Genomic DNA, 52,158 nt, shown 5'->3' with positions numbered 1-52,158 from the left:
GACGGGCGAGCAGCAGAAGACCCGCGAGGGCGGCGAGACGCGCGAGAACGCGGTAAGGAGGCGGGCGCCCCGCCGGAACGAGGCGCCCAAGGCACGATCCGTCAGGCCGACGGCTCCAGCTCCGTCAGCTGGTACAGGTCCGGCAACGGCGGCAACGACACCCGCAGCACCGCACCCAGCATCGAACGGGCCATCATCTCCCACTCGGCCTCCGGACGACCCGCCGGCCGCACGAACAGCAGAGAGCCGTCCGCGCGGACGTAGGTACCGCCAGTGAAACCCGGGCCCGTCTCCAGCACCGACACGTCCACACCGAACTCCGCGAGGAGCTCGTCCAGCGGCGTGTCCATCAGGTGACCGGTGGACGGGACGGGACGTTCGGGCATGGCGCAGGTACTCTTCTGCATGAGCAGTCCTTTCTTGACGGTTAGGACTCACAGGGCAGCGAGGTGCGAACTCGCTGTTCGAACAGGCCGGACGGGTGCGAACCGTCCGGCCGTTCGCATTTCAGGGAAGCTCGGGGGACCGGTGCTTCTCGAAGTAGCATTCGCGGGCCAGTTTGGCCTGCTCCTGTGCTTCAGCCTCCGGCACGCCTTGCGCTCGCAGGTCGCGGAGCGTTCGCATCTGTACGGATCGGGCCTTCAAACCGACCGATCGGTTGCGCCGCTTCTCGGGCGGGATGGCTTTGCTGAGGATGCTGATCCTGGCGCGGTGAGCCTCGGTTCCCTGACGGTTGTGTCGCGGCTTCTCGACGGCGATTGCTTCAGCCTCTGCGACGCTGGCCTTGTATCTGGTGTCGAACCAGTGGATCGATACTCCGTCGACCTCGTGCCACCAGGACTTGTCGCTGCGATGCCCCCTGAGGCGGTTCTCGGGGTTGTTCGATATGCCGACGTACAGCAAGTCGCCAGCGACGTTGTACAGGCGGTAGAGCGCGGTGCGCTCGGCGGTCTCGGGCATGCCGCTCCTAACTGAGTGTGTGGCGTCGGCCACTCTCGCGGCATCGACCGTAGCCCGTATTCATACATGTATCAAGCCTCTTGGTGGTGCATGCAAAAGCCCCCGGTCAATGACCGGGGGCGGGCGCCGACGAAGCGTCAGAGGTCGATGCGGTAGCCCATTTTGAAACGGTGGGCCGGCTTGGTCAGCATCGTGACCTCGATCGGCTTCTCGTCGTCGCTGTAGACGACGCGAAAGACCTCGATCACCGGCACATCGCGCGGGATCTCCAGGGCTTCGTACTCCTCCGTCGTGGCTGGCCGGGCCGCAACTGCGTCGTCCTGCGAACGCGTTGGGTATCCCATCTCCTGCAGGAGCGTCGGGGAGCCGCCCGGAATGAGGCGGCGGTCCGCCAGCCGCGTACCGCGCGCCAACTCGATCGGGTAGTACGAGTGCACCAGCTCGGCCGGCTGGTCGTCGAGGAAGCCGATGCGTGACCGAAGCATGGCCACGTCGCCTTCTTCCAGTCGGAGGGCTCGGGCGACCTCGGCCGGCGGTACAACCTCGGCCACTTGCAGCATCCGGTACTTCCCGCGCTGCTGTCGCTTCACGGCCTCAGTCAGCCACCGGTACGGCTGGCCCGGCTCTGAGGGGGCGATGTAGTGAGCTGGAGTGATCGTCTGCGCTCGCTCACTTCGAACGAACACGCCGACGCCGGCCTGTCCTTCCAGGAACTTCTCGTCCTTGAGGATCTGCAGGGCGCGCTGGATGGTGACGTTGGAAGTCTTGAACTGCTCACGGAGCTTCTCGTTCGTGGGGACCTTGGCGCCGGGCTCCCACTCGCCAGACATGATCAGCTTTCTGATCTCGGCAGCGATTCGTTCGGCGAGGGGGCGCTTGTCCTCGTGCGGCTCGGGCATGTCAGTCGACCTCGATCTCGTAGTGGAGGCGGCGAGGCGCCTTCATGACCATGAGCTGCACTTCGAAGGGACTCCCGTCTTCGGTGGATGTGGTGCGTAGCAAGGTGAGGACGTTGGCGCCCTCGGGGAGGGCGAGCGCGACACGCTCGAACTCGTTGGCCGGCCGGAACTCCAGGTCTTCCGAGACGTGACGGGCTCGGTATCCCAGCTCCGCCAAGAGGGTCGGCGCTCCGCCCTTGATCTTTCGCTTCTCGATGAGGCTGGTGCCTCGGGCGATCGGCAGCGGGTAATACGAGTCAGCCAGCTCGATCACTTCTCCGTCGAGCAGGATCGCCCTTCGCCGTACAGCGGCCTTCTCGTCAGCGGCGAGGCGGAGGGCGACGGCCACCTGTGGTGGCGGCTTGACCTCGGCGACTTCGGTGAGCCGCTGCCCCCCACGCTGCTTCGCCTCTTCGGTCCAGGCGTCGCTCTGTCTATCACTGCGTGCCGTCACGTAGGCCAGCGAGTCTGATTGTCGCCGGTTATCGGCCATCTCTCCTGCCTCCCTTCCTGCTGCCGTCGCGTGTCCTGACCTCCACACCTTAATCCCTTGATGCTTACGCCTACCGGTGTACAGCTGGCCAAATCTGCGTCGCACAGCTTGCTACCTTATGCATAGAGCTTTTAAGGTTCTCGACAGATGCGAAGCACTCGATCGGAGGCGCAATGCTGCGAGTTCGAGACGTCGCGACGCACTTCCGAGTGCACCCCGCGACCGTCTACCGCTGGATCCACCAGGGCTTTCTCCCGGCCTACAGGAACGGCCAGCCCTACAAGCCCGGAGACGGCGCGACCGGCGCCCTCCGAATCCCCGAGTCCGTCCTGAATTCGACGGACGCCCCGACTGCCCCTGAGGAGGCGGCGTGATGTCCACCACCGTCGAGACCCCCACTGCCCCGCTGTCGCCGACCGCCGTCGAGGCGATGCTCCGCCTGGAGGCCGCGTTCGCCCCGCAGTCCGAGATGTCGGAGGCTGACCGCCTGGCTCATGAACTGGCCTCTTACGTCCGCCGTCCGGCCCGGTCCGAGGTCATGTCGTGACCGCCCGCGAGGTCTTCGACCGCATTCCGGCTGGTAACCCGCGCGGGTCGTGGCCGGCGGAGGAGAAGGCCGCGGAACTCACCGCGGCCGGCACCCCGGCGACCGTCCTCATGGACCTGGCGTCCGACGACTTCCTGGTCGTGCCGGCGGGTGAGCGGTGATGGACGAGCGCACCATGCGTGCGGTCGGCGCCGCGCACGGTCTGGCCCGGGCGCTTCGCGAGTTCGACCCGGAGCCGGCCGACGAGTTCGTCGCCCTGCCTCTCGCTACTCCGGACGACGTGTTCCGCTGGGGTCTGACCCTGTCGGAGGCGGGCGTCGAGCGTCTGACCCGGCTGCTCCAGGCCGCGTCGCCGGTGCCCGCCCCGGCCGGCCGCCGCCCTCGTCACCTGCACGTTGTGCGGGAGGCGTCGTGAGCGCCTACGAGCCGCTGCACAAGCCCGGCACGGTGATCCCGGAGCTCGCGTCCGTCGACGCCGAGATCACCGTCACCGACCGGATCCTCGACGAGACCGCAGGCCTGAACATCCACTCCGACCGCGACATGCTGCACGCCGCGCTCGCGCTCAACACCCGGCTTCGGGCCCTGCTGGCCGCTGTGAAAGCCGAGCGGGGAGAGCAGCGGTGAGCGCCGAGCACGAGCGGGTGAAGGACCCCCTTCCGATCCGGCCGCCGCGCCCTCACCCGCAGGGCTTCATCTGCCGGCTCGACGAGGAGGGCCACAAGGTGCTCTCCGACAAGGTCCGCAAGGTGAACCACCGCAGCGAGCACCCGACTCGCTGATACCTGATCGCCGCGGGTGGCGGTTGAACGCCCCCGTCCCGCCGCCCGCGGCTCCCCACCCCCTCATCCCGGCATGACCAACCGAGGAGATCAGCCATGCCTTCTTCCGACACCAACAGCCTGTGGGACACCCTCATGCGCATCAGCGACCAGGTGGAAGCCCGCCAGAAGCAGGAGCAGGCCGCAAAGGAAGCCGCCGAAGCCGAGGCCGCCCGTAAGGCGCCCCGCACCATCGCCCGGTACCTCACCGTCGCCGGGTCGTCCCTGGCCCGCGAGGACCTGGCCGTCGACATCGTCTACACCAGCTCCACCGGATGGATCACCGCCACCTGCGCGGGCTGCGGTGCCAGCGAGCGCACCGACCCCGGCGGCTACGTCTACGACACGCCGGAAGAGGAGCAGGCCCGCGTCGACAAGGCGCTGCCCCACGCCCGCCCCTGGGCCCAGTCCCACGCCGGGACCTGCCGCGCCCTGCCCGGCCCCACCGCCTGACCTTCACCCCTTCCCTGCACCCACCTGACCAGTGAGGAATCACCCCATGTCTCCGTTCGTGTTCTCCGCCGACCACTCCGTCACCGTCGAGGGCCGCCAGGCCCGTGCTGCGGCGCTCGTGCCGGCGCCGCCCATCGCCTACGTGTTCGCCGAGTACGCCGCCGCTGTCGCCCGCGGTGACCGGGCCCGGGCTGCGGAGATCCGCCTCGCCGCCGACCCCGACCTGCAGGCCGAGCTCGACGGGTTCAACGAGCCGGCCGCCGCCTGACTTCGCTGTCCAGCCAACCCCCCAACCCGCTGAAGGGACTCTCATGGATCTGACCGCGATGTTCGTGCGTGACGCGCGGCGTCTCATCGACGACACGGCCGACGCTGACTACACCGATCCGGAGCTGCCACACCGGACTGCTGTCCGGCTGATCGTCCGGCTCGTGGAGATGCTGCGGACGATGGCCAACCACGCCGAGCGTCTCCAGGACTCCGTGGACACGCTGCGCGCCGAGAACCAGGCGCTGCGGCAGGAGGCCAGCCGCCTGCAGGTTGAGCTCGCCACCCGCGACGACGCCCCGGCCGCCGCCTGATGGCGGATCACTGTCCGCAGTGCGAGGAGCACGCCGAGCTGCACAAGGGCAACTGGCTCGGCCTCGGCCCGCAGAACGAGCCGTGTGAGCCGTGCGAGGACCACGCCAAGAACGGCTGTCCTGACCGCCGCAAGATCCGCTGGTGGTGACTGACCGGCTGCCCGATCCGCCCGGCCCGTCCGGGCGGTGAGGGGAACCGCTCAGCGTTCCGACCCCCGCCCCGAGAGGAGCCCGCCATTTCTGCCGCCGACGACATCGTTCTGGCGATCCGAATGGCCCGCGCCAGCGGCAAGTCCGAGGCCGAGGTGCAGGCGATGGTCCGCCGCCTGGCCGACCAGTACTCCACCGCCGAGTTGAAGGCCGCGCAGGCGCAGCTCGCCGCCGAACTGAGTTAGCCCCCCCACTGTAAGTCGACCATTCACCCCCACTAGTCCTGGAAGGACAGCCATGAGCAGCGGATACCGTTCCTGGGAGGAGCGTGACGCCGACGTAGCCAAGACGAAGGCCGAGACCGCCCGCATCAAGGCCGAAGCCGAGAAGGCGGCCAAGGACGCCGAGGTCGCTGCGGCAGCGACCGAGACCGCGAAGCTCGTCGAGCAGGTCAAGCAGGCCAAGATCCGCAACCAGCTCGGCGAGGCCGCCGAGAAGGCCAAGGATGACCAGGCCGCCCGAAAGGCGAAGCGTCGGGAGCAGCGGGACGAGGACGGCACCACCTTCAAACTCCTCGTCAACGTCGCTCTGGTGCTCGGCCTGCTCGCCGCGCTCCCCGCCCAGATCTCCTACTTCCTCGGCCTTCACCGCAAGGGCGACAAGGACTCGGGTCTGGCCTGGACGCTCGCCCCGATCCCGTTCTTCCTTGAGCTCCTCGCCTGGGTCGGCGTCATGGGCACCCGGTGGGCGCACCGCAAGGGCCTGCCCCGCTGGCCGTTCTGGCTGCTGACCGCGACGCTCGCCAGCATCGCCGGCTGGATCAACTTTGCGCACGGCGTCACCGAGTACGGTCCGGTCGCCGGCTACGCCCTCGCCGCGACGTCGATCATCGGCCCCCTGTTGGCGGAGGTCCGCCAGTACCTGGAGTCGAAGGCGGCTGAGGACGGCAGGGACCTGAAGCAGCGCGCCCGAGACCGGCGTGCCGCCCGGGAAGCCGCGAAAGCCGAGCGGGAGCGGAAGGAGATCGAGAGGGCCGAGGACGAGAAGCGGCGCCGCCTGTTCCCGAACGAGTTCGAAGAGTTCGAAAGGATCATGGCCGCCTACCCGACCGGAGGCATCAGTCGGGCCGTCGCATGGGAGCGCGCCTGGGACACGATGCACGCCCTTCCGCTCGCCGTAACGGCCGGAAGTATGGCGGTCCGTGAAGTAGCCCGAGCCGCCGTTGACTCTCTCCTCCAGGACGCCGACCGCACCCCCGAGAGCGTTGCCGTCGATCTGTTCCTCAAGCACGCCTTTGACCCGAATGGCGGCGACGACGGATCGGTCGGAGCCCTCACAGACGGCCGCTCCGGAGGCCCTGCGGGGGGAGGGTCACGAGCCCGCTCCCGAACCACCTCCGAAGGGCCTGAAGCCCTTGGGCGTAAAGGGAAGCAGCGTTCTGGCCGCACCTCCTCCAAGACCCCCGAGAAGCCCCTCGACCCGGTCCACATCGACAAGGTTCGCAAGCTCGCCGAAGCCCTCGGAGACGTCGACAAGCTCTCCGCCCGGAAGGTCCGCGAAGTCATCGGCGGAGGCTCCAACGAGTACGCAGTCCGGCTTCGCAACCACGTGAAGAACAACCCCGCCCCCACCGCCTAGACCACCCCCTCTGGAGAGTCATGCCGTACCCCAGCAACAAGCCCCTGCCGCCCGGTATCTACCACTGGGATTTGATCATCGCGGGTCCCGGGGCGAACGGCCGCGAAGCCCGCTGGCCCTGCAACGGCGCCTACCGGGTCGCACCCGGCGACACCATCACCGCGCTCGATGTCCTCGAAACGGCCCGCACTGACTGCGCCCGCGAGATCGGCATCCCCATCCACTCCGCCAAAGCCTCCAACTTCACCCTTCGCAACTGAGGAGACCACCCGCCATGAACGCCACCCTTCGCCGTATCGCCGTCTCGACCACCGCCACCGTCGCCCTCCTCGGAGGTGCCGCCGCCACCGCCGACGCGGCCACCGCGGAGCACGAGGCGACCGTCGTCGCCATCGCCCGCACCGACGCCCAGCCCGGCATTGGCACCGGCCTCACCCCCGACAACGGCAGCGGCGCCCAGCTGCAGAACCCGACCACCAGCCAGGTCCCCGCCGGCTACCCGGACCAGATCCAGACCCAGGCCAGCGGAGCCGCCATCGGTACGGGCGTCGTCGTCATCCTCCTGCTCGGCAGCGTCGTGTTCTTCCGCGTGAAGGGCGGCCACCTCAAGGTCGGCGACGCGGTCGTCGTCACCGTGTTGGGTGTCGCTCTCGCCGGGACCGTGATCGGCGGCATGGCCGACCAGATCGCCAGCTCCGGCGTCGGCGCCCTCAGCAACGTCCTCGGTGGCCTGAGCCGCTGACCATCCGCGCGGGGCCCCGCACCGGGGCCCCGCTCCCCGACTCAGGAAGGACCAGGCCAGTGGCCACCGAGACCGAGCCCATCGAGCAGCAGCCGGGCATCCCGCCCATGCCCGTCGAACCACCCCACGCCCACGAGCCGTCCCGCGGCGACCGCATCAAGGCCGCAGCCAAGGAACAGCACGGCCACGCCACCGCCCGCATCAAGGACTGGCTGGCCGGCGGCGACATCGACGACGTCACCGCCATCCAGCTCGCCACCGACGCAAAGCAGCGCAAGCACGACGCGAAGCTCGCCCAGCAGCAGCGGATCGTCGCCGAAGCCCACGCCCGGTTCGCTCACCTCAAGGCCCGCGCCGAATCCGGCGAAAACGTCCACGCCGGAACCCTCGCCAGCCTCGGCGGCAGGGTCGCCGCCGAAGAGTCCAAGCTCGCCGCCCTCCAGGCCACCCCCGTCCTGCCGCCCACCGACCGGGAGATCAACGCCGCCCGCACCAGCAAGAAGGCCGGCCGTGCCGCGATTGTCGCAGGTGGCAGCCTCGGCAGCATGTCCATCCTCGGCGGCGCGATAGAGCAGGCCGCCACCGGACAGCCCATGCTCCTCGCAGCCCTCGGAACCGCCGCCGGCTACGGCTGGTACCTGGTCTCCCGCCCTTTCGACGCCGGCCAGCCTGCACCTGCCCCGACCACGGAGATGCAGACGCTGGCCGCCCCGGTCGACCTGACGAAGCCCGAGACACAGCCTGGGATGCGGGCATTCGACGCCCCGCCGCCGCCCGCGCTCACGGTTGAGGAACTGGAGCAGGCACTCCGCAACATCGGCGAGGTCAAGCCGAACGAGCAGATCCAGATTCTCGCGGTGCCGCAGCGAGACAAGGACGGCAACACCACCGTCGTCTTCGACCTGCCGCCGCGTACCAAGGTCGCCAACCTGGTCAAGAAGATCGAAGAGTTCGCCGGAGCTCTCGGCCGCGACTCGATGATGATCGACGTCACGAAGGCGGGCACCGAACTCCGCACGTCGCTGTGGATGACGGACCGCGACCCGTTCGAGGAAGCCCGCCCTTCCCCGCTGCTCAAGGCGCCGACCCAGATCGATGCGTTCAAGGACGGCGTGCCCGTCGCCTGGGCCAAGCGCGGCAACACGATCCGGCTGCCCATCAGCATCTCCAACATCGCCATCGGCGGCGGCACCCGCTCCGGCAAGGGCGTCGGCGCCTCCAACCTCGCCGTAGGCTCCACCTTCGACCCCCGCATCAACCTGCGCGTCGTCGCGGGCAAGAACAACGCGGAGTGGAACCCCTACGCCGCGACCGGCAACGCCTCCACTTACTTCAAGCCCGACCCGCACCGGCTTGCCGCCCTCCTCGATGCACTGATCGCCGACAAGGACCGGCGGGAACGGGACCTCGACAAGCTCGGCAAGTCCAAGCTCGTCGCCCCCGTCATCGAGCAGATCGGCGGCATCGAACTGCTGATCATCGACGAGCTGGCCACCTACACCAGGCCGGGCAAGCCGCTGCGGGACGAGATCCTGGAGAAGCTCGTCCTCCTTGCGTCCGTCGCTGCCGGCGCCGGAATCCTGATGGCGGTCATCACCCAGTACCCGAGCGCCGACGTCTTCCCGAACGAGCTGGCCGTCAACTTCACCACCCGGTGGGCCATGCGGGTGGACAGTGCCCGTCAGTCCAACGCCATCCTCGGCGACGGCTCTTCCGGACAGGGCCGGGACGCGTCCAAGTTCGACCCGCCGCGGCCTGGCCTGGGCTGGCTGGTCAACCCGTTCGCCGGAGTCACCGACAAGGCCCGCTCCTTCGACCTGGACGAGGACGAGCGCGGCGAGATCACGATGCTGCTGGAGAAGGCCGCGAAGATCCGCGAGAAGGCGGGCCGGCTGGCCGGGCAGTGGGACGATCCGATCGAGAAGCACCTCCTCAACGCCACCGGCCTGTCCTCCGCAGCCGGCGGGCCGAAGCGGGACGGCGTCCCGGGCCGGAACATCCTGCACCACACGTCCGAGCAGCGCATGCAGATGGATGCCCTTCGCGGCTGCCTGATCGCCATGAACGACCTTGGGCGGGATGTGGCGCAGCTCGACGAGATGGCCGAGTTGATCGGCGACGGCATGACGGAGGAGCGGCTCGGTGAGCTGCTTCGCGCGGCCGGTGCGGGCGGAACCGTGAAGATCACGATCCCGGGACGTCCGAACCGCGTGAACGGCTACAAGCGGGCGCCCATCGCCGATGCCCTGAGCCTGCTCGAAGGCGAATAACCCCAGGTGAAATGCGGTTTTTGCCCCGGACAGTCACCCGGACAAGGTCCCTTTCCTCCCGGTCTGTCACCTGGACGGCACCCGGACGCGACCCGGGTCGCGTCCACTCTCCGTCCGGGGCCTGTCCAGGGGCAAACCGTCACAAGTCCACCCACCAAACCACCGCAAACCGGAACGGAGACACTACTCATGGCCAAGACGTGGCAGCCCCGCGACGAGAAGCGTTTCGCCCGCGAACTCCGCTTCAACACCCCGTACTACGTGATCCGTGACCTCGCCACCAACCTCGCCCCCTTCGAGGACGCCCAACGCTACGAGGTGCACGTCTTCACCGAGCGCGCCCCGATCACCGGCACCCCCATGACCGCGAACGGCGTCACCGCCCGCGACCTGTGCCGCAACCGCGGACCCGTCTACGACACCATGCCCGAGAACATGCGCCGCTCTGGCGCGCCCGGCGCCCAGGTCGGCGCCCCCCTCGGTAGCAACGACTACCAGGGCTACCTCGACAAGGCCGAGATCCGCGCCCTGGAGAAGCTCGCCCTCGAGGCCAACGACCGCCGTAACCGCCGCCGCTAGCTGAGCCGGGGCGCCCCTCGATGCCGGGAAGCGACCAGGGACGCCCCGATCCCTCACCCAACCCAAGATCAGACAAGGGAGACCCCATCATGCCCCACTCCATGACCGACGAGGAATGGGAGGCCCAGAACAGCGGCCTCTCGCCCGACCAAGCCACTGCTCGCGGTCTGTGCTGGTGCTGCGGCGGCAAGAGCGTCCTCTACACCGCATTCGGCCGTGTCCAGCGCGCCGTACCCTGCCCCGAGAAGTGCAACAACGGCAAGGCCAAGCGGTGACCGCTACCGCCACCGCGGCGCCCCCGATTGCCCGCGCCGCCGCATCGCAGCTCTCCTTCGAGGAACGGCTCGCGCTCGCAGCCCTCGCAGTCGACGCCCGCATCGCCACCACGCCGCTCGACCTGGCCGACGTCATCCGGCTCCCCGTCGAGACCCCTCAGCCCTCGACACCCTGCCCCTACGACACGCCGCTCGCCGCGGTCCTGCACCGGGCCCGGGTCCGACTGGAGACCGCCGGCTGGTGCACCGGCCAGCTCCGCGACGAGCAAGGCGCCGCCTGCCTCATCGGCGCCATCCGATCGGAGGCCGCCAGCCGCGGCCAAGCCGACGACGCCTGCGCCCTCCTCCTGCAGCTCATCCAGCGCGACTTCGGCGACGACCACACCATCCCCTCCTGGAACGACACCCAGAACAGCCCGCGGCCCGTCCTCCTCTACCTCGACCGCGCCGCCGAACACGCCCACAACCACAACCTGTAGGAGAAGCCATGCCGACGAAGCCCACCCCCGAGCAGATCCAGGAAGCCGGCCGCCAGCTCCAGCGCGGCGGCATCCTCGGCCGCGGCAGCAGCAAGAAGGCTGACGCGCTCATCAAGCAGGCCAAGGAAGCCGGCCTCAGTGAGCAGGAGATCGCTTTTCAGATCCTCGGCGCCGCTGCCGATTACGAACCCCGCCGGTGGGCGCGATGACCCGCACCTACCGCTGGACCGCGCAGGTCAGCGACGGCCGGCACCACGACGGCGAAGCCACCGGCACCGTACAGGCCGACTCCGACACCGAAGCCCGCCGCCTCGTTGCCGAATGGATCCGCGACAACGGCGCCCGGAAAAAGCGCGACTGGACCGCCACCCGAATCGAACTCAACTAGGAGACCAGGCGGCACCCACGGCGTGTGGGCCCGCACTGATAACCGACAGTGAGAGGACACTCCAACCATGGGACAGAACCTTCTGCGCATCGCCACTGAGCTCGTCACTGAAGGCGCCCGTCACGGCTCGCCGTCCATGCTCATGCGGCGCCTCAACCAAGACCACAACGTCCAGATCACCTTCGAAGCGGCCCGGGCCATCCTCGCCCAGCTGTACGCCGCAGGGATCGTCGCCCCCGTCGACCCAGCCACGCACGCCCACCCCGTCCTCCTCGACCGCGAAGAGGCCCTCGCCGCAATCGACAACTACACCAGCGTCGGGCCAACGAACTGGAGCGACCTCTACGAATGCCCCCAGTGCTGCCGCGTCGCCCCATGGACCGACGGCCGCAGCCGTGCGGCCGGCGACGAGGTCGACGAGTTCTGGTGCCAGACCTGCGGCGCCGAGGTCCCGATCACAGCCTGCGCGAAGACCGAGCTCCTCGCCGCCTGAACAGCCAGCAACGCCAAGGCCCCGACCGTCATCGACAGCCGGGGCCCTGCAACCCGCGCCCGACGGCCGGCGGCGGGTAGGGAGGAGAAGCGCCATGGTGACCCCCATCGCGACACCGCCCACCGAGGACCCACCGCTGCCCGAGCCTGGCCCCGCCCCCGGCTGGTGGGAGGAGACCCCCGCCGAAGCCGCCCGCTACGACCGCCTCTACTGGACGAGAGACGAGGACTCATGACCGCCCGCGACGAGCTGTACAACTACGCCGACGACGCGCATCTCGGGGGTGACTACCTCGACGAACTCCTCGACCGTGTCGAGAAGGAAGCCGCAGCTACTGCCTACATCAAAGCCGCCGAAGTCCTCCGCGAGCGGGCCCGGGAACTCTCGCAACTGGCCGAAGAGAAGATGAGCCGCACCCTGGAGGAGCGGGCGCAGGAGTGGAACGAGGGCGCCGAGAAGGTGGCGCGCCTCGCGAGCCGGAGGACACCGTGACCGTCGACCTGCCCGCCCCGATCGTCGTGACCCGGCACCAGTGCCCGCACTGCCGCCGCTACACCCGCGCCAAACGGGAACGGGTCGAAGCCCACATGCCGCGCTGCTGGCAGAACCCCGCCGCCCGCGGATGCAAAACCTGCGTCCACTTCGAACCCGCCGACCCCGACGGGCCCTACCCCGAACACCCCGGATGGCCCGAAGCCTGCAGCCACCCCGACGGACCCGAACTGAAGCAGTCCATCATCAACTGCCCGCACTGGGAGGCGCACACGTGAGACTTCGCCAAGCCCACGCCATCCTCGAAGCCGCCACCGCGCTGGAAGCAGCCGGCCTCGGCATCGAACTCTTCCCCGCCGACTACGACGAGCCCGGAGCCGTCGTTCCGCAAGACCACATCGCTGGCGCCGCCTGGATCAGCGACCCCGACGGCGGCGAACGCATCTACAACATCACCATCAAGCCCAGCAGCGACGGGCGTGCCGTCATCGGTCACGTCGACTACGGCATCGGCCCCGACGTCCCCGTCCTGTGGCGTGGGGAATACGACACCACTCCAGAGCCCGACGGAGAGAATCCGCCGTTCCGTGGACTCGTCGGCGCGCAGATCGCCGAGCGGATCGCCGACGAGATCCGCAAGCACGAGAAGCCCTTCCGCGCCGCCTACGAACAACGCAGTGGCAAGGTGTGGCAGCAGACGTGACCGTCCACCCGAGGGCCTGCACCGCCACCCGGTGCAGGCCCTCAGGCATGCCCGGGTGCGCCATTGGCCGCCGTTGTCAACCTCGTGATGCACCATTGGCCTAATGCGCCACCTGCTTCCCGCACCCCCCGAGGAGCCGACCGTGCACCACCCCGTATCCAAGCCCTGCCCCGGCCCTTGCAACAACGCCTGGCGTCGCGCCGAAACCCTCCTCGCTAGCGACGGCGCCGAACACCACCTCACCCCCAGCTGGGGCCAACCCACCCAATGCGACGCATGCGTCGAACGCGCCCGCCGCCAACTCGCCGAACTTCCCGAACTTCTCACCGCGGTCCAACTCGAAGCCCTCTACGGCACCCGCCCGCAGAACACGGCAACCATCCACAGCCGGCCCAACGACACCCCCGCCTGGCCCGGCCAAGCCGCCCGACTCCTCATAGACACCCTGCTCGGTGAAATCGAAGAACTCGCCGCCGACGTCATCTACCAGCGCCGTATCTGGCGAGACAGCAACCAGCCAGACCGCACCGCTATGCGCGAAGGCCGCCGCATCACCGACGCCTGCCACACCCTCGCCACCCACCTCGACTGGATGATGCAGCACCACCCCGCAGCCAGCGAACCCCACGACCACGGCAACGCCAACCCCGGCGGACAAATCCGCCACTGGCACGCCGCAGCCCAGCGCTTCACCAAAGCCCACCCGCAGTACGACGTCCGCAAGATGGCACCCTGCCCCCGCTGCAAGGGCCCCTACCTTGCCGAGTCCCGCGACCTGCGTCTTGTCGATGACCGGCCCTACATCGAATGCCGCGACCCTGACTGCCGCCGCATCATGACCGGCGCCGAGTACGACACCTATGTCAAAGCGCTGGCCGCAGTCGTCACACAGGCCGCTTGACTTCCGCCCGCATCATGCATGATCCTGGGGCCACGCGAAGCATGCCCGCACATGCTCAAGGCCTCACGGATCACCCCGTAGAGGCCTTTTCTCATGCCCAGGCAACCTTCAAGGAGGTGGCCATCATGGTCGATCTGACCGCAGACCTGCAGACCACGCTTTGGACCGTTGCCGAAGCCGCCGAGGCTGCTCAAGTCCGCCCCAACGTCGTCCGCAACTGGAAGTACCGCGGAGTCCTCCAGCAGGCCGGCGAAGACCGCAACGGGCGCCCCCTCTTCCGCGCCATAGACGTCATCAACGCCGAAAAGGCCACCCGAGAAAAGGCGCGGCGGGTCTATCCCGCGAACGCTGCCTAGAGCCCCTGCGCTGGCGAGGCGCAGGCAGGGCCTTGTAGCGCCCCCAGCGCTCGGCCCCTGTTGTCCGCCCGGCCCACCGGGGTGGGGCCGGGCGGACAACAAACCCCCAGCCGGGGCGGAACCGGTCGCCGCCCCGACGTCCCGCCGCCCGTCACATCCCCCGTCACGGACGGCGGGACCTCAAAGAGGGGGTGAGTCCGATCGCGGACAACCTTTCGAACACCGGGGAGAACCGCTGCCTCGACTTCATCCTCGGTCTAGCGGCCACAGCTCCCACCACCCCGCTCAAAGTCGCCCTGGTCACCGCGAACGGCGACGACACGACGCCGGGCACCGAGGTCACCGGCGGCGGCTACGCACGGCAGAACCTGTCCGTCGCCGCGGCCGTCAGCGGCGCCACCTCCAACTCCGCGGACCTCGTGTGGACGAACCTGCCGGCTGTGACCGTCGTCGGCGTGGAAATCTGGGACTCGGCCGGCAGCCCGGTACGGCTCTGGTACGGACCCCTGTCCGCATCCCGCACCGTCGCCACCGGGGACGAACTCCGACTGACCGCGGGGTCGCTCACCCTCTCGCTGGGCTGACGGGAGACGGCATGCCGAGCCTCTCCACGCTCCAGGACAACTTCAACGACGGCGTCATCGGGCCCGTCTGGGGCAACTCCTACGGCGGCGTCACCGAAACCGGCGGCCAGGCCCGCGTCCCCTGCGGCACCGGGTTCGCCGGCTACCAGACCGCCTACAGCTGGACGATGGCCGGAGCGTCGTTCTTCGTGAAGATCGGAACCGTGCCCACGGCCGGCGCGGCCACCGAATGCTACTGCGGAGTCCTCGTCAACTCGCCGACCGCCGGCACCCGCATCGGTTTCACGATCAACGCCGTCGCCGGGCTGCTGCGCTGCAAGAACGACGTCGGCTACTTCGACTCCGGTGTCGTCGAGATCGCCTACAACCCGGCCACCATGGCTTTCCTGCGACTCCGCGAAGACGCCGGAACCGTCTACTGGGACACGAGCCCCGACGGCACGACCTGGACCAACCGGCGCAGCCTCGCCACCCCCGCCTGGGTCACGACCGAGATCGACACGTGCGCGCTCGACATGTCCGCCCACCGCAACGCCGGCACCACCGACGTTGCGACCTACGACCTTTTCAACACACTCGCCAACGGCGCCGTCCACTCCGGCACCGCCGCCCTCACCGCGAACAGCTCCCTCGCCGCCACCGCCCTGGTCGCGGTGCATGCCAGCAGCGACCTGAGCGCCGACAGCGAACTCGCCGCCACACCAACCCTGTCCGCGCGCGAGACGGTCGCCCTGTCCGCCCAGGCCACGCTCACCGCCGACGCGGACAGCTCCCAGATCCCGGAGGTGGCAGCATTGGCCGCAGGCGACTGGGACCTCGTGATCGAGCAAGGCGCCACCTTCGTCCAGACGTACACCGTCACCGACGACCCCGACTTCACATGGGCCGGCTGGACAGCGCGCGCCCAGATCCGGTCCGCGCCCGCCGACAGTGGTGACCTGCTGCTGGACCTCACCCCGTTCCTGACGATCATCGGGGCGTCGATCCGGCTCGCGATCCCCGCTGCGCAAACCCAGACCCTCACCCGCAACGGGGTCTGGGACCTTGAAGTCGTCCAGGGCGGCACGGTGGTGCGGCTCCTCAACGGCAAAGCCATCGTGTCCCCGGAGGTGACCCGGGCGTGAAAATCCAGGTCACCGGCGAGCAGGCAGTCGACGAGATCGAAGTCAACGGCGGTCAGCCGTCCCGCATCATCGACGTCACCGCCGGGCTCGTCTCCTCCGTCAACGGCCGCACCGGCGGCGTCACCGGCCTCGCCGAGACTGCCGACGTGCCAGGCATCGCAGAGGAAGCAGCCGGCCCTGTCGCCGCCGAGGCGGTCGCCGACCATGTGGCGGCCACCGACCCGCACGGCGACCGGGCTTACGCCGACGGCACGTTCCTGCCGAAAGCCGGCGGCACGCTCACCGGGCCGATCAGCGGCCCCGGGAGCTTCGCTGTCGCCGCGGACGGGGGAGTGACGGCGCCGAGCCTGACTCTGGCGCCAGCGGCGACCACCGTGAGCAAGAGCCTCGTCATCACCGCGCCCACTGCCAGCTCCTATGTCGTGTGGCGGGCGCCCAAGGCTTGCACCGTGGTCGCGGTCCGCGGGTATCGGGTTGGCGGTACCGGGGCGACGATCAACGCGCAGCGGAACGCATCCGACCTGCTCGCCACCGACCTGTCGCTGTCGACCGCGTCGACGTGGCTGTCCGGGCCGTCCGTTCAGAATGCGACCTTCGTCGCCGGGGACAGTCTCACCGTGGCGATCCGCTCCGTCACCGGCAGCCCGACCGCGGTCACGATCCAGGTAGACCTGCAAGGAGCGTGAGCGATGGCGGTCCTCACCGTCGACGACGGGCACATGCTCTACCAGCCGCCACCCGCCGCGCTCACCACCCAGGCCCTCACCGGCCCCGACCGGCTGCAAGTCTCCGACGCTTCCGGCGTGCTGGCCACGCTCACCGTCGGCGCCCGGACCGTCGCGATGCGTGGCCCAACCAGGACATTCGTCGAGCAGAAGCGGCCCTTCACCGACGCCTTCACCCGCACGTCCAGCTCCGGCTTCGGGATGAGCCCCGGCGGCGGCACCTGGTCCCAGTCCGGCACCGCCACCCTCTACACCGTCACCGGCAGCGTCGGACAGATCTCCTGCGACGTCGCCAACTCCTCCCGGCACGCCACCATCGTCGACACGCTCACCGACGTCGACGTCGCCGCCAAGGTCACCGTCACCACCGTCCCGGTCGGCGCCGCCACTTCCATCGGCCTGTCCGTCGGCTACACCGACACCAACAACCACAACCGGGCCCGGCTGATCGTCAACACCACCGGCACCGTCCAGCTCGCCCTGGAAAAAGAAGTCGCTGGCAGCACGACCACCCTCGGCACCGCCACCCAGGTCGGCACCGGATTCACCGCCGGCCAGTGGTGGAGGATCCGTATCCAGCGCACCGGCACCACACTGCGCTGCCGGGCCTGGCTCGACGGCACCACCGAACCCGCGACTTGGCTGCACTCCGTCACCGACCCCGCGAACCCGTCGGGCCGGGTCGGCTTCCGGGCGCTCGCCTCCACCGGCTCCACCGGCCTGCCCCGCCTCGTCCAAGTCGACGACCTGCAGGTCATCTCCGGCAGCTGGCCCGACCCGCCGACCGTCACCCACAACACATGGGTCCGCGTCCTCGCCCAGCCGTTCAACGGCACATGGACGTCAGCGCTCGCCGACCAGATCCGCACCTGGGCGACCGACACCCGACCGGACGTGCTGGCCTACGCGATGATGTACATCACCGGCGCCCCCGCCGTGACCAGCCCGGCTCTCGCCGGAGCGCAGGTCGCCGGCCAAGCCTCCTACGGGCCGCTCGACAGCGTGGGCGTGCCCATCGAAGGCGCCGACTTCCACGACTACATGGGCCGCGACTGGACCTTCCCGAACGGCGAGACCCAGACCGCGGGCGCAGGCGAGCAGGGCTGCCTGGACTGCTCCGGTTACGTGCGAATGGTCTACGGCTACCACATGGGCATCCCCATGGTCCGCACCGCGAACATCGACGGAACCGTCCTGCCGCGCCAGACCAAGGACATCGGACCCTCCGGCCCTGGCGTGATCGTCGCCCAGGCTGCCGGCTCCGCACCGCCGATCACCGCGATGCAGATCGGGGACGTCCCGCACTTCGACGCCGACAGCAGCGACCCCATCGCCGGCCAGCTTGACCACAACGGCATCTACCTCGGCGTCGACTCGGCCGGCCATCCGCGGTTCGTCAACAGCCGGAAAACGCCGCACGGGCCGACCTTCGGAGACCTCGGCGGCGCCTCCACCCTCGACGGCACCGGCACCTACGCCACATCCCTCCGCCTGATCAGACGATTCTGAGGAGACCGCCATGCCCACCAGCGACGCCGAGGGCAAGGACTGGTCCCTCGAACGGTTCAAGCGCCACTCGCCGAAGACCGTGTGCGACATCGGCCCCGGCGAAGGCACCTACGCCAAGCTGTTCCGGCCGCACGAGCCCGACGAACCCGGCGTGTGGTGGACCGGAATCGAAGCGCATAAACCCTTCGTGGCCAAGTACAAGCTGAAGTCCACGAAGACTCGCAAGATGTACGACGAGATTCACGTGATGGACGCGCGCGAGGCCCCGGCCCACCTGTTCCATCGTGATCTTCTGGTGGCGGGCGATGTCCTTGAGCACATGCCCCGCGAGGACGCGGTGGACCTCCTGCGGCGCATCGTTGAGGGCCCGGATGATGCTCCCGGCGCCCACCACATTCTCGTCAGCGTCCCGATCGTCGACTCCCCGCAAGGCGAAGTCGACGGCAACCCCTACGAGGCCCATCTCCACCAGTGGGACTTCGACGACATGGACTCTGTGCTGACGGATCTCGGGGGGCGCGTCGAATCGATGCGTGGGAACACGCTGGGCGTCTGGTGGTGGTCAAGGTGATCGACGGCATCCTGTGAACGGGGAACTGCCGTATCAGTAAAAGGCGTCCTATAAGTAGAGACCCCGGCGGGTGCTGGAACACCCCCGGGGCATGGCCGATCTGAGAGAGCAGACCGACATGACCCAAGCTAACACCGTCCGAGGTGGGCGGCAGTGTTCCGTGGCCGGGTGCGAAGATCCGCACAGCGGTCGAGGATTCTGCAAGGTGCACTACCGCAAGTGGAAGAAATACGGGGACCCGCTTCACCCAGGCAAGCGCTTCGTCAAGAAGAAGTGCTCGGTCGAGTCCTGCGACCGCGTTGCAGGCGCGCGTGGTCTGTGCAGACCGCACTACTCGCGTTGGCGCCGCAGCGGAGATGCCAACGGCGATGTTCCCATCGCACCGCGAACACGAAGCCGAGACCTGTGTGCCTACACCGGATGCGAGCGTCCTCATCACGCTCGCGGCTTCTGTGAGGGGCATTACCAGCGCCTACGGTTGACCGGCACGAGCGAAGAGCGCGGCGGTGTCAAGGAGTGCTCTGCAGAAGAGTGCCACCGGGCGCACGTCGCCAGAGGGTACTGCCGTCGCCACCTGCAACTGCTGAACAAGTACGGCGTGGAAGCGCTGCAGGCAGGTGGTCCGCGGGGGCGCGGCAACAAGGGGTACGCCACTGTCAGCGTGGGCGGAAAGGTGCTGTACGAGCACCGCTGGGTGATGGAACGAATGCTCGGCCGGGCGCTACTGCCTGGCGAGACTGTGCACCATGCGAACGGCGACAGGCAGGACAACCGTCCCGAGAACCTGGAGCTGTGGAGTTCGGCGCAGCCTCCCGGGCAGCGGGTCGAAGACAAGGTCAAGTGGGCCGTCGAGTTGATTCGCCTCTACGCCCCTGAGCTTCTTGTCGAGACCGAAGGCGGCCAGACGGCCGCGTAAGCATCTCGCAGCTAGCTACTGCGGGCAGGAAGCCCCGACGTTCCAGACGTCGGGGCTTCCGCATAACCACCCACTGATCCCACGGAAGGCCCGCGCCCATGAGTACGACCGCCGACAGCACCCGCCATCTCGGAACCGTCTGGCGGGGCGAGAAGCCGTGGCACTGGAAGGCCCTCAAGGTCGGGCACGTCCAGCCGCGCGGCTACCGCACCTACTGGCGCACCCGCCGGCTTTGGCAGCTCCACCTCACCCCGATCCACATCGCCCGCGACAACAGCCAGTGGGAGATCGGCGTCTGCCTCGGCAAGCGGACCCTCTTCCTGTTGTCCCACCGCTGACCCCACTCCGGAGCCCGCGCCATGGATCTCCACGCCTGGATCACCCAGCAAGTCGAGCGCGTCGAAGCGGCAGCGCGTAAGGCCGCCGACTGCACCACGGCCCATCGCTGGGAAGCCATCGGCTCCCTGATCGTCGCAGTGCCGGACGTGAACACTGCTGGACCCGAGATCATCGAAGTCGTCCTCCACACCTACGACGAAGCGCTCGTCCACGTTGCCGCGAACGACCCGGCCGCCATCTTGCGGCGCTGCGAGGCAGATCGCCGCATCCTCGCCCGACACCGGATCGACCCCGGCCAAGCCGCGTTCCCTGGCGCCTGCGAAGGCTGCGGACTCGACAACTGGGACCTCCCGAACACGGAGAGCGTCAACTACTGCCCCGAGCTGCTGGACCTCGCCCACGCACACGGCATCACCCCGGCAATCATCGCCGGACTCGACCAGCCCCAGCCGCCCGAGCCGAAGCCGTCGACCGGGTCCCGCCTTGTGCCCGCGGACATCCTCGCCCCGCGCACCCCAATGCGCGACGTGCCTGCCGCACTCCGCGGCCCCAACTGGAAACCCTGAACCCCACAGGAGCCCGCGCCATGGCCCGTTACCTCATCACCTACGACAACGGCCACGACGAGACCGTCACCGCCGCCGATGTCGACCTGGACCTCAACGGAGACCAGTACCGCTTCCGCGACACCAACGGACGCACCGTCGCACTCGCCCCGCGCAGCAACGTCCTCAGCATCGTCCTCACCGAGGAACCCGAGGCGGTGACCGGCTGATGGCCGCCGTGCCCAGCTACCGGGAACTCGCCCAGCGCACCCTCGGGCAGGCGGCGTCCGAGCTCAACGCCATGCCGCAGGGCCAAGTAGTCGCCGCAGAGATCACCGCCCGAGCCGCCAAAGCACAGGCCATCGCCACCGTGGCAGCCGCACAGGCCCTACTGGAGATGGGCGACATCCTCCGCGAACACCTGACGCGAGGTGACGGCTGATGGCCCGCCTGCAGATCCTTGAACTCCCCGAAGGCGCAGGCGACGACCGCCCGCCATTCATCCTCGTCGTAGACCAGTACGAGCCGCCGCCCTACCCGACCGACGTCAACGAGCCAGGCCCGTTCGGCGGCATCGCGGAGAAGATCGGCGCCCGCGCCGTCCTCGTCTTCGAAGAGACCATCGACATCCCTGCCAACGACACCACCGCCTACCTCGGCAGCAGTGGCATGAAGACGGAGATCGACCTGAAGCTCGGCGACCAGGACGTGCGCGAAGCCATCGCCGCCGACATGCAGAGGATGCGCGAGGCCAACGAGGATCGCATCCTCGACTCACGCCAAGCCCGCATCGACGCCCAACGCCTCGCCGACGAACGAACCGGCATAGCCCGCGACATGGACCGGCTCGCCAACCACAAGGACGCCATCACCGACGCCCTCGGCATCGACCGGCTCCAGAGCTGGGACGACATCCGCAACGCCGTCGCCGGACTTCGGAAGGAACGCGACGCCCAGGCCGCAGCCGCACAGAGAGTGCGCGACCTGCACCGCCCCGTCGAGCACCGCGGTCAGACCATCTGCTGGGCATGCTCCGACTACGACTTCCCCGGCCAGACCACCGACAGCCCGCCCGTCGCCTACGACCAGTGCCTCACGCTCAAGGCACTCGCCGGCTACCCCGCACCCGATGCCTGACGTGACGGTGAAACTGTCCGACGGCGTCCGCGAGATCACTGTGGAGATCAACGGCAGCGACGACGACCCGCTCACCCGGGCCGAAGAAACCGCCATCCGGCTGTATGGGATCGCCAGCGCAGGCAGCCCGCCCGACCGGCGCGCCGGCTTCGGCGGATGGACCCTCAGCAGCGACACCGAACGCAGCGACGAGGAGTAGAGCAACTCGTCTTCGCGAATGCCGAGTTGGCCCGTTTGGTGCGGATTGACCAGGTAAAATGAACATCGAAAAACCCCGGCGAGCGTTGGAGCGCTCCCGGGGCCGTGGCCGACGCTTTGAAGGAGCGCCGACATGACCAAGCGTATCTGCACGCTCGACGACTGCGACAGACCCCACCGAGGTCTCGGTTACTGCAACCGCCACTACCTGAAGTTCAAGCGGTTCGGTGACCCGCTCTACGCAACCCAACAGCCCGACCGTCCCCTCTGCGCAATCGATGGATGCGAGGGCGAATCTCGCGCACGCGGCTGGTGCATGAAGCACTATGGCCGCTGGCGGGCCACTGGGGACCCGACTGGCACCAAGCCGCGTCCAGAGCGGCCACTCTGCACCTATGAGGGTTGCGGCAAACCGCATGAGGCCAACGGCTACTGTAAGACGCACGCCAGTCGCGTGAGACGCACCGGAACAGCAGAAGCACACGGCGGGCGAACGGAGTGCATCGTTGAGGACTGTGTTCGCGTACACAAGTCCCGCGGCTACTGCTCCATGCACCTGCAGCGCGTCCGTAAGTACGGCGAGCCTGGCCCTGCCTTCAGCTTCGCGGGAAACGGGAGTCCTCGCCGACAGGGCACCAACGGATACGTGATGATGACGATCAACGGGCGACGCGTATCCGAGCATCGCTACGTCATGGAACGCGCTCTTGGCCGTCCGCTGACCGCAGACGAAAACGTGCATCACATCAACGGAGACAAGCAAGACAACCGGCTCGAGAACCTAGAGCTGTGGAACACGACGCAGCCTTCTGGGCAGCGCGTAGCAGACAAGGTCGAGTGGGCGCGCGAGCTGCTGAGGCTGTACGCCCCTGAGTTGCTTGCCGAAGACAGTCGAGGGGCTGCTGCATAGGAGGCGAAGATGTCGGGAGGGTGGCGCGGGTCTGATCGTCGATCAAGGTTGCCGAGTAACTGGGCGAAGATTCGTGCCGCCGTTCTGGCTCGGGACAGTACGTGCAAGATCTGCAACGTGCGACCGTCCACGCACTGCGACCACATCGAAGCCAAGACCGACGCCCACGCGGAAGACCGGCTCCAAGGTGTGTGCGCCACCTGCCATGGGTTGAAGAGCAGCCGCGAGGGCAACGAGGCGCAGCGCGCCAACCCGCGGCCTGGACGACGACGGCCCGAAGAACCGCACCCCGGACTCCGTTGACTGAGAGGGCCGCGCCATGATCGCGATCGACTACGACCTGGAGTTCCTGGAGGACGGGCGCCACATCGAGCTGATCTCCATCGGCATGGTGTGCGACGACGGTCGCGAGTACTACGCCGTCAACCGGGACATGCCAGTGCGGAAGATCCGCAAGCACAAGTGGCTGATGGAGAACGTCGTCCCCGGACTGCCGAAGGGCAGCGGGGACCGGCGCAATCACGTGCCGCAGTCCTGGCTGTTCGACTACGCCGACCCAGTCGTGAAGCACCGCGCACGTATCGCCGACGAGGTCATGGACTTCATCCGTGCCGCCGGACCCGACGTGCAGCTGTGGGCGAACTACGGCGCCTATGACCACGTCTGCCTCGCCCAGCTCTGGGGACGAATGATCGACCTGCCCGAGGGTGTCCCCATGTTCACCCACGACATTCAGCAGGAACGGTCCCGCCTCGGCCTGCGCTGGGACGAACTCCCGCAACAGGAGTCCGGAGAGCACAATGCCCTCGCGGACGCACGCCACAACCGGACCGTCCGGCGCTGGCTTGCCGAACGGGCAAACTGAGATGCCCGCCTACCTGATCGTCCACCCGCGCGACCAGCGCAAGGACGACGTCCTCATCGAAGACCCGCACCTCACCCTCACCGTCACCGACGGATGGGCCGTCTTCACCGACCAGACCGGCATCTGCCTCGCCATCCCCGCAGGACTAGGAGCCCAGATCCAGCGGGTAGACGAACAACAGGACCCCGACCAACCGGAGCCCGCGCCGCAGAAGGAGTGATCCACTGTGGCCAGCAAAGGACGCGGCAGCCGAGGCAACGCCGAAGCCCTCCGCCGCTACTGGACTTCCGGAGCCGGCGCCGCCAAGATCCGCTGGGGCACCCCCGGAGACTGGACCCGCTGCAACCGGCAGCTCTCCAAGTACATGGGCGCCCGAGCCCGCGGCTACTGCCAGCTCATGCACCGCCGCGCAACCGGCGTCTACACCGGCAGCCGCCGCAACGCAGGGAGGCGCCGTGGCTGACTACACCGTCCACGACGGCGAGTGGGGCATCCACGGCATCACCCTCGAAGCCGCCACCATCACCACCGTGCACTTCCCCGACGACGTCAACGAGATCGAGATCCTCTCCCACGACGGAGCCGCACCGATCTACTTCACCACCGACGGCAGCGACCCCTCCGTCGAAGGCCGCGGCTCCCGAGTCCTCCCCGCCGCCATCTCCTCCGCCCAGGTCCAGCCGCCCACCGCCGGCCCCACCATCGTCAAACTCATCTCAGCCGGAAGCCCGAGGGTGTCGGTGACCCGGGTATGAAACGCAACACCTTCTCCCCGAAGGTCCCCGATCCGCAGACCGACGCCCTCGTCAAGACCATCGCGAACGCTGCCCTCGCCGGAAACGAGGAGGTCGCGCAGCGCCTCGCCGCCCAGAAAGCCGAGCAAGACGCCGCCGCGGCCGAACTCGCCACCCGCGTCGCCACCCTCGCCGACATCGCCAACCAACTCGCCCCGCTCCGACAGAACGCCAACCTTGAGCACGAACGACTGCAAGGACTCATCGACCAGGCAGAGCAAGGGATCGCCGCACTGAGGTCCCTCATCGCCGACGCTCAAGCCGACGCCGACAGCGCAGGCATCCAAGCCCAAGGCGCCTACGACAAGGCCGGCATCGCGCTCGGCGCAGCCCAGGACGCAGCAGCCCTCGCGCAGCAAGCCAACGCCACAGCGGCACAGGCGATCAGTCGCACCGACCAAGCGCAAGCCGCAGCGACCGCAGCAGCTGGCAGAACAGAGCAGACCGCGAACGCGCTCACCGCAGCACTCACCAGGATCACCACCCTGGAAGCCTCCATCACCAACCTGCAGGCCCGCAGCACCACCATCCGCAGGGCCACGGTCACGCTGCCGGCCCTCACCGTCGGTGCCACCTGGGAGCAGGCCATCACCTGGTCCACTCCGATGCCGAGCAGTACCTATCAGGTCGAGCTCGTCGGAGAGCAAGCCTTGATCGGCAAGGCAACGATCAAGGTCAAGGCTGGAACGCAGACAGCGAACGGGCTCACTGTCCAGGTCACTGCGGGCATCGTCGTGGCCGCCGGCCAGGCCATCGACGTCACGGCCTACACCTGACCAAGATCGTCCGGACCAAGATCACCCGGGGGGTGACCCCATGATCCACTTTGTCAGGGGATCGGGGCCGTATAGCACCTGACATCGCCCCCGGGTTTCCAAGGCCTCTGACCTGCGAGGATGCCGAGACGCTCGGCGGCCGGCCTGCCGCTCCGACTGTCGCGGATCCGTAACGGTGCTGGTCAACGCCCTATAGCCGTGACCGGCAGTCGCTAGACTGGGGTGCATGACGTCGACCGCCGTAGCCCGTCGCGCAGTGTGCGAGGAGTGCGCCGGCCCGCTGCCCCTGATGGCGCGAGCCGATGCGCGGTTCTGCGGTGCGACCTGCAGGAAGCGTGCGAGCCGGGCGCGGATCGCACAGCGGCAGCAGCAGATGGCGTCCGAGCGGGCGGCCCGTATCCCGGTGGAGTTGACGGTGCGCCCTCGGTGGGTGCGGCACAAGGACAAGGTGCCGATGCGGACGGACGGCCGCTTCGCGTCGGTCAACGATCCCTCATCTTGGTCAGACTTCGCCGCGGTGTCCTCGTCGAGAACGGGTGACGGGATCGGGTTCGTCCTGACGGCTGGCGACGGCATCGTCGTCATCGATTTGGACCACGCGGTCGAGGGCGGCAGGGTGCTGCCGTGGGCGCAGGCGATCGTCGATCGGCTTCCGGCGACGTACATGGAGCGGGGCCGATCCGGTACTGGTCTGCATCTGTGGTTCCGCGGTGCGGTTCCGCATGGCCGGCGTATTCGCCGTGGGGAGTTGGCGTTCGAGGTGTACTCGGATCGCCGCTACATCATCGTCGGCGACCGGGTTCCCGGTACGCCTCTTGAGCTTGCCGAGCTGCCTGACGCAGCCGGTTTGATCGCCTCACTCTGACGCCCTGGCGGCGTCCCTGGGTCGGGGCGTCGTTGTTTCCAGCCCGTCGCGCGCCCTGGTGGCGTGCTCTGACCCTGGAGGTCGTCATGGGCGCTCGTGGACCTATCGGTAAGCGCTCTGAGGAGCGCATGGGCCATCGCTCGAAGAACGAGAAGGATTCGATCACGAAGGCGCCTTCGGGGCCGCCGATGGATCTTCCGGATCTGCCGGAGCCGGATGAGCTCTGGCATCCGATCGCGACCGACTGGTACCTGTCGCTGCGCGAGTCGGGGCAGGCGGCGTTCTATCAGCCGTCGGACTGGGCCGTGGCCCGGTATGCCGCGGACCTGATGTCGAAGGTTCTGCTGTCGGAGCGTGGGCCGAACGGGCAGCTGGTGGCGGCGCTGAACTCGGTGATGTCGTCGCTGCTGACGACGGAAGGGGACCGCCGCCGGGCTCGGATGGAGCTGGAGCGGAAGAACCCTGCTGGGCCGAAGTTGGCGTCGGTGAGCCCGCTGGAGTCCTACCGTGACATCGCAGGCGGCTGACGAGCAGGTCCCCGCGGTCGTCAAGCCGTTCACGCTCGGGCCGACGTGGAAGCGTGGCCCGGACGGCAAGTTCGTCCTGCCTGAGTACACGCTGGGCTGGCAGTGTCTGGCGTGGACGAAGACGTACCTGCAGCACTACGTCGGGAAGGCGTGGCAGTACACGCCCGAGCAGGCCCGGTTGACGCTGTGGTGGTACGCGATGGATCCGGAGTCGAACCGGTTCCTGTACCGCGACGGGGTGATCCAGAGGCTGAAGGGCCACGGCAAGGACCCGTTGAAGGCGACGTGGGCGGCGTTCGAGTTCGTTGGACCGTGCCGGTTCGGTGAGGTCGCGGACGAGGGTAACGAGTGGGGTGTCCCGCCCGGACAGCCGCTTGGAATGCAGCATCCGGCGGCGTGGGTACAGATGGCGGCGGTCAGCCAGGACCAGACGCGGAACACGATGACCTTGTTCCCGGGACTGTTCTCGAAGCGGGCGATCGAGGAGTACCGCATCGACCTCGGCAAGGAGATCATCTACGCCGACAAGGGACGGGCCCGGATCGAGGCCGTGACGTCGTCGCCGCGGGCTCTCGAGGGCGGCCGGCCGACGGCCACCTACATGGGGGAGACGCATCACTGGCTGGAGTCGAACTCGGGCCACGAGATGGCGGCCGTGATCGAACGCAATGCCACCAAGTCGGCGGACGGGCAGTCCCGCACGCTGGCGGACACGAACGCGTTCGAGCCGGGCGAGGACTCGGTGGCTGAGCGCACCCGGGACGCCTACGAGGCTGCGGAGGCCGGCCGCGCGGCGGATACGGGCCTGTTCTACGACTCGTTGGAGGCTCCGCCCGAGGCGAAGCTGACGGAGGCGTGGATCGAGCCGACCTTGCGTGCTGTGCGTGGGGATTCGACATGGCTGGACATCGCCCGGCTGAAGGCGTCAATCCTGGACCCGCGGAACCCTCCGAGCCGGTCGCGTCGGTTCTGGTACAACCAGATCGTTGCGGCTGAGGACGCGTGGATGGCCCGCTATGAGTGGGACGCCTGCAAGCGCGAGGATCTGCACCTCGAGGACGGCGACGAGATCGTCCTGTTCTTCGACGGCTCCAAGAGCGATGACGCGACAGGTCTGTGCGCCTGCCGCATGTCGGACGGTCTCGTGACCGCGTTGGGCGTGTGGCAGAAGCCGGCGAACTGGCCGGCGCCGAACACGCCGGGCTTCGTGCCCTACCAGGTGCCTCGTGATGAGGTGCACGGCGTGGTGGAGAACGCGTTCGCCCGATACCGGGTGCTGGCGTTCTTCGCCGACCCGGGGTCGGGCCAGGACGACGACGGCGAGATGTACTGGGACTCCTACATCGACCTGTGGGGCCAGACGTGGGGGCCGAAGCTGGTCCTCCGTTCGGTGCTGTCGGGGCCGAAGGCGCACGCGGTGCGCTGGGACATGCGCGACTCGCGGAACCAGGAGACGTTCACCGAGGCGGTGAAGCGGACGCACGCGGACGTCCTGGAGCGGACGCTGATGCATGACGGGCACAAGGTGCTCCGCACGCACGTGATCAACTCCCGGCGCCGGACGAACCGGTGGGGCGTGACGATCGGCAAGGAGCACCGCGAGAGCGCCCGGAAGGTCGACCTTGCGGTGTGCATGGTCGGGGCGCGAATGCTGCGTCGAATGATCCTCAACTCGCCGAAACGCCCGAAGAAGAAGACGCCTGGCAAGGGGAGGGTGGTGGTGCTGCGGTGACCCTGTCCATCCCTGAGCTTCCGCTGGTGTATCTGTCGGATGATGAGCTTGCGCTGATCAACATGCTGCGGGCGGACATGTTGCGAGACCGGTGGGCGCTTCAGCTACGGGACGCCTACTTCAACGGCGAACAGCTCGTCCGCGACCTCGGCATCAGCATTCCACCGCAGTTGAAGGGCCTGCATACGATCATCGGCTGGCCGCGGGTCGGCGTCGAGTCGCTGGAGGAACGCCTCGATCTCGAAGCGTTCCGCTGGGCGGATGGCTCCGACTCGTCTGACCTCGCTGAGATCGCCGAGGCGAACGACCTGTTCGACGAGGCGAGCCTCGCCCACCTTGATGCGCTGGTCTACGGCCGGGAGTACCTGGCCGTCGGCTCCGGGGACTGCGGCACCGACGATTGCCCGCCGCTGATCTCGGTGGAGTCGCCGCTGGACATGACGCTGCTGTGGGATGCCCGGCTGAGGATGGGCACGGCGGCGCTCCGCGAGTGCGCGGCCGACACGTACATCGAGGCGGACCCTGAGGAGCGGATGCTGGTCCTGTACCTGCCGGACCAGACGGTCATGGCGGTGCCCTCGGAGGGCGGCGGCTGGGAGGTCGTCGACCGCGATATGCATGGTCTTGGGGTCGTGCCGGTGGTGCGGATGGCGAACCGGCAGCGCACCGCTGACCGGGTCGGCAGGTCGGAAATCACGCCCGAGGTCATGAGCATCACGGATGCGGCGTGCCGGCGTCTGATGGGCATGGAGGTGGCGAGCGAGTTCTTCGGTGCGCCGGCCCGCTACATCCTTGGGGCGTCGGAGTCGGCGTTCCAAGACGCGGAGGGCAATGCCAAGAGCGCCTGGGAGACGTACATCGGCCGCGTCCTCGCGCTGGAGCGGGACGAGGAAGGCAATGTGCCGGACGTCGGGCAGTTCCCGGCGCATGACCCGTCCGGACAGACGAAGATCATTGATCTGTATGCGCGGATCATGTCGAGCCAGTTCGGTCTGCCGCCGCACATGCTCGGCTACACCACCGACAACCCCGCCTCCGCGGACGCGATCAGGTCCACCGAGGCGAAGCTGGTGAAGCGCAGCGAGCGGCGGATCCGCCGGTTCGGGGCGGCGTGGCAGCAGGCGATGCGGCTGGCGCTGTGGGTGCGGGATGGCGAGCCGCCGGACAAGACCCGCCGGATCGAGACGGTGTGGCGGAACCCGGCGACACCGACTGTTGCGGCCCAGGTGGATGCCACGGTCAAGCTCGTGCAGGCCGGTGTGCTGCCGGCCGATTCGGACGTCACGCTGGAGATGGCGGGATTCACCGAGGCGCAGAGACAGCGCATTGCCGCCGACCGGCGCCGCGCTGCGGGCCGAGCAAGCAGCAGCGCCTTGATGGACCGGCTCGCGGAGATCGGCGGCCGGACCGGCGCCACGAGTACAGAGCCGCCGGAGGCCGACCTTGGCATCGACGACCTCGGATAGCTCATCCGGTGCCGCCCGCTGGCGCTCCGCACAGGTCGGTCTGACCGCGCTTCTGCTTCGCGACCTGCGCGGACTGCGCAGGCTCATCGATCCGGCGAGGCTGCAAGCAACGGTGCCGGCGTGGATCGAAGCGGTAGCGGCGATCGTGGCCCGCTATTCGGAAGTGTCTGCCACGCTGGCCGCTGACTTCTACGACGGCGAGCGCGAGGCCGCTGAGGTGCCGGGCGTGTTCACGGTGCCGCTGGCGGATCCTCCGCCGGAGGAGCAGACGTCGAACTCGCTGCGTTGGGCCACGAAGGATTTGTGGCCCCTCGCGGAGGGCGAGGCGACGACCGCGCAACTGGAGCCGCTGGAGACCAAGCTGGAAGTCGCGTTCGGCAAGGCCGATATGGCGACGCAGAAGCTGGTCGTCGATGTGGGGCGCGAGACGGTACGGCAGGCTGTGCGCCAGGACCCGCAGGCGGTGTCTTACGCCCGTGTGGCTGCCCTTGGCGCCTGCTCGTTCTGCAAGCTCATGGCTTCCCGCGGGGCCGTGTATGCCACGGCGGAGACCGCGGGTCGCGACGCGAACGACCGGTTCTCCGGTGACGCGTCGGTGGTGAAGTTCCACAACAACTGCCACTGCGGAATTCTCCCGGTGTTCCGAGGGCAGCGGTTCGAGCTGTCGCCGCATGCGGCGGAGTGGGACCGCCTCTACCGCGACTACGCCCAAGGCCATCCGGGCGACCAGTTGCGGCTGTTCCGGCGGGCACTGGCCGAACACGACCAGCATCCGCTTCCCGTATCTCACTGATCAACGAGGCCGCCCTGGTGGCGGCCTTCCTCATTTCACAGCCCCTGGAGGGCCGATTCGTCATGCCCGAAGAGACCGAGACCGTCCAGCAGGAGACCGGTTCCGAGGAGACCGTCGAGGAGACGGCGACCGAGGAGAACGGCACCGAGACCGCGGATGACGCCCAGGAGGCGGAGCCCGGCGGCAAGCAGGAGGAGCCGTTCGACCGGAAGAAGTTCGAGGCTGAGCTGCGGAAGAAGAACAGCGAAGCCGCGAACCTCCGCAAGCGCCTGAAGGAGCTGGAGCCGGCGGCTGCCGAGCTGCAGCGCATCAAGGACGCCGAGAAGACGGAGTCCGAGCGCCTCAACGACCAGCTGCAGCGTGCGCAGGAGCAGGTGGCCAAGACGCGTCAGCGGCTGGTGCGCACTCAGGTGCAGGCGCTGGCGATGACGGCGTTCGCGGATCCGGAGGACGCGGTCGGCGCGCTCGATCTGGACTCGTACATCGACTCTGACGGCGACATCGACGAGGCGGCCATCAAGGCGGACCTCGACGCGCTCTTGGAGCGCAAGCCGCACTGGGCGAAGCCCCAGCCCCAGGAGGGCCCGCGGCGACCCGCACCGGACCGCACCCAGGCGTCCAGTGCCAAGCAGACAAGGACCCTCAGCCCGGAGGAAGAGTTCGCCGGGTGGCTGAAGCCGCAGCTCAAGCTGTAGTTGCGGAGAAGGTAGGACACCATGGCTACGGCCCCCATCAAGCTGTCCGATGTCAGTGCGTCGCTGCTGCCGCGCACCATCACCGGACCGATCTTCGAGAAGTCGGTGGAGCGGTCGGCGGTGATGGCGCTGGCGCGTCGTGCTCCGCTGGCGGTCGACGCGACGACCTCCATCCCGATCCCGCTGGACGTGCCGACGGCGGACTGGGTGGGACAGGCGGCGAAGAAGCCGCTGTCGACGGGCAGCGTCGGCGTCAAGGAGATGACCGCGAAGAAGCTCGCGGTGCTGATCCCGGTCGCCGAGGAGGTCGTCATGTCCAACGCGGCCGGACTGTGGACCCAGCTGCAGAACGACCTGCCGACCGCGTTCGCCCGAGCCTTCGACATGGCGGCGATCCACGGCCGCACCATGAAGGGCGCCGCCGGCCCGTTCGGCGACTACCTGGCGGAGACCAGCAAGGCGGTGGCCCTCGGTACCGCGTCGCAGGGCACCGGCGGCGTCTGGGCGGACATCGTCACCGGCATGTCCCAGGTCATCGACGACGACTGGGACTACACCGGCACCGTCGCCGACCACCGGCTCAAGCCGACGCTGCTGCTCGCCACGGACACCACCGGCCGGCCGATCCTGGTCGACACCACCACGCCGGGCACCAACATGGCGGCGGCCGGCACGCTGGTGGGTGAGCCGCTCGCGTACTCGCGGTCGGTGTCGGGCAAGCAGCGCCGCCAGTCCGCGTCGACGGACACGGGTCTGCGGGCCATCGGCGGTGACTGGTCCCAGGCCGCCTATGGCGTGGGCATGGACATCACGGTGCGCATCTCCAAGGAGGCCACCTACGTCGACGAGGACGGCAACGTCGTCTCCGCGTTCCAGAACAACCTGGTGCTGCTGCTGGCGGAGGCCTACTACGGGTTCGTGCTCGGCGACCCGGAGGCGTTCGTCAAGTTCACCGGCACCCCGTCGGGTTCCTGATGGCTACGGCTGTCCCGGCTTCCGCGCCGGGCGGGGCAGCCAAGCCCCTGAAGATCGTGGCCCGCGTCCACGCGATGCCGCCGGAGCACAACGCGGGCGCCGAGCACATGCTCGTCTCCATGCTGCGACCGCTGGTGGAGCGCGGGCACGACGTGTCCGTGTGGCTGTCCCGCTACGGGAAGGCCAGCCGGGAGTACGAGTACCGCGGTATCCGTGTGGTGCCGCTGGAGTCTCGGCTGGACTTCCCGACGGCGGTCCGGCGGGCGGATGTGCTGCTGGCGCATCTGGAGACGGTGCCGTCGACGGCCAGCCTGGCCCGCGGGTACGGGAAGCCGTTGATCGTGGTCTGCCACAACACACACCGACCGACGTTCCGGGACGTTGCGGCGGGCGGAACCGCGCTGGCGGTGTACAACAGCCGCTGGATGGAGCGGGAGGCGGAACTCTTTTTCGCCGAGTACCCGAAGGCCATCCGGCCCGGGGCGTCGCTGATCGTGCGGCCCCCGGTGTTCGCCGACGAGTACGCCACCCGCCCCGGCAAGGCGATCACACTGATCAACTGCAACCCGGAGAAGGGCGGCAAGGTCCTCAAGGCCCTTGCCGAACGGATGCCGGATCAGCAGTTCCTCGCCGTGACGGGCGCCTACGGGGAGCAGATCCTCCCCGACCTGCCCAACGTCGAAGTCGTCGAGCATGTTCGTGGCGAGGACATGCGGGAGCAGGTGTACGCCCGCACCCGGGTCCTGCTGATGCCGTCGTCCTACGAGTCGTGGGGGCGAGCTGGCGTCGAAGCACTCGCCTCGGGGATCCCCGTGGTCGCTCATCCGACGCCGGGCCTGTGCGAGTCGCTCGGCGAGGCAGGCATCTTCGTCGACCGGGGCGACGTGCCGGGCTACGAGGCCGTACTGCGGAAGCTCCTTGTGCCTGCCGAGTATCGGCTGGCCAGCAAGCGGGCGAAGATCCGGTCCGCCGAGCTCGATCCGGCCGCGGACCTGGCGGTCTGGTGTAGCGCCGTGGAGTCCCTGACCTGAGGAGGCGACCATGGCATTCGTCCCTCCGACCGCGGAGCAGCTCGGCCTCTACCTCGGCCTGCAGGAGATTGACGGAGAGCGCGCCGACCTGCTGATCACTACGGCGATCAGCTTGTGTCAGACCATCGTGAAGCCGTTGCCGGAGGGCGCGGAGGCGGTGGTGCTGTCGGTCGCCGGCCGGGCCTACGTCAACCCGCAGCAGGTCTCTTACGAGACGATCGGCCCGATGTCGGTGCAGCGCCCTCAGGGTTCTGGCGGCCTGTACCTGACGAAGAGCGACAAGTCCGCGCTCAAGTCCCTGGCAGGGCGTGGTGGGGCGTTCACGGTGGACCCGACACCGGCCACGGCGGACCCGTCGCCGACGTGGCCCATCGATGACGCCGGGTTCGCCGACGAGTTCGAGCCGGGCTGGGGGCCGTACTGATGCCGGCCCCGTACCCGTTTGGGGAGACGGTACGGATCATCCGCACCGGTCCCTCCCCGGGCCGGGATCCGCGCGGGCAGCCACTGCCGGGGCCGGACGAGTCATTCGACCTGCACGGGTGTGTGGTCACGCCGCGGCAGCAGTCGCCTCAGGTGGGCGGCTCTGATCAGCAGGAGCGCGACACGGTCATCGTCGGCTGGACCGTCTACGCCCCGGCCGGCCACCCGCGGATGCCGCTGCGCACCACGGACAGGGCTCGCATTCGCGGCGTTGTCTGCGAGATCACGGGCGAGCCGGGCGACTGGGGCTGCTCGCCGTTCACCGGCACCCGCGGCCCGGTCCAGTTCGCTGCCGACCGTGTCACCGGCTGACTGAGAGGAGGGCTTGTGGCTGCCAGGTTCAAGGTGAAGCGCAAGGGCATCGGGCAGATGCTGCGAATGCCGGGTATGGAAGCGGAGATGCTGCGCCGCGCCGAGGTCATCAAGGGCGTCGCGGTCGGCCTGTCCCCGGTCGACGAGAGCAGCCCCGACCCTGGCCACTACAAGGCGAGCTGGGAGACGGACAGCACCGCCCGAGGCGGTCGGCGCCGGGACCGCGCGGTCGCCTACGTCCGCAATACCGCCTATTACGCCCGCTGGGTGGAGTACGGCACGGAGCGGGTGCACGCCCACCACGTGCTGTTGAGGGCGGCACAGGTGGGCGGGCGGAACCAGTGACCGCTCTCGTCGACATCGAGTTGGAGCTCATCACCCGCGGCGCGGTCCGCTTCCCGCAGGCTGTGGTGCGGGACGAGCTCGACAACCGGCTCCTCGAGGAGTTGCCGACGATCCAGATCACCCAGATCCCGGCCGGCGACGATGACGGCATCCGGCTGGCCAGGATGCTGGTCGACATCGACGTCTATGCGGCGACCCGCGCGGATGCGATCACGCTGGCCCGCGAGGTGCACGCCTGGGTGACCGGCGAACTGCGTGGTTCGTCCAGCGACACCCTGGTCATCGGCCGGACGGGCGCCGTCACACTGCCCGCTGTGCGCCCCTACGAGAACACGGCCCTGCGCCGTGTCGGGGCGACCTACGAGATCTTCTGCCATCCGGTCTCCTGACCGTGGCTTCTTGGGCCCGCGCCGGACCCCATCAGGACCCGCCCGTGCGCGGGCTTTCGCATGTCTGGAGACATCATGGTCAACATCACCCGCGCCGCGGACCTGCTCGAGGTCGGCGCGAACGGAGGGGGATGGACGGCGCCGCTGGGCACGTCTTCGCCGGGGGATCCGGCGATCCAGCCGGCGGCTCCGTGGGCGCCGCTGGGTGCCATCTCGGACGACGGCCTGGTCCAGGGCTTCGAGGAAGACTCCGAGAGCTTCACCCCGTGGGGGTTCACGGCGCCGATCCGCACCACCATCACCAGTTCGCTGCGGACGTTCGGGCTGACGGTGTGGGAGACGGGCCGGACGACGGTGCAGTCACTGCAGTACCGCATCCCGGTTGCGGACCTGGCGCCGACGGGTGGTCTGACGACGTTCGCGGAGACCGCGTCTCCGGTGCCGGACCGCCGTGCCTGGTGGTTCATCGTCCTGGACGGCGACAACTTCCAGCGCGGGTTCTACGTCCCGGCGGGCGAGATCACCGAACGCAGCGACGTCACGCACGCGCAGGCGGAGGTCGCCGGCTTCGAGTGGACGATCACCGCCTACCCCGACGAGGCCGGCAACACCGTCTACCACTTCGACAGGCTGCCCGAGACCGAGGCGTACACGGGGTCCTGAGCTGGTGGGCGGGCCGAGAACCTGTCGGCGCGGGCCCGGCCCGTCCACCTTTCTTCCTTGCCCGCGCCTTGATAGTGAGGAGCCCGCGCCGTGGCCAACACGAGCAGCACCAGCAGGAAGCCGCGTACTGCGGCACGAGCAGCATCCCGGCCCGCCACTGCGCGCCGGACGGCCGAGCCGGTCGACGTGGTCGAGGCCGCCGAGCCGGAGGTCACCGCAGCCGACGCGCAGGAGATCGAGGCTGAAGGACACTACGTCACCGCGGAACTGTGCGGCGAGGAAGTGCAGGTCATCCCGCCGTCGGCGTGGCGCGCTTCCTGGCAGCGTGCGCTGAACCAGGGGCAGATCGACTTCTTCGCGGAAAAGATTCTGCACCCGGAGGACTACGACTTCTACCTGGAGGTCGACCCGACGCTTGAGGAGTGGCTGACGTTCGTTGAGGACGCGAGCAACAGGTCGGGAGAGTCCCTGGGAAAGTCCAGGCCACGATCGCGATCTGGCGGAAGCACCCGGAGGCGGTAGAGGCCGATCTCATCGACCGGCACTACGACATCGCCGACGTCCTCACCGGTCGGCGGTCGTGGCGGTGGCTACGCGTGTTCATCGAGCATTTGCCGCCCGAGTCGCACACCATGACCGCCCTGCGGAACGAGCTCACGCCCATACAACTGGCCGAGCAGGCCGATAAGGGCGAGCCGGAGAAGGGCCGCTGGTCGCAGCAGGAGCAGTTGCTCGCTGCGGCGGTGGATGCGATCCGCCGCCTGGAGTGGGTGCTGATCTCCGTCAACGTCGACAAGAAGTCGAAGCGGCCAGATCCGCCGGAGCCGATGCGCCGGCCGGGTGCGGGACCACGGAAGAAGAAGGCGCAGCTCACCGAGGGCAGCGCGAACCGCCTGTTCGAGCTGCTGCAAGGGGGCGCCGCATAAGGGCGCTGGGAGGAGGCTCCTGGTGCCTGCTATCTCCGTCGGCTCCGTTGAGGTCGATGTTCTGCCCAACGCGACCGGTATCACGCGGCAGATGCAGCGTGCGGTGCTGCCCGCCGCGAACGAGGTTGGCGAGGAAGTCGGCCGGGTGATGGGCCGGTACATCTCGGCGGGCATCGCGAACGCGGTCCGGGATGGTGTGACGGCTGGCGGCCGTCAGGCTCAGGCTCCGGCCGCGCGGCAGGGACAGTCGACCGGGTCGACGTTTGCCCGCTCACTCAAGGCTCAGCTTCAGGCAGCGTTGGCGACACTGCCGGAGATCCGACTTCGTGCGGACAGCTCGGATGCACAGCGCGAACTGGCCGACATTCAGGCCCGGATGCGCGCCTTGTCGGACGCTCGGCTCGGTATCGATGTGGACGCGGCGACGGCGCGGGCGGCGATGGAGCAGCTGCAGGCCCGCCTGGATCGGCTGTCCGCAAGTGATGCGGACGTTCAGGTGCGGGTGGATGCTGCTGCGGCTTCGGCGCAGTTGGCGGCGTTCAACGCGCAGGTGTCCCGGCTGGATGGCCGGACGGCGCGGGTGGATGTTGATACCCGGTCGGCGGCGGCGAATTTCAACCTGCTGACGACGGCGGCGGTCGCGTTCGGCCCGGCGATCATTCCGGCATTGCCGGTGGTCGCCGCGGGACTGGGTGCGATCGCGGCGGCGGCTACAGCGGCGGCTGTTGGTATCGGCTCGATCGCCTTGGTCGCGGTGCCTGCTTTTGTCCAAATGGGCAAGATCATGCAGGCGCAGAAGGCTGCTCAGGACGCTGCCACCAACGCCACGCTGAAGGGCGGGCAGGCGTCGTCGCAGGCGGCCCAGCGGTCTCTACAGATGGCGGGCGCCCAGCAGTCGCTGGCGACGGCGCACCGGAACGCGGCCCGGCAGATCTCGCAGGCCGAGCAGGGCGTTTCGGATGCGGTGCGGTCGGCATCGGAGGCGAACCGGCGGGCCAAGGAGCAGCTTGCGGACGCGGTGCAGCAGGCCGCGGACCGGCAGCGGCAGGCGGCCGAGCAGGTGCGCAGTGCTGAGGAATCTCTTGCGGACGCCCAGCGGTCCGCGCGGCAGGCGCAGCAGGACCTGACGCAGGCGCGACGGGAGGCCGCGCAGGAGCTCGCTGACCTGGAGACTCGTCTTGTCAACGCGCAGTTGTCCGAGCGGGATGCGGCGCTGTCGGTGCAGGAAGCGCAGGAGCGGCTCCGTGCCGTGCAGGCCAAGGGTTCGACGGCGACGCTCATGGAGCAGCAGCGCGCCCAGCTGGCCTACGACCAGGCGGTGCAGCGCCTGAAGGAGGCGCAGGCCGAGACCAAGGCCCTGACCTCGGAGAAGAAGGCCGCGGACAAGGCCGGCGTCGAGGGTTCCAAGACGGTTCTCGATGCGCAGGAGCGGTTGCGGCAGGCGGACGAGGCGGTTGAGGAGCAGCAGCGGGAGCTGACGCGGGCGCGTCAGGATGCTGCCCGCCAGCAGGTGGAGGCGCAGCAGGCTGTCGCTGAGGCGCAGCGGAATGTGGCGCGCACCCAGGAGGACGGTGCCCGGTCGGTTGCTCGCGCCCAGGAGCAGCTGGTGGCTGCGCAGGAGTCGGCGGCCGACTCGATCGCGTCCGCGCAGCGAGGGATAGCCTCCGCGTCGCTTTCAGCGGCCGGGGGCGTTGATCAGGCTGCCGTGGCGCAGGCCAAGTACCGGCAGGAGCTGGCGAAGCTCACGCCGGAGGCGCGTGAGACTTTCGAGGCGTTCCTCGATCTGCGGTCGGCTTTCTCTGCCTGGTCGAAGTCACTGCAGCCCGCGGTGATGCCGATTTTCACCCGCGCTCTGAATGCGATGGGGCGGGCGCTTCCTGGTCTGACGCCGTTCGTGCTGGAGGCTGCGTCGGCAATCCAGGGGCTGATGGACCGGGCGTCGCAGGAGCTGAAGACGCCGTTCTGGCAGGGCTTTAAGCAGGATCTCGAAGGCTCGGTGAAGCCTGCCATCACAGGTCTCGGGGTGGCGTTCGGGAACGTGTTCAAGGGCATGGCGGGCGTGATCGGCGCCTTCCTGCCGCACATGGATTCGATCTCGCAGAAGATGCAGGACGTCACCGGCCGGTTCGCCGACTGGGGTGCCAGCCTGAAGGGCAGCCCCGATTTCCAGCGGTTCCTGTCTTACAGCTCGGAGATGGCTCCGAAGCTGTGGGAGGCGCTGCGGCAGATCGCCGGTGCGGCCATCTCCATCGCCTCAGCGATGGCGCCGATCACGTCCATCGTGCTGGAAGCCGTCGCGACGGTGGCGGACGGTATCGGCTGGCTCGCCGACAATGCGCCGTGGCTGGTCCGGACGATCTACGGGATTGTTGCTGCGGTCACTGCTTGGCGGATCGCGATGCTCATCTGGACGGGTGTGCAGTGGTTGGTGAACGCAGCTATCGCCGCGTACAACGTCCTGATGATGGCCGGGCCGTGGGGCTGGATCCTCCTTGCTGTCTTGGCTGTGGTCGGCGTCATTGCGCTGCTGTGGACGAAGTGCGAGTGGTTCCGTGACGCGATCAAGGGCATCTGGAGCGCCATCCAGACGGCCGCGCTGGCGGTCCGAGATTGGTTTGCTGGGCCGTTCGCACGGTTCTTCACCCAGACGCTGCCGGGGATCTTTGAGGCCGGCTGGCTTCTCATCAAGACGTTGGTGCTGTACCCCATCAGGGACTTCTTCACGAGGACGGTCCCTGGCTGGGTGCGGACGCTGCGGGACAAGTTCGTCAGCTGGTGGGTGTCCATCACGGAAGGCGTCGTCGGTGTCTGGGGCAACATCAAGTCCCAGGTGCTGTATCCCATCCGGGACTTCTTTACGAAGACCGTGCCGGGCTGGGGTCGGACGCTGCGCGACAGGATGATCGACGCGTTCCTCCAGGCCGCGAAGGGGATCAAGTCGGCTTGGGACCGGATCCGCGACTACGCCAAGGCACCCGTCCAATACGTGGTCGACGTGGTGTACAACTCGGGCATCCGTAGCGTGTGGAATACCGTGGCCGGGGCGTTCGGTGCGGACAAGTTGCCGGTCGTGAAGTTCGCCAAGGGCGGCATCATGCCTGGATACACGCCGGGCCGGGACGTACACCGCTTCGTCTCCCCAACTGGTGGGGCGCTGGAGTTGTCGGGTGGCGAGGCCATCATGCGGCCCGAGTTCACCCGGGCTGTGGGGCCCAGTTTCATCAACGCGATGAACTCGATCGCCCGCTCGCATGGCGCGCAAGGCATTAAGGCGGCCTTGGCGCCTACTTTTGCCGGCAACCCGAGGACGTCGACGGACACCTCGCTGCGCTACGCCAGCGGAGGGGTCTATCCGGTGCAGCGGTTCGCGGACGGCGGCATCTTCGGGTGGATCAAGTCCGCGGCCTCGTCCGCTGTCGGTGCGGGCTCCGCAGCCTGGAACAAGATCAAGGAGAGTGCGTCGTGGCTGAGTGACACCTTGGAGGCGTCGGCGCGGGTCGGCGTGCGGACCGTGGTCGATCCGCTGCTGAAGTCCTTCCCGGGCATGGACACCGGCTTCGGGAAGATGATCCGCAAAATCCCGACGCGGATCATCGACGCCCTGTTCGGCTACACGAAGGAAGCTGACAGGCGGGGCGCGGGCGGCATCGGCGGGCCTCGTATCCAGGCCGCTCTGAACTGGGCGAAGACCCAGCACGGCAAGCCGTATCAGTGGGGCGGCAACGGTAATCCGTCGTGGGACTGCTCGGGTTTCATGAGCGCGATCGAGTCCGTCATCCGGGGTGAGAAGCCGCACCGCCGGTGGAGCACCCATGCCTTCAAGGGCGGCACCCCGCCCGGCTGGGTGAAGAACGGCAACAGCGCCTTCCGCGTCGGCATCACCCACGCAGGCGTCGGCCACACCGCAGGCACTCTCGGCAAGACCAACGTCGAGAGCCGCGGCGGAGACGGCGTCGTCGTCGGAAGGCGGGCACGCGGCTACAACGACCGCCTCTTCACCTCCTGGTACGGCTTCCAGCCTGGAAAGTACGACAACGGCGGCATGCTCCAGCCGGGCTTCAACTTGGCCTACAACGGCACCGGGCGCCCGGAGCCCGTCCTCACCGGCGCCCAGTTCAACGCGCTCGCCCGCGGCAGCCAGCAGCTGGGCGACCTGCAGGTGTCCGTGTTCGTCGGCGATCAGCAGATCACGGACATCGCCCGGGCTGAGGTGCGTACAGCGCAGGGCGAGCTGATCCAGGTACTCAACGCCAACTGAGGAGGTCCCCATGGCGATCCCCGGGAACTTCCTCTCCTCGGCGACGGAGTCGATGGATCCGTCGATCAGCGGCTGGGTGCAGAAGACCAACTGCACGCTGCTGAAGGGAACGGGCGGCCGGAACGGGGACGGCTGCCTGGTCACCAAATCGACGGCGGCGGGGGAGGTGCAGGCCCGCACCGTCACCGCGTATCCCGTCGTCGCGGGCACGACCTACTACGCGTTCGCGGACGCTGCGGGCGTGGTTCCGGAGCGGATCGGGATCCGCTGGCTTTCCAGCGCGGGCTGGGAGATCAGCGTCACCTGGTCTTTGGTGACGATGGCCGCCTCGTCGTCCTGGCATCGCGTGTCCGTGGCGGGCACGGCCCCGGCCGGGGCTGCGGTAGCGCAGGTGCTGCTCAGCAGCACCGAGACCGGGGCGAACGTCTCCCACTACTGGGAGAACGTCTACCTCGGGCTGCCTGTCAGGACGCCGTCGAACCTGCTGCCGTTCAACACGGAGTCCACCGAACTCGATGCCTCCGGGTGGACGACGGTCGTCAACGCGACGATCACCCGGCAGGTTCCGGTGATGTCCTGGTCAGCCACGAACTACTGGGCCGGCGGGCACACCTTGGCGATGACCGCGGTCGCCAGCGGCAACGCCAGCATCCTGGCGGTGGACCGGCCCTCCGTCACCCCGGGCACCGAGTACTTGGCCTACGCCTACCTGCAGCCGCCTACGGTGGCCTCGGTGGCGTGGATCGAGCTGCGCTTCTACGACGCCAACGGCAACCAGGTCTCCGCCACCCGGTCGACGCTGGCGCCGCCGACCCCGGCGACGGGCATGTACCGGCAGCGGGTCTCCGCTGTGGCGCCGGCCAACGCCGCGACGTGCTCGCTGGCCGCAGGCCTGGACGGGGCGTCGGCCGGGCAGGTGCTGCGCCTGGAGACCGTCGTCATCGCCGTGGCTCCGAAACTGCAGGCCGGCAGCGTGCTGCCGTATGCGGACTCCAGCTTCGAGCAGGGGACCGCCGGGTGGACGGTCGTCTCAGGGGTGGCGACGATCGCCCAGACCACACCGTGGGGCGCCTCCGCATTCGACGGCGCCTACGCACTGGCCATCTCCTCCTCGACGGCCACCGCCTCCACCATCCGGTCCGTGAAGGCCCCTGTCACAGAGGGCGTGAACTGGCGATCCCAGCTCATCGCCCACCCGGCGGCCGGCTCCTGGACGACCATCGCCCTGCGGGTCCGCTGGTACGACGCCGCCAACAGCGACCTCGGCGCATCCACAGGCACTGCCTACAACCTGCCGGGCACCTCCTGGTACGCCATGTCGTCGGACGCCATCGCCCCAGCCGGGGCGACGCAGGCCGCAATCGAAATCATCGCCACGGCGGCGGCCGGCAGCAGCATCATCCACATCGACCAGGTCACCCTGTGGGAGGTGCTGCCGCTCACCGCGGTCGAAGCCCACTCCGACAGCGGGTACATCACGCTCACGCTGCGGGAGCTCACCGTCGACTGGGAGCTGAGCGTGTACCGGGAGCTCCCGGACGGCTCCCGCACCCTGGTCCGCGGCCCGTCCGGGCTGATCGACCACCAGCCGATCACCGCCGATCTCCTCGTCGTCGAGGACCACGAAGCCCCGCTCAACGTGCCGGTCCGCTACCACATCGAGCAGTGGCAGCCCGGCACCATGACCGTCGGCACCCGCAGCAGCGACTACGCCACCGTCACGCTGGAGGACATCAACCTCGGCTGGCTGAAGGATCCCGGAAATCCACAGAGAAACACGCAGGTCGTGGTGGCCAAGGCGCCGGATTGGCAGCGCCCCATCGAGCAGGCCGCCTTCGTGGTCCGCGGGCGTCGTAACAAGGTCGTCCTGTCCGGGCGCCGGCAAGGTCTGGAGGGCGAGCTCGCTATCTGGACCCGCTCCGACGCCGAACGGGAGGCGCTGCACCTGCTGCTCGACTCCGGCAACACGCTGCTGTGGCAGGCCGCGCCCGGGATGGGCGTCTCCGATATGTACGTGTCCGTCGCTCAGGTCACCGAGACCCGGGTCGGTGCGCTCGCGCAGGAGGAGTGGCGCTCCTGGACGCTGCCGCTGATCGAGCAGGACATGCCGGTCACCACCGCGGTGAACGGCGCTGCCGGCAGGACGTGGCAGGACGTGGTCACCGAGTTCGCCACCTGCGCTGATCTCCTCGACGTGTACGCCACCAGTGAGGATCTGCTGCTCGACCGTCGAATGGGGTGATCCATGTACCCCGTCTCGGACCGGTTCCTGGCCCGGCTCGCCGAGTCCCATCAGGTGGCCACGCAGGTACAGCTCTTCCTCACCGACGGCCACGTTGTCGACCTGGAGCACACGGGCGGATCAGTGTCGGTGGACCGGGGGCAGGCGATCCGCCGTACCTGCACCGTCACCGGCGCTGACCCGTCGCTGATCCCGCGCACCCCGTCGGACCAGCTCGCCACCTACGGCGCCCGGCTGCGGATCAGCCGCGGCGTGGAGTACGGCGACGGCAGCCGCGAACTGGTGCCGCTCGGCGTGTTCCGGCTGGACTCCGTTGACGGCGACGTCAACGAGGGCCCTGTGACCCTGCAGGGCAAGAGCCTGGAGGCGATCGTCGCCGACGACAAGTTCACCCAGCCGTACAAGGCCACCGGGACAGTCGTCGGCGCCGTCACCGCGTTGATCCAGCGCAGCATTCCCGACGCCGACGTCATCAGTCAGATCACCGACCAGCCCATCGGCAGCAGAGTCTTCGACGTCGAAGCCGATCCGTGGGCCGGCGCGCAGGAGATCGCCGCCGCGGCAGGCGCCGAGGTCTACTGCAACGCGGACGGGACCTTCGTCATCGCCACCTTGCCCGACCTGTTGACCGCCACCCCGGTCTGGGCGGTCGAGGCTACCGAGGGCGGCGTCTACATCTCCGGCAACAGGGCCATGAGCAGCGATGGCGTCTACAACGGCGTCCTCGCCCGAGGCGAGAACACCGCGGAGAACGTCGCACCCGTGTCCTACCTCGCCACCGACGACGACCCCAACTCGCCGACCCGCTGGGCGGGTCCGTTCGGACGGCGGCCCATGTTCTACTCCTCCAGCACGCTGACCACGGTCAACGCGTGCGCGCAGGCCGCGAACCTGAAGCTCGCCTCGGCAAAGGCACCGAACGCATCTGGCGACATCAGCTCCCTGCCCAATCCCGCGCTGGAGCCGGGCGACGTCATCCGCGTCATGCACGAGGACGGCACCCGCGAACTCCACCAGGTCGCCAGCTTCAGCGTTCCGCTCGACGCGGGCGGCGACTTCCCCATCAGCACCATCTCCGCGAAGGAGGACGCGTGAAGTCCTCCCACGCCGCAACCCGCGACCTCGCCTGGGCGCTGAAACAGCAGGCCCGGCGGACGGGGGAGCGGGCCCCGTCGGTACGCGGTTCCGATTGGCGGCTCGCTACCGTCACCGCAGACAACGGCGACGGAACCGTTGACGCCGACGGCATCGAGGACATCCGCTGCATGGAGTCCTACGTGCTGCCTGCGGTCGGTGACGTCATCGTCATTACCCAGTCCAGCAGCGGAAACTGGCTCGCCTGGGGCCGCACCACCACGGCCGGCCCGGGCTGGACGACGCTCACCCTCGCGGCCGGCTACCAGAACCCCGGCCACGGTTACACCGCCTCCTATCTGCTGGAGGGCCGCCGGGTCTGGATGCGCGGCCGTATCGGCCCCACCTCGGGGACGATCGCCGACGGTGCCACGCTGGCGACCCTGCCCGCGGGGATCCGCCCCACGAACGCGGTCGCCTGGGCTGTCGCGAGGGACGCCGCGGTGATGCCGGCCGTGTGCCGCCTGGAGATCACCAGCGCGGGCGTGCTCCGTACCTTCCAGTCCTCGAACTTGCCGTCGTGGGTGGCCCTCGACGGGATCAGCTACACCATCTAGGAGGGCCAGTGACCACGAAGGACAAGTGGGGCCAGAACATCCAGCTGTGGCAGCTCACCGACCCGCCGTCCATTCCTGACGCCATCAAGGCCCTCGCCGACGGCGTCATCCCCCGCGGTGTCCTGCGGTTCGCGTCCGCATCCGCGCGGGGATCCACGCTCGCCGGTGACTACGCCCCCGTCGAGGGCATGTTGACCTGGCTGAACGATGTCAACCGGCTCGACGTATGGGACGGCGCCGCGTGGACCGCGGTGTCGACCGGCCAGTCCACCTGGAAGACGATCACTCCCGAGTCGCCGTGGACGCAGAACGGCAACTCCAACGGGACCTTCCAGTACAGGTTGCTCAACATCAGCGGCGAGGAATCCCTCCAGCTCCGCGGGGCGCTCGCCCGATCGTCCTACCCAACGTCCCCAGCATCGAGCTACGTCGTCAACAACACGGCCTTGCCGACTGCGGTGCGGCCGTCGACGCTGCGGACCGTCCTGATCCCTTGCTCCGACACCAACTCGGATCGGATCGCCCTCAAGCTCGACGTCCGCACCGACGGCTACCTCGAAGTCTTCGGCTTCTCCAGCAGCGTCAAGCCACCGTGGATCGGCTTCAACGGCGTCACCGTCAGCCTTTAACCCCCCACGCCAACCCGCCCGCGCCCCATCTCTGGGGCTTTTTTCATGCTCAGAAGGGGGCCCGCATGGCGACTCCGATGTCCGCCGCAGCGTTCCTGGACTGTCTCCGCGACGAGGGCCTCGACGTCGTCGAGGTTGGCGCCTGGGAGACCCACAACCGCAACTCGAAGGGACCATGGGGGCCGGTCAGCGGCGTGATGATCCACCACACCGTGACCCGCGGCAGCGCCGCAACCGTCGAACTCTGCCGCAAGGGGCACAGCAACCTGCCCGGGCCGCTGTGCCACGGCGTCATCACCAAGGATGGCAAGGTCCACCTCGTCGGCTACGGCCGCGCCAACCACGCCGGCCTCGGCGACCCCGACGTGCTAGCCGCGGTCATCGCCGAGCGCACCCCGCCCGCCGACAACGAGGCCACCGTCGACGGCAACCGGCACTTCTACGGGTTCGAGTGCGAGAACATGGGCGACGGCAAGGACCCGTGGCCCGACGAGCAGATCGAAGCGATCGTCCGCGTCATCACGGCGATCTGCCGCCGCCACGGCTGGTCGGCCCGGTCCGCGCTCCGGCACCTCGACTGGCAGCCCGGCAAGATCGACCCGCGCGGCCCTCAGTTCATCTGGGAAGACATCCTCGGCCGTGTCGCCGAGCGGCTCGCCGGCACGACGCCGTCCACGCCGAAGCCGCCCACGCCCGCCCCGCTGCCGAAGCCGACCAAGCCGGTTGTCGACCTGTCCCGGCTCATCGCCGCGGCACGCTCCAACCCGGCCGCCGCCGGCACGCCGGTCACGTACTCGGGCGTCCGAACCGTTGAGGCCGCCCTGGTCGACGCCGGGCTCCTCTCGAAGCGCTACTCGGATGGCCACTACGGCACCACCACGATCGCCGCCTACGCCGCCTGGCAGCGCAAGCTCGGCTACCGCGGCGACGACGCCGACGGCATCCCCGGCAAGACGAGCCTCACCCGCCTCGGTGACAAGTACGGGTTCCAGGTGGTCGCGTGATCCTCAACCTCACTCCCCACCCGATCCGCCTGTACGCAGCCGAACGGGAGGACGGCATCGACGACCTGGAGCCGCACTTGCGCGAGGTTATCGAACCCGAGCCCGTACCTGCGCGGCTCGCCACGATCGAACTCGGCGGCGGCATCACCTTCGAGCTGGTCGAGTTTGGGCACGCCCAGAACCTTCCGCCGAAGCGCGACGGCGTCCAGTACATCGTCTCCCTCGTCGTCGCCCTCGCGCTCGCGGACCGGCGCAACGACCTACTCGTCCCCTACCGCGAGGTCCGCAACTCCAGCGGAACCGTCATCGGCTGCCGATCGCTCGCGCAGCCCGTCTGAATCGAGAACACCATGCGCATCATCGGCAGAGAACCGGTCGCGGCCCTGAACACGCTGTCCGCGATCCTCGGCCTCATCGTCAGCCTCGGCATCACGCCGCTGTCCGCAGAGATGGCCGGCGCCATCGTCGCGTTCGTCACCGCGGTTCTCGGCGGGATCGCCGCAGCGAAGACCCGGCCGATCGCTCCGCAGGCGTTCACCGCGATCGTTGCCGCGGGCGCCGTGCTGGTGGCCACGTTCGGCTACGAGGTAAGCCAGGAGGTCATCGGCGGCGTCAACGGTGTCGTCCTCACCGGGCTCACGCTGCTGACCCGCGTGCAGGTCACGCCGACCAACCCGTCGGCGCCGACCGGCCCGACGGCGGTCTGAGAAGTGCGCCGGGGAGCCCGCTGGTTCAGCGGGCATCTCGGCAACCGAGGACCGTTCCTCATCTTCATGGGGCTCGGCAAGATCTGCTTCGGCGCCAGCTTCATCTTCGAACCGCCCTTCATCACGCAGGGCCTCGACATGCTGCTGCGCTGGGCACCCCTGCACTGCTGGGCCTGGGTGTGGATCCTCTCGGGAACCGCCACCTTCACCTGCGCCTGGCTGAAGTTCGGACGCGACGGCTGGGGCTTCGTCGCCGCCAGCATTCCCCCCACGGTCTGGGCGTTCTCCTACGGCTGGGCAGGCATCATCGGCGACTATGGTCGCGGACTCTGGCTGTTCGGCTGGTACATCACATCGCACTGTGGGGTGATCTGGTGCGCGTCACGAGTCCCGCCTGATGCCGGATCACCCCGGAACCTCGGCCAGGCGGTTGAGGGGAGACCCGGATGAACGGGATCTGGGGACTGGTCGGGGCGGGGATCACCGTGGTCGGCACGATCACCATGGGCTTCCTGACGTACAGAGGCACGAGGACCGCGGCCCGCATCAACGCCGGTCCGGCGGCACGGCAGGTCGACTTGTCCGTGCTGCAAGCTTCCGTTGATCGGTTGGAGAAGGAATGCGGGGAGCTCCGGCAGGAGCAGGCCCGCACCCGCGGCGTCCTGTGGTCGATCAGCCGCTGGGCGCTTGTACTTCGTGACCAGGTGACAGGGCTGGGGGGTACGCCGCAACCGCCGCCTCAGGATGTCGAGGACTACTACCGGACTGGAGTGTGACCTATGCCGGATGCTCCGGAGCGCCCGCCGCGCCGCGACGACACGGCCGCCGACGTCGGCACCCTGGTCCGCCTCGGCCGTGAAGAGCCCCAGCCGATCCCTGCGCCGTCCATCCAGCCGTTCCAGGAGCCGGTCTACCCCGGGCTGCCCGGCGGGTGGACGCCCGACGATGCCGCCTGAACGACAACGCCCCCGTTCGCCTGCCAACCGGCAGGGGGACGGGGGCGCTTCGTCGTGTCAGAACTCAAGCTGCTTCTTCACGTCAGCTACGTTCGGTCCGCTGTCCTCGGACGGCATCCCCCAGCGGTGGGCCTTCTCCTCGCCGTCGATGTAGATCAGCGTGCCGCCCTTCGCCTGGGCCGGCGTCAGGTCGAAGACCTGTGACCGCCACTGCCACGCCCCAGGCTGGACCGGATCCGCGTTGCTGTACTTGCCGGGCGTGACGTTCGTCGAGTTGCCGCTGCCCCAGTCGATCATCTCCCCGTCCGGGGCCATCCACTTCCACCCGCCACCGGTGATCGGTGCGGGCTCGTCGGCCGCGACCGCGGTCATCGCCTTGTCCTTCATGACGACGACAGCGAACACCCCGTTCTCCGCGGTCTCCCCGGTTGCTTCCTTCGTGAAAACGATCGTGTCCGGGGTGATCTCCAGGACGCCCGTCCCGCCATCACCGGTCGTCCGGGCCGGCTCACCGAGCTTCATACCCTTCTCGACCGTGCCGACCGAAGGCTCCTCGCTGGGCGCGGCCTCTGCGGGCGCCGACGTCTCCGCCGGCTTGGCCGCGTCATCACTGCCGTCTCCGCCGCCGCATGCGGTGAGTGTGGCCAGGAGCAGCGCGGCCGTGGCCGCGGTAGCGCGTGCGCGCATGGGTCCCCCCAAGGTGGTTGAGCGTCGGATCACCGTAGACCGCACGGGGAAAGTCGTAGGCGGCTGTGACCGGGTCGTGACAGAGCGAAACGAGTGCCGCGTGTTGCTCAACTTGCTGGACAAGCAACACGGTTTGCCGTTTACAGTGGAGGCACAACTTCATGCACCTCCCGGTGCGCAGGCCCGCGGCTACTTCTTCTGGTGAAAACGCCGCACGCCGACTTGATCTCGGGAGGCACAGCATCGGGGGTGCCCGGTGCGCAGGCGACGGCTACTTCCACTGCTAATGGGGTGGTTGCGGGTTCGAGGCCCGTCGGAGGCTCCGGCTTCCGTAGCTCAATCGGTAGAGCACCTACGTACCGTCACCGACTTGATCTCGGGCACCCCACTGCTGGACCTCCCCTCCACGTGAGGGGCTTTTTCGTCCATGGCCAGGTTCAACCAGCGCAGCGTCCGCCCCGCCGTCCACTCGCCCGTGACCACCACCGGGGAGCAGACCCGCACCCACGAGGGCGCCACCGGCCACCTCCGCGACGCGAAGAGCGAACTCTTCCTCCTCGCCGTCTCCAACTTCGTCAGCCAGGACACCTTCTACGAGAAGGGCGGCCAGCGCGACGATCGCTACACCCAGCTCATCCGGCAACTCGCCGTCGAAGACCCCGCCTGGACCGCTGGCCTCCTCAGCTGGCTCCGCAGCGAAGGCAACATGCGGACCGCGTCCCTCGTCGGCGCCGCCGAGTTCGTCAAGGCCCGACTCGACGCAGCAGCTGCCGGCGACCTCGCGCCAGACGTGCGAGCCGAGAACGCCCTCGGTGGCGGCTGGAACCGGCAGATCATCGCCTCCGTCCTCCAGCGCGCCGATGAGCCAGGGGAGATGCTCGGCTACTGGACGTCCCGTTACGGCCGCCGCCTCCCGAAGCCGGTGAAGCGCGGCATCGCCGACGCCGTCCAGCGGCTGTACAACGGCAAGGCGCTCATCAAGTACGACACCGCCTCCAAGGGCTACCGCTTCGGCGACGTCCTCAACCTCGTCCACGCAGCCCCCGACCCCGGCAAGCCGTGGCAGGGCGACGTGTTCCAGTACGCCCTCGACCGTCGGCACAACCCGAACGACGCCGTGCCGCCCGCGTCCAACCGCACGCTCACCGCCCACCGCGAGCTCATGGCGTTGCCGTTGGAGGAGCGGCGCTCGATCGTCACGTCCGAGGGCGGAGCCGAGCGGCTGGCTGCCGCGGGGATGACGTGGGAGGCGCTGGCCGGTTGGCTCCAGGGCCCGATGGACAAGCAGGCGTGGGAAGCGGTCATCCCGTCGATGGGGCTGATGGCGCTCGCCCGGAACTTGCGTAACTTCGACGAGGCCGGAGTCTCCGACGAGGTCGCCGCCCAGATCTGTGCCCGCTTCACCGATCCGGAGCAGGTCGCGAAGTCCCGCATGCTCCCGTTCCGCTGGTGGGCGGCGTACAAGCACGCCCCGTCCCTGCGCTGGGCCCACGCCCTCGAACAGGCCCTCGGCCGCTCCCTCGCCAACGTGCCCCGACTGAAGGGCAGCACGCTGATCCTGGTGGACCGGTCGCCGTCAATGTTCCCCGGCTACCACTTCTCCACCCCGAACAGCAGCGACATCACGCTCGCCGAGCAGGCCGCTGTCTTCGGCTCCGCCCTCGCTCTGCGCGCGGAGAAGCCGACGCTCGTCGAGTTCGGCGGCGGGTCAAAGAAGTTGGATGTGGCGAAGGGTGGCAGCGTCCTCAGGCACATCGAAGCGTTCGGGCGGATCGACGGCACGGACATCCCTGCCGCGGTGAAGGCGCACTGGTTCGCTCACGACCGGATCGTCATCGTCACCGACGAGCAGACGCGGCCGGGCTGGCTGCCGTCGAACATGTGGGGTCACGGCGGGATGCGGGAGACTCGGATCGACGACCTGGTGCCGAAGGCGACGCCGGTCTACATGTGGAACATGGCCGGCTACAAGCCCGGCGTCATGCCGTCCGGGAAGACCGGCCGCCACACCTTCGGCGGCCTCACCGACCACGCCTTCCGCATGATCCCGCTCCTCGAAGCCGGTCGCGATGCGAGCTGGCCGTGGGAGCAGCCCACTGCCTGACCCGGACACGACCGCGCCCCGCCTCCCGCAGCAGCGGGGGAGCGGGGCGCTTCGCTGTGAGGCTAGCCCACCTGCGTCAGCATGCACCGCCGACCAGGAGCCACCTCGCACGCCTCCCCCTCGACGAACCGCAGACCTGGCTTTCCGTCGGCGGTCACGATCCGGGACACGGACAGGTCGACGATACGGACCCGCGGCAGGTGCACCCGGTTGTAGGGGAGCCCCGGCAGGGTAACCGCCGCTTCGATCCCGCAGTACGACTGGCGGGCAAGAAGCTCGTGCACCCGCCGGATGACGGCCTCCGCGGAGAAGCCGGCGTCAGAGTGGGGCAGCACCAGGTCGACGGTCACCAGCGGCGCCGGCATCGCGTGGGCTGCGGCCTCCAGGCCGACGTCGACAGGATCCTTCTCCGCGTCCACGCTCAGCTGCGGCTGCCACCACTCCTCAGTATCCAGCTGCAGCCAGCCGCCCAGAGGGGTGTCGAAGCGGATCCAGTCGGTGGACGGGTGCACGACGGTCGTCATGCCACGACGGTAGCGCTGGCCCCTCGTTCACAAGGCATGACTGCACCGTTCTGCCGAACCTGCGCCGAAGCCCTGCTCGGGCCGGCCGTCGTGGAGAGTGTCCGCCGCACCGTGAAGGAGGCCCCGCCGCTCAGCACCGAACAACTGGTGAACCTCCGCGCCCTCTTCGAGTCGGCACGCGCCAGCCGCGGCTCGGAGAAGCCGCGCCCCAAGCCCTGCGGCCACGACCGGACCACGAGCGAGTAGCGCATAACGTTCCCTTATGTACCGCCCGTCTGGCGGGCGCGGCAGCGCCCCGCTCCCTGCTTCGACGGGGCGGGGCGCTCTGGTGCGCAGCTACAGCTTCTGTACGTTCTTCCACTCGCCGGTAGCCGGCTCCTCGCGCTCGATCCGGGTCACAGTGACTCCGTACTCGCGCTCGAACATCTCGGCCGCGCTCCAGGCGTCGGCGTCAGCGCCGTAGCTGACGCCGACTCCCTTCGGAAAACGATCGAGTGTAATGAGCCCGCGTTCGTCGTAGAAGCGGTACTCCCAGGTCCGGCCGAAGTTCGGGTCTGCGGTCATGCGCCTCTCCTTTGCGTTGCGACGGGCACGGTAGCGCACGGACCCGGATCGCCAACGGCTGAGCCGCACTTGACCAGGTCGCCTCTTGATAACATGCCATATCGCGGGCCCCGCTCTCGCCGGATCGGGGCCCTTCGTCGTGGGCGGAGTCAGTGGCTCATGCAACGGCACTCGCAGCCAGTGCATGTGTAGCAACTTGAGCGTCCGTTGCAGCGGTTGCACTTCCGGGCCGTCCTCGCGCACCACACCGGTTCGGTGTGGTGCTTGACGGCCTCGGCATCCGTCTCGTCGTAGTCCTGGCCGCAGCGGGGCGTGGTGCATGTCGTCATGGCGGGAGT

General features: G+C 68.6%; 80 protein-coding genes. 73 read left to right on the top strand and 7 right to left on the bottom strand.

Annotated features, from left to right (window positions below; translation table 11 throughout):
- Positions 1 to 101 precede the first annotated feature (101 nt).
- The 4 genes from ACIF8T_RS21715 to ACIF8T_RS21700 form a co-directional block, all read right to left on the bottom strand.
- Positions 102 to 407 carry a hypothetical protein gene (locus tag ACIF8T_RS21715; protein ID WP_400037409.1) on the bottom strand — a complete coding sequence of 102 codons (306 nt, stop codon included), beginning with the start codon at positions 405 to 407 and terminating at the stop codon, positions 102 to 104.
- 100 nt (positions 408 to 507) lie between these two features.
- On the bottom strand, positions 508 to 960 hold the full coding sequence (locus ACIF8T_RS21710; protein ID WP_400037407.1) for a GIY-YIG nuclease family protein: 453 nt from the start codon (positions 958 to 960) through the stop codon (positions 508 to 510).
- Positions 961 to 1,097: 137 nt separating this feature from the next.
- Positions 1,098 to 1,859, bottom strand: coding sequence for a GntR family transcriptional regulator (locus ACIF8T_RS21705; RefSeq protein WP_400037405.1), 762 nt, complete (start codon positions 1,857 to 1,859; stop codon positions 1,098 to 1,100).
- 1 nt (position 1,860) lies between these two features.
- A complete protein-coding gene (locus ACIF8T_RS21700; protein ID WP_400037403.1) occupies positions 1,861 to 2,391 on the bottom strand; it encodes a UTRA domain-containing protein in 531 nt (176 codons plus the stop codon).
- A gap of 173 nt (positions 2,392 to 2,564) precedes the next feature.
- Here ACIF8T_RS21700 and ACIF8T_RS21695 point away from each other — a divergent pair, with 173 nt between their 5' ends.
- The 71 genes from ACIF8T_RS21695 (at position 2,565) to ACIF8T_RS21345 (ending at position 47,941) form a co-directional block, all read left to right on the top strand.
- On the top strand, positions 2,565 to 2,765 hold the full coding sequence (locus tag ACIF8T_RS21695) for a helix-turn-helix domain-containing protein (RefSeq protein WP_400037401.1): 201 nt from the start codon (positions 2,565 to 2,567) through the stop codon (positions 2,763 to 2,765).
- On the top strand, positions 2,765 to 2,938 hold the full coding sequence (locus ACIF8T_RS21690) for a hypothetical protein (protein WP_400037399.1): 174 nt from the start codon (positions 2,765 to 2,767) through the stop codon (positions 2,936 to 2,938). The genes ACIF8T_RS21695 and ACIF8T_RS21690 overlap by 1 nt, the downstream gene beginning before the upstream one ends.
- On the top strand, positions 2,935 to 3,099 hold the full coding sequence (locus tag ACIF8T_RS21685) for a hypothetical protein (RefSeq protein ID WP_400037397.1): 165 nt from the start codon (positions 2,935 to 2,937) through the stop codon (positions 3,097 to 3,099). The genes ACIF8T_RS21690 and ACIF8T_RS21685 overlap by 4 nt, the downstream gene beginning before the upstream one ends.
- On the top strand, positions 3,099 to 3,353 hold the full coding sequence (locus ACIF8T_RS21680; RefSeq protein ID WP_400037395.1) for a hypothetical protein: 255 nt from the start codon (positions 3,099 to 3,101) through the stop codon (positions 3,351 to 3,353). The genes ACIF8T_RS21685 and ACIF8T_RS21680 overlap by 1 nt, the downstream gene beginning before the upstream one ends.
- A complete protein-coding gene (locus ACIF8T_RS21675) occupies positions 3,350 to 3,565 on the top strand; it encodes a hypothetical protein (protein ID WP_400037394.1) in 216 nt (71 codons plus the stop codon). The genes ACIF8T_RS21680 and ACIF8T_RS21675 overlap by 4 nt, the downstream gene beginning before the upstream one ends.
- Positions 3,562 to 3,720, top strand: coding sequence for a hypothetical protein (locus ACIF8T_RS21670; RefSeq protein ID WP_400037392.1), 159 nt, complete (start codon positions 3,562 to 3,564; stop codon positions 3,718 to 3,720). The genes ACIF8T_RS21675 and ACIF8T_RS21670 overlap by 4 nt, the downstream gene beginning before the upstream one ends.
- 96 nt (positions 3,721 to 3,816) lie before the next feature.
- Positions 3,817 to 4,212, top strand: coding sequence for a hypothetical protein (locus tag ACIF8T_RS21665; RefSeq protein ID WP_400037390.1), 396 nt, complete (start codon positions 3,817 to 3,819; stop codon positions 4,210 to 4,212).
- Between the two features lie 46 nt (positions 4,213 to 4,258).
- A complete protein-coding gene (locus ACIF8T_RS21660) occupies positions 4,259 to 4,480 on the top strand; it encodes a hypothetical protein (protein WP_400037388.1) in 222 nt (73 codons plus the stop codon).
- Between the two features lie 43 nt (positions 4,481 to 4,523).
- The gene (locus tag ACIF8T_RS21655) at positions 4,524 to 4,793 is read left to right on the top strand and encodes a hypothetical protein (protein WP_400037387.1); all 270 of its coding nucleotides are present in this window, start codon (positions 4,524 to 4,526) and stop codon (positions 4,791 to 4,793) included.
- The gene (locus ACIF8T_RS21650; protein ID WP_400037386.1) at positions 4,793 to 4,942 is read left to right on the top strand and encodes a pRL2-8; all 150 of its coding nucleotides are present in this window, start codon (positions 4,793 to 4,795) and stop codon (positions 4,940 to 4,942) included. Before ACIF8T_RS21655 ends, ACIF8T_RS21650 begins: the two co-directional genes overlap by 1 nt.
- A 123-nt stretch (positions 4,943 to 5,065) precedes the next feature.
- Positions 5,066 to 5,188, top strand: coding sequence for a hypothetical protein (locus ACIF8T_RS21645; RefSeq protein ID WP_400037384.1), 123 nt, complete (start codon positions 5,066 to 5,068; stop codon positions 5,186 to 5,188).
- A 52-nt stretch (positions 5,189 to 5,240) separates the two neighbouring features.
- A complete protein-coding gene (locus tag ACIF8T_RS21640) occupies positions 5,241 to 6,581 on the top strand; it encodes a hypothetical protein (RefSeq protein ID WP_400037383.1) in 1,341 nt (446 codons plus the stop codon).
- 20 nt (positions 6,582 to 6,601) lie between these two features.
- On the top strand, positions 6,602 to 6,841 hold the full coding sequence (locus ACIF8T_RS21635) for a hypothetical protein (protein WP_400037381.1): 240 nt from the start codon (positions 6,602 to 6,604) through the stop codon (positions 6,839 to 6,841).
- A gap of 14 nt (positions 6,842 to 6,855) precedes the next feature.
- A complete protein-coding gene (locus ACIF8T_RS21630) occupies positions 6,856 to 7,323 on the top strand; it encodes a hypothetical protein (protein ID WP_400037380.1) in 468 nt (155 codons plus the stop codon).
- 59 nt (positions 7,324 to 7,382) lie between these two features.
- Positions 7,383 to 9,593 carry a hypothetical protein gene (locus ACIF8T_RS21625; RefSeq protein WP_400037378.1) on the top strand — a complete coding sequence of 737 codons (2,211 nt, stop codon included), beginning with the start codon at positions 7,383 to 7,385 and terminating at the stop codon, positions 9,591 to 9,593.
- A 189-nt stretch (positions 9,594 to 9,782) separates the two neighbouring features.
- Positions 9,783 to 10,172: a hypothetical protein gene (locus ACIF8T_RS21620; protein WP_400037376.1), complete on the top strand. Its 390-nt coding sequence runs from the start codon at positions 9,783 to 9,785 to the stop codon at positions 10,170 to 10,172.
- 89 nt (positions 10,173 to 10,261) lie between these two features.
- Positions 10,262 to 10,447: a hypothetical protein gene (locus tag ACIF8T_RS21615; protein WP_400037374.1), complete on the top strand. Its 186-nt coding sequence runs from the start codon at positions 10,262 to 10,264 to the stop codon at positions 10,445 to 10,447.
- Positions 10,444 to 10,926, top strand: coding sequence for a hypothetical protein (locus ACIF8T_RS21610; protein ID WP_400037372.1), 483 nt, complete (start codon positions 10,444 to 10,446; stop codon positions 10,924 to 10,926). Before ACIF8T_RS21615 ends, ACIF8T_RS21610 begins: the two co-directional genes overlap by 4 nt.
- 8 nt (positions 10,927 to 10,934) lie before the next feature.
- On the top strand, positions 10,935 to 11,135 hold the full coding sequence (locus ACIF8T_RS21605; RefSeq protein ID WP_400037370.1) for a hypothetical protein: 201 nt from the start codon (positions 10,935 to 10,937) through the stop codon (positions 11,133 to 11,135).
- Positions 11,132 to 11,314 carry a hypothetical protein gene (locus ACIF8T_RS21600; RefSeq protein ID WP_400037368.1) on the top strand — a complete coding sequence of 61 codons (183 nt, stop codon included), beginning with the start codon at positions 11,132 to 11,134 and terminating at the stop codon, positions 11,312 to 11,314. The genes ACIF8T_RS21605 and ACIF8T_RS21600 overlap by 4 nt, the downstream gene beginning before the upstream one ends.
- Before the next feature lie 67 nt (positions 11,315 to 11,381).
- Entirely contained in the window at positions 11,382 to 11,807 is a 426-nt protein-coding gene (locus ACIF8T_RS21595; protein WP_400037366.1) for a hypothetical protein, read from the top strand.
- A gap of 94 nt (positions 11,808 to 11,901) precedes the next feature.
- Positions 11,902 to 12,042 (top strand): hypothetical protein, encoded by a 141-nt coding sequence (locus tag ACIF8T_RS21590; protein ID WP_400037364.1) that lies wholly within the window; start codon positions 11,902 to 11,904, stop codon positions 12,040 to 12,042.
- The gene (locus ACIF8T_RS21585) at positions 12,039 to 12,299 is read left to right on the top strand and encodes a hypothetical protein (protein WP_400037362.1); all 261 of its coding nucleotides are present in this window, start codon (positions 12,039 to 12,041) and stop codon (positions 12,297 to 12,299) included. The genes ACIF8T_RS21590 and ACIF8T_RS21585 overlap by 4 nt, the downstream gene beginning before the upstream one ends.
- Complete coding sequence (locus ACIF8T_RS21580) at positions 12,296 to 12,577, top strand: hypothetical protein (RefSeq protein ID WP_400037360.1); 282 nt, start codon at positions 12,296 to 12,298, stop codon at positions 12,575 to 12,577. Before ACIF8T_RS21585 ends, ACIF8T_RS21580 begins: the two co-directional genes overlap by 4 nt.
- On the top strand, positions 12,574 to 13,002 hold the full coding sequence (locus ACIF8T_RS21575; protein WP_400037358.1) for a hypothetical protein: 429 nt from the start codon (positions 12,574 to 12,576) through the stop codon (positions 13,000 to 13,002). Before ACIF8T_RS21580 ends, ACIF8T_RS21575 begins: the two co-directional genes overlap by 4 nt.
- A 142-nt stretch (positions 13,003 to 13,144) precedes the next feature.
- Complete coding sequence (locus tag ACIF8T_RS21570) at positions 13,145 to 13,903, top strand: hypothetical protein (protein WP_400037356.1); 759 nt, start codon at positions 13,145 to 13,147, stop codon at positions 13,901 to 13,903.
- Positions 13,904 to 14,028: 125 nt separating this feature from the next.
- On the top strand, positions 14,029 to 14,259 hold the full coding sequence (locus tag ACIF8T_RS21565) for a hypothetical protein (RefSeq protein WP_400037355.1): 231 nt from the start codon (positions 14,029 to 14,031) through the stop codon (positions 14,257 to 14,259).
- 191 nt (positions 14,260 to 14,450) lie between these two features.
- A complete protein-coding gene (locus tag ACIF8T_RS21560; protein ID WP_400037353.1) occupies positions 14,451 to 14,843 on the top strand; it encodes a hypothetical protein in 393 nt (130 codons plus the stop codon).
- 11 nt (positions 14,844 to 14,854) lie between these two features.
- Entirely contained in the window at positions 14,855 to 15,967 is a 1,113-nt protein-coding gene (locus ACIF8T_RS21555) for a hypothetical protein (RefSeq protein WP_400037351.1), read from the top strand.
- Positions 15,964 to 16,653 carry a hypothetical protein gene (locus ACIF8T_RS21550; protein ID WP_400037349.1) on the top strand — a complete coding sequence of 230 codons (690 nt, stop codon included), beginning with the start codon at positions 15,964 to 15,966 and terminating at the stop codon, positions 16,651 to 16,653. The genes ACIF8T_RS21555 and ACIF8T_RS21550 overlap by 4 nt, the downstream gene beginning before the upstream one ends.
- Positions 16,654 to 16,656: 3 nt before the next feature.
- The gene (locus ACIF8T_RS21545) at positions 16,657 to 18,201 is read left to right on the top strand and encodes a hypothetical protein (RefSeq protein WP_400037347.1); all 1,545 of its coding nucleotides are present in this window, start codon (positions 16,657 to 16,659) and stop codon (positions 18,199 to 18,201) included.
- A 10-nt stretch (positions 18,202 to 18,211) separates the two neighbouring features.
- Entirely contained in the window at positions 18,212 to 18,772 is a 561-nt protein-coding gene (locus tag ACIF8T_RS21540; protein WP_400037345.1) for a class I SAM-dependent methyltransferase, read from the top strand.
- 205 nt (positions 18,773 to 18,977) lie between these two features.
- Positions 18,978 to 19,688, top strand: a complete 711-nt coding sequence (locus ACIF8T_RS21535) for an HNH endonuclease signature motif containing protein (protein WP_400037343.1) — start codon at positions 18,978 to 18,980, stop codon at positions 19,686 to 19,688.
- A 98-nt stretch (positions 19,689 to 19,786) separates the two neighbouring features.
- Complete coding sequence (locus ACIF8T_RS21530; protein WP_400037341.1) at positions 19,787 to 20,026, top strand: hypothetical protein; 240 nt, start codon at positions 19,787 to 19,789, stop codon at positions 20,024 to 20,026.
- 21 nt (positions 20,027 to 20,047) lie between these two features.
- Entirely contained in the window at positions 20,048 to 20,593 is a 546-nt protein-coding gene (locus ACIF8T_RS21525; RefSeq protein WP_400037339.1) for a DUF6221 family protein, read from the top strand.
- Positions 20,594 to 20,613: 20 nt separating this feature from the next.
- Complete coding sequence (locus ACIF8T_RS21520) at positions 20,614 to 20,802, top strand: hypothetical protein (protein ID WP_400037337.1); 189 nt, start codon at positions 20,614 to 20,616, stop codon at positions 20,800 to 20,802.
- 8 nt (positions 20,803 to 20,810) lie between these two features.
- Positions 20,811 to 21,014 (top strand): hypothetical protein, encoded by a 204-nt coding sequence (locus tag ACIF8T_RS21515; RefSeq protein ID WP_400037335.1) that lies wholly within the window; start codon positions 20,811 to 20,813, stop codon positions 21,012 to 21,014.
- Complete coding sequence (locus tag ACIF8T_RS21510) at positions 21,014 to 21,709, top strand: hypothetical protein (protein WP_400037333.1); 696 nt, start codon at positions 21,014 to 21,016, stop codon at positions 21,707 to 21,709. Before ACIF8T_RS21515 ends, ACIF8T_RS21510 begins: the two co-directional genes overlap by 1 nt.
- Positions 21,702 to 21,908, top strand: coding sequence for a hypothetical protein (locus ACIF8T_RS21505; RefSeq protein WP_400037331.1), 207 nt, complete (start codon positions 21,702 to 21,704; stop codon positions 21,906 to 21,908). The genes ACIF8T_RS21510 and ACIF8T_RS21505 overlap by 8 nt, the downstream gene beginning before the upstream one ends.
- Before the next feature lie 132 nt (positions 21,909 to 22,040).
- Positions 22,041 to 22,817, top strand: coding sequence for an HNH endonuclease (locus ACIF8T_RS21500; protein ID WP_400037329.1), 777 nt, complete (start codon positions 22,041 to 22,043; stop codon positions 22,815 to 22,817).
- A gap of 319 nt (positions 22,818 to 23,136) precedes the next feature.
- Positions 23,137 to 23,682, top strand: a complete 546-nt coding sequence (locus ACIF8T_RS21495) for a 3'-5' exoribonuclease domain-containing protein (RefSeq protein ID WP_400037328.1) — start codon at positions 23,137 to 23,139, stop codon at positions 23,680 to 23,682.
- Position 23,683: 1 nt separating this feature from the next.
- Positions 23,684 to 23,902, top strand: coding sequence for a hypothetical protein (locus tag ACIF8T_RS21490; RefSeq protein ID WP_400037326.1), 219 nt, complete (start codon positions 23,684 to 23,686; stop codon positions 23,900 to 23,902).
- Between the two features lie 6 nt (positions 23,903 to 23,908).
- Positions 23,909 to 24,145 (top strand): hypothetical protein, encoded by a 237-nt coding sequence (locus tag ACIF8T_RS21485; protein WP_400037324.1) that lies wholly within the window; start codon positions 23,909 to 23,911, stop codon positions 24,143 to 24,145.
- Positions 24,138 to 24,437 carry a hypothetical protein gene (locus ACIF8T_RS21480; protein ID WP_400037322.1) on the top strand — a complete coding sequence of 100 codons (300 nt, stop codon included), beginning with the start codon at positions 24,138 to 24,140 and terminating at the stop codon, positions 24,435 to 24,437. The genes ACIF8T_RS21485 and ACIF8T_RS21480 overlap by 8 nt, the downstream gene beginning before the upstream one ends.
- Entirely contained in the window at positions 24,434 to 25,252 is an 819-nt protein-coding gene (locus tag ACIF8T_RS21475) for a hypothetical protein (protein WP_400037320.1), read from the top strand. Before ACIF8T_RS21480 ends, ACIF8T_RS21475 begins: the two co-directional genes overlap by 4 nt.
- A gap of 226 nt (positions 25,253 to 25,478) precedes the next feature.
- Complete coding sequence (locus ACIF8T_RS21470; protein WP_400037319.1) at positions 25,479 to 26,117, top strand: bifunctional DNA primase/polymerase; 639 nt, start codon at positions 25,479 to 25,481, stop codon at positions 26,115 to 26,117.
- Positions 26,118 to 26,245: 128 nt separating this feature from the next.
- Complete coding sequence (locus ACIF8T_RS21465) at positions 26,246 to 26,644, top strand: hypothetical protein (RefSeq protein WP_400037317.1); 399 nt, start codon at positions 26,246 to 26,248, stop codon at positions 26,642 to 26,644.
- On the top strand, positions 26,625 to 28,376 hold the full coding sequence (locus ACIF8T_RS21460) for a terminase (RefSeq protein ID WP_400037315.1): 1,752 nt from the start codon (positions 26,625 to 26,627) through the stop codon (positions 28,374 to 28,376). The genes ACIF8T_RS21465 and ACIF8T_RS21460 overlap by 20 nt, the downstream gene beginning before the upstream one ends.
- Complete coding sequence (locus ACIF8T_RS21455; protein ID WP_400037313.1) at positions 28,373 to 29,842, top strand: phage portal protein; 1,470 nt, start codon at positions 28,373 to 28,375, stop codon at positions 29,840 to 29,842. Before ACIF8T_RS21460 ends, ACIF8T_RS21455 begins: the two co-directional genes overlap by 4 nt.
- Positions 29,820 to 30,635 (top strand): hypothetical protein, encoded by an 816-nt coding sequence (locus ACIF8T_RS21450; protein ID WP_400037311.1) that lies wholly within the window; start codon positions 29,820 to 29,822, stop codon positions 30,633 to 30,635. Before ACIF8T_RS21455 ends, ACIF8T_RS21450 begins: the two co-directional genes overlap by 23 nt.
- 62 nt (positions 30,636 to 30,697) lie before the next feature.
- Positions 30,698 to 31,330 (top strand): hypothetical protein, encoded by a 633-nt coding sequence (locus ACIF8T_RS21445; protein WP_400037309.1) that lies wholly within the window; start codon positions 30,698 to 30,700, stop codon positions 31,328 to 31,330.
- Between the two features lie 21 nt (positions 31,331 to 31,351).
- Positions 31,352 to 32,305: a phage major capsid protein gene (locus ACIF8T_RS21440; protein ID WP_400037307.1), complete on the top strand. Its 954-nt coding sequence runs from the start codon at positions 31,352 to 31,354 to the stop codon at positions 32,303 to 32,305.
- Complete coding sequence (locus ACIF8T_RS21435) at positions 32,305 to 33,336, top strand: glycosyltransferase family 4 protein (protein WP_400037305.1); 1,032 nt, start codon at positions 32,305 to 32,307, stop codon at positions 33,334 to 33,336. Before ACIF8T_RS21440 ends, ACIF8T_RS21435 begins: the two co-directional genes overlap by 1 nt.
- A gap of 10 nt (positions 33,337 to 33,346) precedes the next feature.
- Positions 33,347 to 33,760, top strand: a complete 414-nt coding sequence (locus ACIF8T_RS21430) for a hypothetical protein (RefSeq protein ID WP_400037303.1) — start codon at positions 33,347 to 33,349, stop codon at positions 33,758 to 33,760.
- Between the two features lie 152 nt (positions 33,761 to 33,912).
- Positions 33,913 to 34,131 (top strand): hypothetical protein, encoded by a 219-nt coding sequence (locus ACIF8T_RS21425; protein WP_400037301.1) that lies wholly within the window; start codon positions 33,913 to 33,915, stop codon positions 34,129 to 34,131.
- Between the two features lie 15 nt (positions 34,132 to 34,146).
- The gene (locus ACIF8T_RS21420) at positions 34,147 to 34,476 is read left to right on the top strand and encodes an HK97 gp10 family phage protein (RefSeq protein WP_400037299.1); all 330 of its coding nucleotides are present in this window, start codon (positions 34,147 to 34,149) and stop codon (positions 34,474 to 34,476) included.
- Positions 34,473 to 34,865, top strand: a complete 393-nt coding sequence (locus tag ACIF8T_RS21415) for a hypothetical protein (protein WP_400037297.1) — start codon at positions 34,473 to 34,475, stop codon at positions 34,863 to 34,865. The genes ACIF8T_RS21420 and ACIF8T_RS21415 overlap by 4 nt, the downstream gene beginning before the upstream one ends.
- Before the next feature lie 75 nt (positions 34,866 to 34,940).
- Complete coding sequence (locus ACIF8T_RS21410; RefSeq protein WP_400037295.1) at positions 34,941 to 35,528, top strand: phage tail protein; 588 nt, start codon at positions 34,941 to 34,943, stop codon at positions 35,526 to 35,528.
- Between the two features lie 90 nt (positions 35,529 to 35,618).
- Positions 35,619 to 36,050 (top strand): hypothetical protein, encoded by a 432-nt coding sequence (locus ACIF8T_RS21405; RefSeq protein WP_400037293.1) that lies wholly within the window; start codon positions 35,619 to 35,621, stop codon positions 36,048 to 36,050.
- A gap of 74 nt (positions 36,051 to 36,124) precedes the next feature.
- Positions 36,125 to 36,454: a hypothetical protein gene (locus tag ACIF8T_RS21400; RefSeq protein ID WP_400037291.1), complete on the top strand. Its 330-nt coding sequence runs from the start codon at positions 36,125 to 36,127 to the stop codon at positions 36,452 to 36,454.
- A gap of 22 nt (positions 36,455 to 36,476) precedes the next feature.
- Complete coding sequence (locus ACIF8T_RS21395) at positions 36,477 to 40,712, top strand: hypothetical protein (RefSeq protein ID WP_400037289.1); 4,236 nt, start codon at positions 36,477 to 36,479, stop codon at positions 40,710 to 40,712.
- 10 nt (positions 40,713 to 40,722) lie between these two features.
- A complete protein-coding gene (locus tag ACIF8T_RS21390; protein WP_400037287.1) occupies positions 40,723 to 42,954 on the top strand; it encodes a hypothetical protein in 2,232 nt (743 codons plus the stop codon).
- 3 nt (positions 42,955 to 42,957) lie between these two features.
- Positions 42,958 to 44,049: a DUF5047 domain-containing protein gene (locus ACIF8T_RS21385; protein WP_400037285.1), complete on the top strand. Its 1,092-nt coding sequence runs from the start codon at positions 42,958 to 42,960 to the stop codon at positions 44,047 to 44,049.
- Complete coding sequence (locus tag ACIF8T_RS21380) at positions 44,046 to 44,645, top strand: hypothetical protein (RefSeq protein ID WP_400037284.1); 600 nt, start codon at positions 44,046 to 44,048, stop codon at positions 44,643 to 44,645. The genes ACIF8T_RS21385 and ACIF8T_RS21380 overlap by 4 nt, the downstream gene beginning before the upstream one ends.
- An 8-nt stretch (positions 44,646 to 44,653) precedes the next feature.
- Positions 44,654 to 45,274 carry a hypothetical protein gene (locus ACIF8T_RS21375; RefSeq protein WP_400037282.1) on the top strand — a complete coding sequence of 207 codons (621 nt, stop codon included), beginning with the start codon at positions 44,654 to 44,656 and terminating at the stop codon, positions 45,272 to 45,274.
- 65 nt (positions 45,275 to 45,339) lie between these two features.
- Positions 45,340 to 46,278 (top strand): N-acetylmuramoyl-L-alanine amidase, encoded by a 939-nt coding sequence (locus tag ACIF8T_RS21370; RefSeq protein ID WP_400037280.1) that lies wholly within the window; start codon positions 45,340 to 45,342, stop codon positions 46,276 to 46,278.
- Positions 46,275 to 46,616: a hypothetical protein gene (locus tag ACIF8T_RS21365; protein WP_400037278.1), complete on the top strand. Its 342-nt coding sequence runs from the start codon at positions 46,275 to 46,277 to the stop codon at positions 46,614 to 46,616. Before ACIF8T_RS21370 ends, ACIF8T_RS21365 begins: the two co-directional genes overlap by 4 nt.
- Before the next feature lie 12 nt (positions 46,617 to 46,628).
- On the top strand, positions 46,629 to 46,985 hold the full coding sequence (locus ACIF8T_RS21360; RefSeq protein WP_400037277.1) for a hypothetical protein: 357 nt from the start codon (positions 46,629 to 46,631) through the stop codon (positions 46,983 to 46,985).
- A 66-nt stretch (positions 46,986 to 47,051) separates the two neighbouring features.
- Positions 47,052 to 47,435, top strand: coding sequence for a hypothetical protein (locus tag ACIF8T_RS21355; protein ID WP_400037275.1), 384 nt, complete (start codon positions 47,052 to 47,054; stop codon positions 47,433 to 47,435).
- The gene (locus ACIF8T_RS21350; protein WP_400037274.1) at positions 47,432 to 47,761 is read left to right on the top strand and encodes a hypothetical protein; all 330 of its coding nucleotides are present in this window, start codon (positions 47,432 to 47,434) and stop codon (positions 47,759 to 47,761) included. Before ACIF8T_RS21355 ends, ACIF8T_RS21350 begins: the two co-directional genes overlap by 4 nt.
- A gap of 3 nt (positions 47,762 to 47,764) precedes the next feature.
- Positions 47,765 to 47,941, top strand: coding sequence for a hypothetical protein (locus ACIF8T_RS21345; protein ID WP_400037272.1), 177 nt, complete (start codon positions 47,765 to 47,767; stop codon positions 47,939 to 47,941).
- A gap of 57 nt (positions 47,942 to 47,998) precedes the next feature.
- On the opposite strand, the gene ACIF8T_RS21340 is transcribed toward ACIF8T_RS21345, so the two are convergent.
- Positions 47,999 to 48,628, bottom strand: coding sequence for a hypothetical protein (locus tag ACIF8T_RS21340; protein WP_400037270.1), 630 nt, complete (start codon positions 48,626 to 48,628; stop codon positions 47,999 to 48,001).
- A 427-nt stretch (positions 48,629 to 49,055) separates the two neighbouring features.
- Here ACIF8T_RS21340 and ACIF8T_RS21335 point away from each other — a divergent pair, with 427 nt between their 5' ends.
- The gene (locus ACIF8T_RS21335) at positions 49,056 to 50,732 is read left to right on the top strand and encodes a TROVE domain-containing protein (RefSeq protein WP_400037268.1); all 1,677 of its coding nucleotides are present in this window, start codon (positions 49,056 to 49,058) and stop codon (positions 50,730 to 50,732) included.
- 62 nt (positions 50,733 to 50,794) lie between these two features.
- On the opposite strand, the gene ACIF8T_RS21330 is transcribed toward ACIF8T_RS21335, so the two are convergent.
- Positions 50,795 to 51,256 (bottom strand): hypothetical protein, encoded by a 462-nt coding sequence (locus tag ACIF8T_RS21330; protein WP_400037266.1) that lies wholly within the window; start codon positions 51,254 to 51,256, stop codon positions 50,795 to 50,797.
- A 36-nt stretch (positions 51,257 to 51,292) separates the two neighbouring features.
- On the opposite strand from ACIF8T_RS21330, the gene ACIF8T_RS21325 reads away from it, so the two are divergent.
- Entirely contained in the window at positions 51,293 to 51,502 is a 210-nt protein-coding gene (locus ACIF8T_RS21325) for a hypothetical protein (protein WP_400037264.1), read from the top strand.
- A gap of 90 nt (positions 51,503 to 51,592) precedes the next feature.
- Here ACIF8T_RS21325 and ACIF8T_RS21320 read toward each other — a convergent pair whose 3' ends face one another.
- On the bottom strand, positions 51,593 to 51,820 hold the full coding sequence (locus tag ACIF8T_RS21320; RefSeq protein WP_400037263.1) for a hypothetical protein: 228 nt from the start codon (positions 51,818 to 51,820) through the stop codon (positions 51,593 to 51,595).
- Between the last annotated feature and the right edge of the window lie 338 nt (positions 51,821 to 52,158).

This window comes from Streptomyces sp. NPDC085946 (genome assembly GCF_044540485.1).
In the GTDB taxonomy this organism is placed as follows: Bacteria; Actinomycetota; Actinomycetes; order Streptomycetales; family Streptomycetaceae; genus Streptomyces.
Note: the sequence above shows the minus strand (reverse complement) of the source record. Positions and strands in the feature narration are given on the sequence as shown.

Bases quoted from the DNA above. Each gene is read 5' to 3' on its own strand.
- ACIF8T_RS21585 (WP_400037362.1), top strand. From the start codon at position 12,039: ATGACCGCCCGCGACGAGCTGTACAACTACGCCGACGACGCGCATCTC.
- ACIF8T_RS21700 (WP_400037403.1), bottom strand. From the start codon at position 2,391: ATGGCCGATAACCGGCGACAATCAGACTCGCTGGCCTACGTGACGGCA.
- ACIF8T_RS21660 (WP_400037388.1), top strand. From the start codon at position 4,259: ATGTCTCCGTTCGTGTTCTCCGCCGACCACTCCGTCACCGTCGAGGGC.
- ACIF8T_RS21615 (WP_400037374.1), top strand. From the start codon at position 10,262: ATGCCCCACTCCATGACCGACGAGGAATGGGAGGCCCAGAACAGCGGC.
- ACIF8T_RS21360 (WP_400037277.1), top strand. From the start codon at position 46,629: ATGCGCATCATCGGCAGAGAACCGGTCGCGGCCCTGAACACGCTGTCC.
- ACIF8T_RS21715 (WP_400037409.1), bottom strand. From the start codon at position 407: ATGCAGAAGAGTACCTGCGCCATGCCCGAACGTCCCGTCCCGTCCACC.
- ACIF8T_RS21445 (WP_400037309.1), top strand. From the start codon at position 30,698: ATGCCCGAAGAGACCGAGACCGTCCAGCAGGAGACCGGTTCCGAGGAG.
- ACIF8T_RS21355 (WP_400037275.1), top strand. From the start codon at position 47,052: ATGGGGCTCGGCAAGATCTGCTTCGGCGCCAGCTTCATCTTCGAACCG.
- ACIF8T_RS21490 (WP_400037326.1), top strand. From the start codon at position 23,684: ATGCCCGCCTACCTGATCGTCCACCCGCGCGACCAGCGCAAGGACGAC.
- ACIF8T_RS21565 (WP_400037355.1), top strand. From the start codon at position 14,029: ATGGTCGATCTGACCGCAGACCTGCAGACCACGCTTTGGACCGTTGCC.
- ACIF8T_RS21525 (WP_400037339.1), top strand. From the start codon at position 20,048: ATGGATCTCCACGCCTGGATCACCCAGCAAGTCGAGCGCGTCGAAGCG.
- ACIF8T_RS21540 (WP_400037345.1), top strand. From the start codon at position 18,212: ATGCCCACCAGCGACGCCGAGGGCAAGGACTGGTCCCTCGAACGGTTC.
- ACIF8T_RS21340 (WP_400037270.1), bottom strand. From the start codon at position 48,628: ATGCGCGCACGCGCTACCGCGGCCACGGCCGCGCTGCTCCTGGCCACA.
- ACIF8T_RS21680 (WP_400037395.1), top strand. From the start codon at position 3,099: ATGGACGAGCGCACCATGCGTGCGGTCGGCGCCGCGCACGGTCTGGCC.
- ACIF8T_RS21335 (WP_400037268.1), top strand. From the start codon at position 49,056: ATGGCCAGGTTCAACCAGCGCAGCGTCCGCCCCGCCGTCCACTCGCCC.
- ACIF8T_RS21530 (WP_400037341.1), top strand. From the start codon at position 19,787: ATGAGTACGACCGCCGACAGCACCCGCCATCTCGGAACCGTCTGGCGG.
- ACIF8T_RS21640 (WP_400037383.1), top strand. From the start codon at position 5,241: ATGAGCAGCGGATACCGTTCCTGGGAGGAGCGTGACGCCGACGTAGCC.
- ACIF8T_RS21555 (WP_400037351.1), top strand. From the start codon at position 14,855: ATGCCGAGCCTCTCCACGCTCCAGGACAACTTCAACGACGGCGTCATC.
- ACIF8T_RS21690 (WP_400037399.1), top strand. From the start codon at position 2,765: ATGTCCACCACCGTCGAGACCCCCACTGCCCCGCTGTCGCCGACCGCC.
- ACIF8T_RS21655 (WP_400037387.1), top strand. From the start codon at position 4,524: ATGGATCTGACCGCGATGTTCGTGCGTGACGCGCGGCGTCTCATCGAC.
- ACIF8T_RS21440 (WP_400037307.1), top strand. From the start codon at position 31,352: ATGGCTACGGCCCCCATCAAGCTGTCCGATGTCAGTGCGTCGCTGCTG.
- ACIF8T_RS21620 (WP_400037376.1), top strand. From the start codon at position 9,783: ATGGCCAAGACGTGGCAGCCCCGCGACGAGAAGCGTTTCGCCCGCGAA.
- ACIF8T_RS21475 (WP_400037320.1), top strand. From the start codon at position 24,434: ATGAAACGCAACACCTTCTCCCCGAAGGTCCCCGATCCGCAGACCGAC.
- ACIF8T_RS21635 (WP_400037381.1), top strand. From the start codon at position 6,602: ATGCCGTACCCCAGCAACAAGCCCCTGCCGCCCGGTATCTACCACTGG.
- ACIF8T_RS21470 (WP_400037319.1), top strand. From the start codon at position 25,479: ATGACGTCGACCGCCGTAGCCCGTCGCGCAGTGTGCGAGGAGTGCGCC.
- ACIF8T_RS21495 (WP_400037328.1), top strand. From the start codon at position 23,137: ATGATCGCGATCGACTACGACCTGGAGTTCCTGGAGGACGGGCGCCAC.
- ACIF8T_RS21630 (WP_400037380.1), top strand. From the start codon at position 6,856: ATGAACGCCACCCTTCGCCGTATCGCCGTCTCGACCACCGCCACCGTC.
- ACIF8T_RS21410 (WP_400037295.1), top strand. From the start codon at position 34,941: ATGGTCAACATCACCCGCGCCGCGGACCTGCTCGAGGTCGGCGCGAAC.
- ACIF8T_RS21695 (WP_400037401.1), top strand. From the start codon at position 2,565: ATGCTGCGAGTTCGAGACGTCGCGACGCACTTCCGAGTGCACCCCGCG.
- ACIF8T_RS21645 (WP_400037384.1), top strand. From the start codon at position 5,066: ATGGCCCGCGCCAGCGGCAAGTCCGAGGCCGAGGTGCAGGCGATGGTC.
- ACIF8T_RS21390 (WP_400037287.1), top strand. From the start codon at position 40,723: ATGGCGATCCCCGGGAACTTCCTCTCCTCGGCGACGGAGTCGATGGAT.
- ACIF8T_RS21705 (WP_400037405.1), bottom strand. From the start codon at position 1,859: ATGCCCGAGCCGCACGAGGACAAGCGCCCCCTCGCCGAACGAATCGCT.
- ACIF8T_RS21385 (WP_400037285.1), top strand. From the start codon at position 42,958: ATGTACCCCGTCTCGGACCGGTTCCTGGCCCGGCTCGCCGAGTCCCAT.
- ACIF8T_RS21510 (WP_400037333.1), top strand. From the start codon at position 21,014: ATGGCCCGCCTGCAGATCCTTGAACTCCCCGAAGGCGCAGGCGACGAC.
- ACIF8T_RS21505 (WP_400037331.1), top strand. From the start codon at position 21,702: ATGCCTGACGTGACGGTGAAACTGTCCGACGGCGTCCGCGAGATCACT.
- ACIF8T_RS21500 (WP_400037329.1), top strand. From the start codon at position 22,041: ATGACCAAGCGTATCTGCACGCTCGACGACTGCGACAGACCCCACCGA.
- ACIF8T_RS21600 (WP_400037368.1), top strand. From the start codon at position 11,132: ATGACCCGCACCTACCGCTGGACCGCGCAGGTCAGCGACGGCCGGCAC.
- ACIF8T_RS21350 (WP_400037274.1), top strand. From the start codon at position 47,432: ATGAACGGGATCTGGGGACTGGTCGGGGCGGGGATCACCGTGGTCGGC.
- ACIF8T_RS21325 (WP_400037264.1), top strand. From the start codon at position 51,293: ATGACTGCACCGTTCTGCCGAACCTGCGCCGAAGCCCTGCTCGGGCCG.
- ACIF8T_RS21545 (WP_400037347.1), top strand. From the start codon at position 16,657: ATGGCGGTCCTCACCGTCGACGACGGGCACATGCTCTACCAGCCGCCA.
- ACIF8T_RS21330 (WP_400037266.1), bottom strand. From the start codon at position 51,256: ATGACGACCGTCGTGCACCCGTCCACCGACTGGATCCGCTTCGACACC.
- ACIF8T_RS21710 (WP_400037407.1), bottom strand. From the start codon at position 960: ATGCCCGAGACCGCCGAGCGCACCGCGCTCTACCGCCTGTACAACGTC.
- ACIF8T_RS21320 (WP_400037263.1), bottom strand. From the start codon at position 51,820: ATGACCGCAGACCCGAACTTCGGCCGGACCTGGGAGTACCGCTTCTAC.
- ACIF8T_RS21520 (WP_400037337.1), top strand. From the start codon at position 20,614: ATGGCCCGTTACCTCATCACCTACGACAACGGCCACGACGAGACCGTC.
- ACIF8T_RS21430 (WP_400037303.1), top strand. From the start codon at position 33,347: ATGGCATTCGTCCCTCCGACCGCGGAGCAGCTCGGCCTCTACCTCGGC.
- ACIF8T_RS21345 (WP_400037272.1), top strand. From the start codon at position 47,765: ATGCCGGATGCTCCGGAGCGCCCGCCGCGCCGCGACGACACGGCCGCC.
- ACIF8T_RS21590 (WP_400037364.1), top strand. From the start codon at position 11,902: ATGGTGACCCCCATCGCGACACCGCCCACCGAGGACCCACCGCTGCCC.
- ACIF8T_RS21650 (WP_400037386.1), top strand. From the start codon at position 4,793: ATGGCGGATCACTGTCCGCAGTGCGAGGAGCACGCCGAGCTGCACAAG.
- ACIF8T_RS21370 (WP_400037280.1), top strand. From the start codon at position 45,340: ATGGCGACTCCGATGTCCGCCGCAGCGTTCCTGGACTGTCTCCGCGAC.
- ACIF8T_RS21665 (WP_400037390.1), top strand. From the start codon at position 3,817: ATGCCTTCTTCCGACACCAACAGCCTGTGGGACACCCTCATGCGCATC.
- ACIF8T_RS21605 (WP_400037370.1), top strand. From the start codon at position 10,935: ATGCCGACGAAGCCCACCCCCGAGCAGATCCAGGAAGCCGGCCGCCAG.
- ACIF8T_RS21465 (WP_400037317.1), top strand. From the start codon at position 26,246: ATGGGCCATCGCTCGAAGAACGAGAAGGATTCGATCACGAAGGCGCCT.
- ACIF8T_RS21435 (WP_400037305.1), top strand. From the start codon at position 32,305: ATGGCTACGGCTGTCCCGGCTTCCGCGCCGGGCGGGGCAGCCAAGCCC.
- ACIF8T_RS21595 (WP_400037366.1), top strand. From the start codon at position 11,382: ATGGGACAGAACCTTCTGCGCATCGCCACTGAGCTCGTCACTGAAGGC.